Annotated in this window: 46 protein-coding genes (1 of these 46 running past the window's edge); 21 read left to right on the top strand and 25 right to left on the bottom strand. The window is 55.5% G+C overall.

What is annotated here, in order from left to right:
* From SV7mr_RS02570 to SV7mr_RS02555, 4 genes are all read right to left on the bottom strand, one after another.
* On the bottom strand, nt 1–572 hold the 5' portion of the coding sequence (locus SV7mr_RS02570; protein ID WP_145268946.1) for a hypothetical protein. The gene continues 85 nt to the left of window position 1, outside the view; only the first 572 of its 657 coding nucleotides appear in the window; its start codon is at nt 570–572; the stop codon falls past the left edge of the window.
* A 391-nt stretch (nt 573–963) separates the two neighbouring features.
* Entirely contained in the window at nt 964–3549 is a 2586-nt protein-coding gene (gene glnD / locus SV7mr_RS02565) for a [protein-PII] uridylyltransferase (protein WP_419188439.1), read from the bottom strand.
* A 119-nt stretch (nt 3550–3668) separates the two neighbouring features.
* The gene (locus SV7mr_RS02560; protein ID WP_145268942.1) at nt 3669–4007 is read right to left on the bottom strand and encodes a P-II family nitrogen regulator; all 339 of its coding nucleotides are present in this window, start codon (nt 4005–4007) and stop codon (nt 3669–3671) included.
* Between the two features lie 476 nt (nt 4008–4483).
* Nucleotides 4484–5047: a cob(I)yrinic acid a,c-diamide adenosyltransferase gene (locus SV7mr_RS02555; RefSeq protein WP_145268940.1), complete on the bottom strand. Its 564-nt coding sequence runs from the start codon at nt 5045–5047 to the stop codon at nt 4484–4486.
* A 671-nt stretch (nt 5048–5718) separates the two neighbouring features.
* Between SV7mr_RS02555 and SV7mr_RS02550 the strand changes: the two genes are divergently transcribed.
* A complete protein-coding gene (locus SV7mr_RS02550; RefSeq protein ID WP_145268938.1) occupies nt 5719–6147 on the top strand; it encodes a bis(5'-nucleosyl)-tetraphosphatase in 429 nt (142 codons plus the stop codon).
* A gap of 81 nt (nt 6148–6228) precedes the next feature.
* Here SV7mr_RS02550 and SV7mr_RS02545 read toward each other — a convergent pair whose 3' ends face one another.
* Nucleotides 6229–8115, bottom strand: a complete 1887-nt coding sequence (locus SV7mr_RS02545) for a transglutaminase-like domain-containing protein (protein ID WP_145268936.1) — start codon at nt 8113–8115, stop codon at nt 6229–6231.
* Nucleotides 8116–8552: 437 nt separating this feature from the next.
* Between SV7mr_RS02545 and SV7mr_RS02540 the strand changes: the two genes are divergently transcribed.
* Both SV7mr_RS02540 and SV7mr_RS02535 read left to right on the top strand, forming a co-directional pair.
* Nucleotides 8553–9257, top strand: coding sequence for a hypothetical protein (locus SV7mr_RS02540; protein ID WP_145268935.1), 705 nt, complete (start codon nt 8553–8555; stop codon nt 9255–9257).
* A gap of 138 nt (nt 9258–9395) precedes the next feature.
* The gene (locus tag SV7mr_RS02535; protein WP_145268933.1) at nt 9396–9920 is read left to right on the top strand and encodes an NADPH-dependent FMN reductase; all 525 of its coding nucleotides are present in this window, start codon (nt 9396–9398) and stop codon (nt 9918–9920) included.
* A gap of 15 nt (nt 9921–9935) precedes the next feature.
* Here the strand turns inward: SV7mr_RS02535 and nadD are convergent, their stop codons facing one another.
* Nucleotides 9936–10631 (bottom strand): nicotinate (nicotinamide) nucleotide adenylyltransferase, encoded by a 696-nt coding sequence (nadD, locus tag SV7mr_RS02530; RefSeq protein ID WP_145268931.1) that lies wholly within the window; start codon nt 10629–10631, stop codon nt 9936–9938.
* Nucleotides 10632–11033: 402 nt separating this feature from the next.
* On the opposite strand from nadD, the gene priA reads away from it, so the two are divergent.
* Nucleotides 11034–13580 carry a replication restart helicase PriA gene (gene priA / locus SV7mr_RS02525; protein ID WP_419187998.1) on the top strand — a complete coding sequence of 849 codons (2547 nt, stop codon included), beginning with the start codon at nt 11034–11036 and terminating at the stop codon, nt 13578–13580.
* 624 nt (nt 13581–14204) lie between these two features.
* Nucleotides 14205–14420 (top strand): hypothetical protein, encoded by a 216-nt coding sequence (locus SV7mr_RS02520; protein ID WP_145268928.1) that lies wholly within the window; start codon nt 14205–14207, stop codon nt 14418–14420.
* Here SV7mr_RS02520 and SV7mr_RS02515 read toward each other — a convergent pair.
* A complete protein-coding gene (locus SV7mr_RS02515; protein ID WP_419187997.1) occupies nt 14396–14905 on the bottom strand; it encodes an SET domain-containing protein in 510 nt (169 codons plus the stop codon). The two genes, SV7mr_RS02520 and SV7mr_RS02515, sit on opposite strands and share 25 nt — an antisense overlap.
* Before the next feature lie 415 nt (nt 14906–15320).
* On the opposite strand from SV7mr_RS02515, the gene SV7mr_RS02510 reads away from it, so the two are divergent.
* The 3 genes from SV7mr_RS02510 to SV7mr_RS02500 all read left to right on the top strand — a co-directional run bounded on the left by SV7mr_RS02510 (nt 15321) and on the right by SV7mr_RS02500 (nt 18354).
* Entirely contained in the window at nt 15321–16280 is a 960-nt protein-coding gene (locus SV7mr_RS02510; RefSeq protein WP_145268924.1) for a PP2C family protein-serine/threonine phosphatase, read from the top strand.
* Nucleotides 16277–17659, top strand: a complete 1383-nt coding sequence (locus tag SV7mr_RS02505; RefSeq protein WP_145268922.1) for a DMT family transporter — start codon at nt 16277–16279, stop codon at nt 17657–17659. Before SV7mr_RS02510 ends, SV7mr_RS02505 begins: the two co-directional genes overlap by 4 nt.
* Nucleotides 17660–17847: 188 nt before the next feature.
* Entirely contained in the window at nt 17848–18354 is a 507-nt protein-coding gene (locus SV7mr_RS02500) for a hypothetical protein (protein WP_145268920.1), read from the top strand.
* A 104-nt stretch (nt 18355–18458) separates the two neighbouring features.
* Here the strand turns inward: SV7mr_RS02500 and SV7mr_RS02495 are convergent, their stop codons facing one another.
* The 5 genes from SV7mr_RS02495 to SV7mr_RS02475 all read right to left on the bottom strand — a co-directional run bounded on the left by SV7mr_RS02495 (nt 18459) and on the right by SV7mr_RS02475 (nt 27093).
* Nucleotides 18459–19577 carry a tetratricopeptide repeat protein gene (locus SV7mr_RS02495; protein WP_419187996.1) on the bottom strand — a complete coding sequence of 373 codons (1119 nt, stop codon included), beginning with the start codon at nt 19575–19577 and terminating at the stop codon, nt 18459–18461.
* Between the two features lie 440 nt (nt 19578–20017).
* Complete coding sequence (locus SV7mr_RS02490; protein ID WP_145268916.1) at nt 20018–20581, bottom strand: hypothetical protein; 564 nt, start codon at nt 20579–20581, stop codon at nt 20018–20020.
* A gap of 298 nt (nt 20582–20879) precedes the next feature.
* A complete protein-coding gene (locus SV7mr_RS02485; RefSeq protein WP_145268914.1) occupies nt 20880–23972 on the bottom strand; it encodes a TolC family protein in 3093 nt (1030 codons plus the stop codon).
* Between the two features lie 115 nt (nt 23973–24087).
* Nucleotides 24088–25410, bottom strand: coding sequence for an ABC transporter permease (locus tag SV7mr_RS02480; RefSeq protein WP_145268912.1), 1323 nt, complete (start codon nt 25408–25410; stop codon nt 24088–24090).
* An 81-nt stretch (nt 25411–25491) separates the two neighbouring features.
* Entirely contained in the window at nt 25492–27093 is a 1602-nt protein-coding gene (locus tag SV7mr_RS02475) for an efflux RND transporter periplasmic adaptor subunit (RefSeq protein ID WP_419187995.1), read from the bottom strand.
* Between the two features lie 1026 nt (nt 27094–28119).
* On the opposite strand from SV7mr_RS02475, the gene SV7mr_RS02470 reads away from it, so the two are divergent.
* Nucleotides 28120–29874 (top strand): cation:proton antiporter domain-containing protein, encoded by a 1755-nt coding sequence (locus tag SV7mr_RS02470; RefSeq protein ID WP_145268907.1) that lies wholly within the window; start codon nt 28120–28122, stop codon nt 29872–29874.
* Between the two features lie 69 nt (nt 29875–29943).
* Here the strand turns inward: SV7mr_RS02470 and SV7mr_RS02465 are convergent, their stop codons facing one another.
* The 3 genes from SV7mr_RS02465 to SV7mr_RS02455 form a co-directional block, all read right to left on the bottom strand.
* Nucleotides 29944–30351 (bottom strand): arsenate reductase ArsC, encoded by a 408-nt coding sequence (locus SV7mr_RS02465; protein ID WP_145268905.1) that lies wholly within the window; start codon nt 30349–30351, stop codon nt 29944–29946.
* 160 nt (nt 30352–30511) lie between these two features.
* Nucleotides 30512–31183, bottom strand: a complete 672-nt coding sequence (locus SV7mr_RS02460) for an MIP/aquaporin family protein (RefSeq protein WP_145268903.1) — start codon at nt 31181–31183, stop codon at nt 30512–30514.
* 228 nt (nt 31184–31411) lie between these two features.
* A complete protein-coding gene (locus tag SV7mr_RS02455; protein ID WP_145268901.1) occupies nt 31412–32629 on the bottom strand; it encodes a glycoside hydrolase family 99 protein in 1218 nt (405 codons plus the stop codon).
* A gap of 245 nt (nt 32630–32874) precedes the next feature.
* Here SV7mr_RS02455 and SV7mr_RS02450 point away from each other — a divergent pair, with 245 nt between their 5' ends.
* Nucleotides 32875–33765, top strand: coding sequence for an alpha/beta hydrolase (locus SV7mr_RS02450; protein ID WP_145268899.1), 891 nt, complete (start codon nt 32875–32877; stop codon nt 33763–33765).
* 5 nt (nt 33766–33770) lie between these two features.
* On the opposite strand, the gene SV7mr_RS02445 is transcribed toward SV7mr_RS02450, so the two are convergent.
* The 3 genes from SV7mr_RS02445 to SV7mr_RS02435 all read right to left on the bottom strand — a co-directional run bounded on the left by SV7mr_RS02445 (nt 33771) and on the right by SV7mr_RS02435 (nt 36185).
* Nucleotides 33771–34739 (bottom strand): DUF6807 domain-containing protein, encoded by a 969-nt coding sequence (locus tag SV7mr_RS02445; RefSeq protein ID WP_419187994.1) that lies wholly within the window; start codon nt 34737–34739, stop codon nt 33771–33773.
* Nucleotides 34740–35043: 304 nt separating this feature from the next.
* Complete coding sequence (locus SV7mr_RS02440) at nt 35044–35535, bottom strand: FxsA family protein (RefSeq protein WP_145268895.1); 492 nt, start codon at nt 35533–35535, stop codon at nt 35044–35046.
* A 416-nt stretch (nt 35536–35951) separates the two neighbouring features.
* Nucleotides 35952–36185 (bottom strand): hypothetical protein, encoded by a 234-nt coding sequence (locus SV7mr_RS02435; RefSeq protein ID WP_145268893.1) that lies wholly within the window; start codon nt 36183–36185, stop codon nt 35952–35954.
* A 777-nt stretch (nt 36186–36962) separates the two neighbouring features.
* Here SV7mr_RS02435 and SV7mr_RS02430 point away from each other — a divergent pair.
* The 4 genes from SV7mr_RS02430 (at nt 36963) to SV7mr_RS02415 (ending at nt 42230) form a co-directional block, all read left to right on the top strand.
* Nucleotides 36963–37409, top strand: coding sequence for a secondary thiamine-phosphate synthase enzyme YjbQ (locus SV7mr_RS02430; RefSeq protein WP_145268891.1), 447 nt, complete (start codon nt 36963–36965; stop codon nt 37407–37409).
* Nucleotides 37410–37615: 206 nt separating this feature from the next.
* Entirely contained in the window at nt 37616–39073 is a 1458-nt protein-coding gene (locus tag SV7mr_RS02425) for an outer membrane protein assembly factor BamB family protein (RefSeq protein WP_419187993.1), read from the top strand.
* Nucleotides 39074–40243 carry an ROK family protein gene (locus tag SV7mr_RS02420; RefSeq protein WP_145268889.1) on the top strand — a complete coding sequence of 390 codons (1170 nt, stop codon included), beginning with the start codon at nt 39074–39076 and terminating at the stop codon, nt 40241–40243.
* 118 nt (nt 40244–40361) lie between these two features.
* A complete protein-coding gene (locus tag SV7mr_RS02415) occupies nt 40362–42230 on the top strand; it encodes a glucosamine-6-phosphate deaminase (RefSeq protein ID WP_145268887.1) in 1869 nt (622 codons plus the stop codon).
* 3 nt (nt 42231–42233) lie between these two features.
* Here SV7mr_RS02415 and SV7mr_RS02410 read toward each other — a convergent pair whose 3' ends face one another.
* The 5 genes from SV7mr_RS02410 to SV7mr_RS02390 form a co-directional block, all read right to left on the bottom strand.
* Nucleotides 42234–43136, bottom strand: a complete 903-nt coding sequence (locus SV7mr_RS02410) for a glycosyltransferase family 2 protein (protein ID WP_145268885.1) — start codon at nt 43134–43136, stop codon at nt 42234–42236.
* 226 nt (nt 43137–43362) lie between these two features.
* Complete coding sequence (locus SV7mr_RS02405; protein WP_145268883.1) at nt 43363–43986, bottom strand: HD domain-containing protein; 624 nt, start codon at nt 43984–43986, stop codon at nt 43363–43365.
* A 39-nt stretch (nt 43987–44025) separates the two neighbouring features.
* Nucleotides 44026–45084, bottom strand: a complete 1059-nt coding sequence (locus SV7mr_RS02400) for an agmatine deiminase family protein (protein WP_145268881.1) — start codon at nt 45082–45084, stop codon at nt 44026–44028.
* A complete protein-coding gene (locus tag SV7mr_RS02395) occupies nt 45081–46064 on the bottom strand; it encodes a carboxylesterase family protein (protein ID WP_145268879.1) in 984 nt (327 codons plus the stop codon). Before SV7mr_RS02395 ends, SV7mr_RS02400 begins: the two co-directional genes overlap by 4 nt.
* A 352-nt stretch (nt 46065–46416) precedes the next feature.
* Nucleotides 46417–46698, bottom strand: coding sequence for a hypothetical protein (locus SV7mr_RS02390; RefSeq protein ID WP_145268877.1), 282 nt, complete (start codon nt 46696–46698; stop codon nt 46417–46419).
* A 596-nt stretch (nt 46699–47294) separates the two neighbouring features.
* Between SV7mr_RS02390 and hpf the strand changes: the two genes are divergently transcribed.
* The 7 genes from hpf (at nt 47295) to SV7mr_RS02355 (ending at nt 54308) form a co-directional block, all read left to right on the top strand.
* Entirely contained in the window at nt 47295–47633 is a 339-nt protein-coding gene (gene hpf, locus SV7mr_RS02385; RefSeq protein WP_145268875.1) for a ribosome hibernation-promoting factor, HPF/YfiA family, read from the top strand.
* A 242-nt stretch (nt 47634–47875) separates the two neighbouring features.
* Nucleotides 47876–48355 (top strand): PTS sugar transporter subunit IIA, encoded by a 480-nt coding sequence (locus SV7mr_RS02380; protein ID WP_145268873.1) that lies wholly within the window; start codon nt 47876–47878, stop codon nt 48353–48355.
* Between the two features lie 336 nt (nt 48356–48691).
* Entirely contained in the window at nt 48692–49015 is a 324-nt protein-coding gene (locus SV7mr_RS02375; RefSeq protein WP_145268871.1) for an HPr family phosphocarrier protein, read from the top strand.
* A gap of 445 nt (nt 49016–49460) precedes the next feature.
* Entirely contained in the window at nt 49461–51206 is a 1746-nt protein-coding gene (gene ptsP / locus SV7mr_RS02370) for a phosphoenolpyruvate--protein phosphotransferase (RefSeq protein WP_145268869.1), read from the top strand.
* Between the two features lie 54 nt (nt 51207–51260).
* On the top strand, nt 51261–52091 hold the full coding sequence (locus SV7mr_RS02365; RefSeq protein WP_145268867.1) for a TIGR03936 family radical SAM-associated protein: 831 nt from the start codon (nt 51261–51263) through the stop codon (nt 52089–52091).
* A 2-nt stretch (nt 52092–52093) separates the two neighbouring features.
* A complete protein-coding gene (locus SV7mr_RS02360) occupies nt 52094–53698 on the top strand; it encodes an Rne/Rng family ribonuclease (RefSeq protein ID WP_145268865.1) in 1605 nt (534 codons plus the stop codon).
* Nucleotides 53699–53906: 208 nt separating this feature from the next.
* Nucleotides 53907–54308, top strand: coding sequence for a hypothetical protein (locus tag SV7mr_RS02355; RefSeq protein WP_145268863.1), 402 nt, complete (start codon nt 53907–53909; stop codon nt 54306–54308).
* A 527-nt stretch (nt 54309–54835) separates the two neighbouring features.
* On the opposite strand, the gene SV7mr_RS02350 is transcribed toward SV7mr_RS02355, so the two are convergent.
* Nucleotides 54836–55114, bottom strand: coding sequence for a hypothetical protein (locus tag SV7mr_RS02350; RefSeq protein ID WP_145268861.1), 279 nt, complete (start codon nt 55112–55114; stop codon nt 54836–54838).
* Between the two features lie 1272 nt (nt 55115–56386).
* A complete protein-coding gene (locus SV7mr_RS02345; protein ID WP_145268859.1) occupies nt 56387–57427 on the bottom strand; it encodes a DUF1559 domain-containing protein in 1041 nt (346 codons plus the stop codon).
* Between the last annotated feature and the right edge of the window lie 244 nt (nt 57428–57671).

Below are 57671 nucleotides of genomic sequence, written 5' to 3'. Positions count from 1 at the left end.
CATTTTCCGCAGTGGCAAGGGCCCAGGTGACGGATCGACATGTCGAGCTTGGATGGGCAGTGGTTGTGAAAGCCGTCCCAGACGTGCACGTTGCACGCGTTGCTGCGCCAGTTTTGGTAGAACGTGCTCACTGGCAGGCGTGGAACGGAGTAGGTTTGGCAACCGACGTGCTGAATACGGCCATGAACCTGAGCGCCAATTCGCTCACAGATTCCGATGTGTTGATGTCCACAGCTGTTGCAGGGCGCTGCGTGCGGTGTGGCAACATGATCTGTAGCAACGTGCTCATGATCGGCAATCGGTTGTGGAGCAACTGCTTCAACCTGATCAGCGGCTTGGTCGATTTTGGCGACTGGCAGCTCGGGAAAGGCCAATGGCTGATTGGCGGGCACCTGGGTCGCAGGAGGTAAGTTGAAGCCGTCTTGAGGCTTCACGGGGGCGGGCTTTGCTTCGTCTTTAAAGTCGACGTCGGCCAACAACGCGCTGAAATCATAATCAGCTTGAGTGGCTGGGCTGGCAATCAGCAGCGCCATTGCTGCCAGTGCCAAGGCAAGGAGGCTTGAAATACGCATGAGAAACATCCATGTGATTTGCTAAAGAGGGTGTGGGAACACTGCATGAACACAATCCCAGATGGCGGTGGCAGTATCCATACTTGTCCGACTCGTTACTAATAGTGTTGACGCGCCAGGGACGAAGTGCAAATTCCCCACATGAATTCCCAAGTGTTTTTCGCAGACGATGCTGGCGTTTCCGTTTCGACAACCAGGGTTTCGTCAGTCGTTGCAAGTGGAGTGTTTTGCATGACATGTTTCATCGGCAGAACGATCAGCTGGCAAGCCGAATAAGCGTGCAAGTCAGCAAAGCTTGCCACGCCTGCGCAGGCCAGCCAAGCCGAAAAGTCACAAGGGCGTGGAACGAGAGACCAATCCCACGGAAGCTTCGCGTTTGCAGAGAGACAGGTTACTTGCCGGTCAAGGCGTTCAACAATCCTTCGCGAATCTGTTCTTGACGCTGCGGACGGCTGATCTGTTGACCGTTCTCTTCGGTCACATAGAAGACATCAGCAACCTGATCCAGGTGCGTATCGATCTTGGCAAAATGCAAGTCGACGTCAAGGTCGGCCAAGCTGGATGCGATGCGGTACAAGAACCCGGATTCGTCATAGGCGAACACAGACAGGATTGTGTAACGATCCAGCGTCTCGTTGTCAAAGACAACCTTCGTTGGCAGCACATGAACTTCGGGGCTGTCCTTCTGTTTGCCAACGGACCAAGTACGTCTTCGTTCGGGCAAGGGTGCGGCTGGATCGGCAAGCATTTTCTCCACCAGCGCAATCACTTTGGCGATTCGCTCTGGTGGAGGCTGATCAGGATGATCGGGGTCTGAAACCCAGAACTCATCCCACAACAGATCTCCAACCGACATGATCTCGGCGCGCAGAATATCAATCCCGCAAGCCATGAAAGAGCCCACCATGCGAGCAAAGACACCGACCTGCCGTCCAGAGGGTCGGTGGATCACGACGTAGCGAATCGCAGAGGTAATCGGATCAAAGTGGAAATAGCAGACCGACGTCGCGCCCTGATCCAACTGCTTCGCGATGTTCAACAGCTGCTCTGCAAGATCCTCTGGCCGTTCGCGACGCAGCAGCGAAAGTGGACATTGATACAAGATGCGATGTGCCGTGGCAGCCTCTTCGGCCGGTGGCAGATGCAACGCCACTTGCTGGCAAATGTCCTGGGTTAATGATTCTTGATCGGCGTAGATGTCACCCATTTCAAAGTAACGCCGGGTCCGCAGATACAAGTCTTCCATCAACTTGAGCTTCCAGTCCGTCAACACTCCGGGCCCCACGGCAGCCAAATCCGCCACGCTATGAACCATCAGCAGTTCCAGGCGACGGATCGACCCTACTTCTTTGGCAAAGTCCAGCAAGATGGTGGGATCACTTAAATCATGACGAAAGGCAACGGTGTTGGCTGCCAGGTGCTTGAGCACGAGCCATTCCAGGATCTCGATACTGCGGTGATCGAGTTCAAATCGTTCACCGATCGCGCGTGCCATCCGCGCACCAACAACACTGTGGTCTTCTTCAAAGCCTTTGCCAATGTCGTGAATCAACAGCGCCAAGTGCAACAGAGTTTTATCTTTCAAACGTCGATAACGACGTCCCATGGCCGACTGATCATCAGCAAACTCAGTCACGGCCTCAACCGCTCGAATGCTGTGCGCGTCGACGGTGTACTTGTGGTAGGCATTAAACTGCAGCAAACCACGACAATGCTTGAACTCGGGAATCAGCTGTTCAATGACCCTTAGCTCATGCAGTCGCCGCAGCAGCGGAGCCAATCGCGTTCGCTTGCTGAGCAGCGATAAAAACGCCCCCACGGATTCCGCATCTGGCGCCTCCGGCTTGCGCTGCTGCATGGCCGTGCGGATCGCCTGCCAGGTATGGTGCTGGATCCGCTTACCATGCAGGTTTGCCAGGCTCATCAATCGCAGCACTCTAGGCAAACTGCTGACAAACTCTGGCAGCGCGTGAGCTTCGACCCAAACATGTTCTGGGCCCATCATCATGCCCTGGCCGATGCGTTTGGCGCGCAAGGTTTCCATCACTCGAGCGAAGATCGGGCGAGGGCGATGATCATCGGCAAAGAATCTGGCAATGTATCGCACCGAGCGACTGACATCGAAGTATTCCTGCATGAAGGCTTCGACAGGCAGCATGCCTTCACCGCCTGGGTAACTCCAGGCCTCGGCAATCACCATCTGCGTCGGTCGATCCAACACATCTTGGGCTCGATTTTCGCGGACATGCAGTTCATTGCGCAGACGAATCAAGAATTCGTAGCAGCGTCGAATCTCGCGATAATCTTCTTCACTCAGTGCGCCCAGTTTTAACAATCGCTCCAAATCAACTTCACCGTACCTGGCAAAACCGATCCAACGCATCATTTGAATATCACGCAGGCCGCCGCGCGACTTCTTGATATTCGGGGTCAGGAGATGACTGGTGTCGCCCCAACGCAGTTTCTCTTCGCGTCGGGCCGCCATCAGACTACGAATCAATGGACCACTTCGACGACGTGCTCCATGACGAAGTGATTCGAAGAAGCTGCTGAAGATTTTCAAGCTGCCGGCAAGAAACCGTGACTCGGTCAGTGAAGTGAAGATCACGGGATCCGACCAAGAGAGGGCACAGGCTTCACCTGGCCTGCGCATAGAGAATCCAACCTCCAGTCCGATGTCGACCAAGTCTCGAGACAGCGATTGCGCGACGCGTTCACCATCGGCGGTCGCTCGCGCACTGACAATCAGCATGAGATCCGCATCAGAGAACGGCGCCAAATCACGACGCCCAAAGCCGCCGTGTGCGACCAGTGCTAACCCGCTGGGGACTTTGCCACCAAAATGCTCCTGGCAGGCTTGGTTCCAGACCAGCAGGACCAGATCGTCATAAAGATCGCTGACCAGGGTCGACATTTGCGATCCACGTGACCCAGCCTCCTGAAGGCGACGGCAACGCTCGCGGCCTTCGCGCAGCATCTCCCGTCCCCGTAAAACGGTTTCAGATAACGATGTGAATCCCATGAATTTCTGCTGACGCGGCTCCTACCAGAGTCCTTGGCGATTGAACGCTCAAGGTGCTGGATGAGAGGATCAACCTATAGGGCTTCCTCGCCACGCTCACCGGTCCGAATCCGGATGGAATCATCTAAGTTGGTGACAAAGATCTTCCCGTCACCGATCTGCCCGGTCTGAGCCGTCTGCAGAATCGTGTCGACGACCGTTTCCAGGTTGTCATCGGTGCAGATGACCTCGATCTTGACCTTGGGAACGAAGTCAATAGCGTACTCCGTGCCTCGATAAATTTCCGTGTGGCCCTTCTGACGCCCAAACCCACGCACTTCACTGACGGTCATCCCGTGGATGCCTTGGTCGGTGAGGGCGTTCTTGACATCTTCCAGCTTGAAGTGACGAACGATGGCTTCAACTTTTTTCACGTTAGTGCCTCAGCGAATGCAGTCTAAATCTCAGTGGTATCCCCACAATCTTATCCTGGCTTGCTCTGGAATGGATGCGGGGGCGGTGGTTTCCCTGATCAAATCGCGATCAGCGAGTCACCGGTCGGCAAATTGATCGGACAGACCAATTCGATGGCACCAAACATGTTCACACCGTTTGCAAAACAAACTGGCAAAGCCTAGCCCATGCTTTGTCAAATGGGTGCTTCGTTTAGGCACCAAGAGCAAGCCAAGACGCCCCTTATTGTAACGCCTGTGAAGAAACTATTACTAGCGGGGAGACACCACAGGGGGATCTGCAGTCTTAAATCGCCAAACCAGTGGCGGGCAATGGGGGAAAGTGCCCCCAAATCCTCATCTGCATGCAAAACGCCTCGCAAGGCAACAGATCGCCCAAGGACTGGCACCGCAGCGATGACCGCGGCGTCAAACACCACTGCCGGTCCAAATCCAGCCTAGCTAGGCCGCGTCCAGTGACGCTCTTCGGCGCCCGCTTTCACATTGACATAACGCGAGAGCACAAAGAGATAGTCACTGAGCCGATTGAGATAAATGATCAGAGCGTTCGAAACATCGACCCCGGACTGACGTGATAACGTGATCACTCGGCGTTCGGCACGCCGGCAGATGGCTCGAGCCAAATGCAGTTTCGCCGCCGCCGGGACGACTCCGGGCAGCACGAATTGCTTCAGCGGCGGCAGCGATTCCTCCAACAGATCGATCCACTGCTCCAACTGGCCAATGTGCACCTGATCGATCACTCGCAAATCAAAATCATCCGGAACCGGTGTGGCTAGTTCAGCACCAATCGAAAAAAGCTCGCGCTGAATCTGATCCAACTGCTGATCGACCATGCTCTCCAGGTCGCCGGAATTGGCATCCACACGAACGCATCCGATGGCGGCGTTCAGCTCATCGACCGTCCCATAGGCCTCGATCCGGATGTCGTCTTTGGGGACCCGCGGCCCACCGAAAACACCTGTGCTACCCGAATCCCCTGTACGCGTATAGATCTTCATAAATCTGCCAGTTATGCCAAACCAATTCCGTTGCGATGATGGCCGAATCCCAGCGGCTCATGTGCTGTCAATCTCATTGAGCAACCCCGGTCATCGCCAATGACCCTAAACCACACGTCTGTGTGTCCAAACACTTACCAAGACTGTTTCCAGCTGCACCCCGCATTGGACTGCTCCGGAGGCGCTTTGAAAAAACCCCTTTGCGTGTTTTTTTCTGGGATCATTAATAGAGGATTGTCATCAACTGGCAAGCCTTTGCTTGAGCTGAGCACCAATTTCACACCAGAGCTTCCTTCACAGATTCGATGGCAACCAGTCCCAATGGCAGTCGCCAACCCACCGCTGGACAAGAACCGCCCCATTAGCATCAGAGTTTAATTGCGAAAAATGCACCGCTAGCGCCCGCATTGTCACGTTCCCAGGCAAAGCTTGACAGCCTGCCGACTTCGCGAAGGCTAGCGCATGACAATTCGGTTAGCGGTAAACTGACAGCAAAATTAGCAGGAGAAAGTAGAAAGAAGATTCCTCCGATCAGTCACTTTGTCACCTTTCGTCGGTCCCGTTGCCGCGTTCGTGACAAATTCCCCCTCGCGGGGACAGTCGACCGCAAGAACCAATCACGTTCAACACGCTTCACAACGCTGTCCCTACCAGCCCCATGCACTGGCGTCATGCAAACCAAGAACAGCTCCGCATCAGGCATTTTGATCCTGACCGAATCGACTCCGAAACAATTTCTGTTGTTACAACATCGCGACCGCTGGGACCTTCCCAAAGGGCATCGCGAAGCGGGAGAAACGATCCAAGAAACCGCACGACGGGAAACACAAGAGGAGACAGGATTAACGGCGGACAAGATCAAACTTGATCCCGACTTTGAATACAAGCTGAACTATCCCGTTCAGTATCCCAACCAGACCACTCCGGTGAACAAAGAGGTGACCTACTTCCTTGGCTGGGTCGCGGAGACATTCACACCAACGTTGACAGAGCACATTGGGTTTCAATGGTTTGACTGGAATCCGCCACACCAAATTCAGACGCAAACGATCGATGGACTGCTAGCCGCCGTCGCGCAGCACTTGCATTCAACCTCCTGACCCAATTCCTGTCTGCCCAGATTCTGCCTGTCCCAGAGTCTGATCCGATAGCACGAGGACTGCATCGGATCGGAGTCACCCTCAGTGCCCTTCGCCAAACAGGGCTCGAAGGTCAAACGTTAATCCGGGCAACGACCGAAAGAAACGCTGATACGCCGCGTGCAAATCTTCCTCAGGCTGGGGCACGATCAAACACAGATAATCCGGCGTCGTTAATTTGGCGTTCACTGCGTTGATGCTCACCCAGCGCCCATCCACTTTGGCCAGAACCCAAGCAGATGCCTGCGCCCAGACCTTTGGTGCAACGGCTGGCTGCCCCGCTTGCGTTTGCTCGTTCAGCGGAACACTGGTCACAGAGAACACCTCGCCGTTGGCTGCCTGATCCTGATAGTCTCCTAATCGGCCTTGGTAGGTGGACCGATGAATCCCAAAGACAACTTGCGCGGGAATCTGCTTGGACCTCAAGATTGCAGCCAATGCAACGGCATGATCGATCGTGCCACCTTTTCGTTTAGAGAGCACTGCGGATGCGGGTTGGAACGGCCCTTGCAGTTCCAACGACAACTGGTTCGTCATCCGTCGAGCCAAATCCAAGACATCGCTGACGCTGGGCTGATCGATCAGCAGACGTGACCAGTTACCAACGACCGTCGCGTTTGCATCCAACCACTGCGTGGGCACAGCAAAGGCTTGCTCGGTATCCACATCAAACGTTTGCTTGTCACGCTCATCACGAGTGGTTTGAATCAGCCCCCGATGGTCCCATTGCTGAATCAAGACCTGGCAACTGCCCTCCGTGTGCCGCACCTGCTGACCGGGCAAACTGGGCACCGAAGTGAATAACTGCTTGTGAACCGAATTGGCATCACTGGGATCCCCCTCGTCGGCGAGTTGAATTTCGTAAGCCACGCGGCCCAGGCGGTTGGTCTTTTGAAACAAGGTCAACTGACGGGCGAGTGCTTCACTGGGAGAAGGCTCGCTGGGGTCCAGATTGAGTTTGCTGACGTTTAGATCAATCAACCATTGATCTTCCTTGGGAGGGTCAAACAACAACTCGGCTTGTGCGCGTTCGACAGCAAAGGATTCGACGTGCTGCTGGGGATCGAGCGTGCGTAGGATTTTGCCTTGGTCGTTGACCCAATGCACGACGAGCTGATCCTTGACACCTTGCCGGAAGGTGGTGACTTCAACTTCACGGAGTTTTTGATAAGAGCCATCAAACATCGGCACCGAGGCGTCACCCAAGCACTCCAATTGCAGGGTGCCGATTTCCTGCAACGAGGGCAAGACGAACTGAAAGCGTCGAATCTCACCGACTTCCACCATTCGTCGCCGCAACGATTCGATCGCGACAAACATGCCGCGCGTTTTAGGCGACCAAGCCAACGCTTGTCGCGACTGTTGACCGGATTGATCGATCGACAGATTCAAACGCTCTCGCACACACGTGCCTGTCAGGCGATTCTGGATCGGTCCGGCTTGATCGGACAACTGAAATTGCCGCACGTGCCCGTCCTCCGCTTCACGAAACTGAATCGTTTGGCTGCGGACGAAACGCAGTGAACCCTGTTCAACCAACATGCTCCGCGTGCGTGTGTAATCCACCTGTTGTTCGTTGGGCGTCTGCAGTGGGCGATCAAGCACTTTGTCGACATCAAAATGGGTGACACCGATGACTTTGCCACCGCGACGATGCAGATACCATTGCCCCCATGGCCCTTCGAACCACTCCGTGATGGCTTCCTGTCCGACGACACCTGGCACGGCGTCTTTTGCCGAATCGCCGACCGCAGTTGGAGGCGGAGAATTCTGGCCGCCGGCCAATGCTCCCTGTTCCGATGGACCCTGCGCTGCAGCGGTGGCCGCTTGTTGGCCTTCGATCGGCGGCCGCGGTGGGATCAACGGTTCGCAACCCACGCACAGCAGCAGGCAGAGAACGGCAGACGCTTTTCGTTTTGAAACTTTCAATTCACCAGGCTCCTGTCCTGAACCTTGTCGCCAAATGCTTTCCCGGTCTGTTGGCCCACGGTGTGGCCAGCGATGTCGCACACTGGCCGCGCTGCGACTGCCTTGCTGCCTAGCCTAGCCTTGCTTTGCTGTAAGCGTCGCGTCAAACGACTGGCACACAGGTGCAATCGACCGGTCGAGGCAAGTTCCGCCAATGGATGTGCTCAGGGTAGGGTTTGCCATGAACCTGCCACGGCCAACTGTAACGCCTGTAGTGATTATTGCAGTTAAGTCAAAGCTGCGGCGGCAAAATCCAGCGTCGTCGGACAGAGTGGTGTGATTTGGGGGACGCTCGTCAAGGAGTGACCTAGCGTTGGCTGTAGAGCGATTGCCCCACGCATTCTCTCTCAATCGATCGCCCCCTCGATTTCCCCCACGACTGAACGGATCGCTCCGCTATGGGCTTTTTGAAACGCATCCTACGAAACAACACCACAGACGATCTCGGAACGAAATTTTCTCCCGGGAGCTTTGAAGCCTTAACCGACGAAGAACTGCAAACCCATATGGGAATTCAGACTTACGACGCATTTGAATTGACCGATGCGATTCGTCCGTCTTATGACCTGCAAGTGGTTCCTCGACAAGGCTTTCGTTACGACAAGTACGTCGACGAAATGAGCAACCTGGAAACGCCTGTGATCATGGCAGCGGCAACGCGGAACCGGATCATGGATCTGTTTCTAGAGCTGATTGATCACCTGGGTCCGGTGGTAGATGTCGTCCTGGAAACCAGCCATCACTTCGCGCCACAGCAAAATGACCTGTATCGCGAACACATCGACATGCCCGTCCTAAAGAGCATGCTGCTGGACCATGAAGACGTGCTACTGAATGACGGCTGCACGGGAATCGCAGTGATCAACCCTGCTCGCCGCCAAGAGGTGCAACTGGATGAACACAAACTGCTGATCACCTATGGCGATCCACTGGATGCGTTCAAGCAGACCATGATTGACTGCGACGTGTATCCAGATGAAAAGATCAAATTCATCACCGAAGCGGAACATGTCCACAGCAGCAGTGAACGCTACTATGACAAGTTCACCTTGCTGAAAAACCATCTGGGCATGGACAGCGAAAACAATTCTGAATGCTGCTAGCCTGTCCGCTCACCGTGCGTTCGCTAGCGTAGAACGGGCTTCATTCGCTTGAAGCCTCTCTTGCCACTTGTCAGCTCTGCCAGTCTTGGCATACGATTTCCTTGTGCAATCGTTTACCAGCCTCTAGAGAGCTCGCTCATGTTTTTGGTCCTCAGCGCCAGCCTGCATCCCGACAGCCGCAGCCGCATCATGGCGAAGGCCTGTCGGCAACAGTTAAGCGACCAACAGCGTGACGTTCAGTGGTTTGACTTGGCAGAATCTGCTCTGCCCCTGTGTGATGGAGCCAGCGCTTACGGCGATTCTGAAGTCGTTCGTCTCGGCCAGCTCATTCACGCTGCCCAAGCTGTCTTCATTGCCTCCCCGGTTTACAACTTCGATGTCAACGCGGCTCTGAAGAACGCGATTGAACTGACCGGCAAAAAATGGACCGGCAAGACAGTCGCCATGATGTTAGCCGCTGGGGGTGCGGGCAGTTACATGAGCGGCATAGGATTGGCCAACAGCCTGATGCTGGACTTCCGCTGCCTGATTGTGCCTCGATTCGTCTATGCCTTAGGCGACGCTTTTCAAGCAGACACCATCAGTGACCCCGATGTTGCCAAGCGTCTTGAAGGCTTGGTCAACGAAACCGTTCGAATCAGCGACGCGCTCAACAGGGGTTAACAGCCCACGTTACCATCACTCCTGCACATACAAATGGTGTGTCTGAAGATACATCTGCACCGCTGCGGGGACTTGATAGCGGATGCTTTGCCCCGCGGCGACGCGCTGGCGAATCCCTGAACTAGAAAGCTCGATCTGTGGCATCGCAATCACAGCGGCTTCAAATGCTGCCCGTCGCTCGGGCGAGACCAATCCATCGAGCACGGAAAAATCGAGTGCAGCCTGCCCAGTCTGATCAGTTGCTGCCTGATCGCTTGCTGTCTGATCGGTCGGTCGTTGCACCACAGCCAAGGTCACCATCGAGAGCAAGTCGGCCGGCCGATGCCACTGCGGCATGGTTGCCAACGAATCGCTGCCAATGATCAGAAACAATTCGGCCTCTGGATGCTCTTGTTTGATTTCGCCAACGGTGTCAACGCTGTAACTGACACCGTCGCGTTGAATCTCGCGAGGATCAACAACGAAGCCTTCACGCCCCGAAACGGCTAGCTGAAGCATGGCCAATCGATGCTGCGCGTCCTCGGCTGCACCACTTGGTTTCAGTGGTTGGGTCGCGGTGGGAATCCAAGCCAGCCGGTCCAGTTGCAAGGTTTCCATCGCCGCCTCACCAATCCACAGATGACCAAGGTGCACTGGATCAAACGAACCGCCGAAAATCCCCAACCGCATCCGACACTCTCTTTGCAAAGGCAAGACTTCAAAACGCTGCATTCTAACGCATGCCTGGACCGTCAGAAATAAGCAGCACCAAAATGCTCGCCATCGAGCACCTTGGCAACGTGTTCCGCTCCGATCGGTTCACAGGCTGGAGGGCTAAAACCAGCGTCTCGGCTCGCTTCAAACCCCGCTCCTGGGCAAGGCACCTCGGGCTTCCGCCGCCCCGCCGGTGACCTGAAGCCTGGTGTATCCAAGACAAGCCTGGTGTATCCAAGACAAGCCTGGTGTATCCAAGACAAGCCTGGTGTATCCAAGACAAGCCTGGTGTGTCCAAGACAAGCTTGCTCGATTTGCGACGCAATTCGGCGGCCCGACCAGGGGTGTCCCCTGATCATCCGAATGATTCCCGTTAGAATCGTCTTCCCACGCTCACCCATTCCAGTCTGCGCTGCCAACATGCCTGAATCTCCCTCCGAAAGCGATCTTCCCCAGGACCCGCACGGTTCACAGGCTGATCCGAGCTCAGGCAATGCGGCCAGCGGCCCACCCCCCAGCCATCAGCAACCAGCCATTCGGCAACGCGCTCTGCCGCGGAATTCTGGCACTGACATGACTCTGCCGGACTGGGAACAGTTCAGCGAAGAGGAGCTGGCCCAGCGCCGACTGGCAGAACGCGAACAAAGCGCCAAAAAGCCGGCTCAACCCGAGATCAAGCAAGGGCAGCTGTTTGAACTGGATCCACCGCCCTGGGAACTGGAAGAGCCCCAGCAATTGGCGATCGCCAGCGTCGTGTTCCGAGACGCTCCCCATGGGCCCTACGATTACAGTGTGCCGAGCGAACTGCTGGAAAAACTGCGTCCTGGAATGCGAGTCGAAGTCCCATTGGGCAGACGCAAGAAACTAACCGCTGGCTGGTGCACTCAGATCGACCACAACGCTGCCAGCAATCGCAAGCTAAGCCCTGTGGGGACGGTTCTGGATGAACAACCGCTCTGCGACAGTCACTTGGTACGCTTGGTTCTTTGGATGAGCCATTACTACCAATGCCCGGCGGGACAGATCTTTGATGCCCTGATCCCCGCCAGCGTTCGCTCATCGGCGGGCACACGGCAACAGACGTATTACAGTGCAGAGCACAAAGCGCGTGATCCCAAGGTTCTTGAAGCGTTACCGCCCAAACAGAAACGCGCCTTGACGGTCTTGATTCAATCTGAAAAACCACTCACCGGGCCGCAGTGGACCGTGCTGGCAGAATGCACTCAGGCGCCTCTTCAAGCGCTCAAGAAAAAGGGACTGGTGACCACGCAGCAGCGCCGTGAAATGACCGGCACTCCGTCGCTGCAAACTCAAAAAAGTGACGGAGAGGAAACCGAGACCCATCCGTTGACCAAGGACCAAGCCAACGCTTATCAACGGATTGTCGCTGCCATTGATTCCGGACAAGCCAAAACACTGTTACTGCACGGGGTCACCGGCAGCGGGAAAACGGAGGTCTACATTCAAGCCATCGAGCATTTGGTCAAATACGACCGTGCGGCGATTGTATTGGTTCCTGAGATCAGTTTGACACCGCAGACTCGTGGTCGGTTTGAACGGCGTTTCTCCTCGGTCGCGGTCCTGCATAGTCAGATGACGCCGGCAGAACGTCATTACCAGTGGCAACGCATTCGACGGGGCGACGTCCAGGTCGTCGTCGGCCCCCGCAGCGCTGTCTTTGCGCCTCTGCCACGTTTAGGATTAATCATTTTAGACGAAGAGCATGACAACTCGTTCAAGCAGGACACCCAGCCGCGCTACCATGCTCGAAAGGTGGCCTTCGCACGGGCCAAATCGCTCAACATCCCGTTGCTATTGGGCAGTGCGACGCCGTCTTTAGAATCGTGGCACGCCACCAAAACCGGCGTCGCTGAATTGATCAGCATGCCCAAACGCGTTGGCGACCGCCCCATGCCAAGTGTGCAGTTAGTGGACTTGAGAGCGAGGGATCAACGCGGTGGCGGTGGCGCCATCACTCGACAACTCACCCAAGCGGTCAAAGAAACGCTAACCGAAAACGGTCAAGTGATCTTGCTGCTCAATCGGCGTGGCTATGCCACCACGATTCAATGCCCGGCCTGCGGTCATGTGGTGTCCTGCCCGGATTGTGATTTACCACTAACGCACCATCGTGATGGTGGCAAAGCGGTCTGCCATTACTGTGATTACACCATTGGCACACCGCCGTGGTGCCCAGCCTGTCGATTCGATGGCATTCGCTATGGAGGCCTGGGAACACAGAAATTAGAAATGGAAGTGCGTGCCAAGTTCCCACAAGCCAACGTCGCCCGCATGGACAGCGACACCATGCGGCGACCTGGCAGCCACCAGAAAGTGCTGTCAGCGTTTCGAAGCGGCGAACTGAACTTGCTGCTCGGCACGCAAATGATTGCCAAAGGGCTGGACTTCCCCAACGTCCTACTCGTTGGCGTGATCAACGCTGACGGAGCACTGCACTTCCCTGACTTTCGCGCCAGTGAACGCACCTTCCAATTGGTGACGCAGGTGGCCGGACGAACGGGACGCGGTCAACGCGGTGGCCGAGTGATCGTGCAAACCTTTTCGCCTGAACATGAAGCCATTCAAGCGGCGTCTCGCCACGATTATGAAACCTTCGCCGACGCGGAATTGCAAAGCCGACGAAGATTTAACTACCCTCCGCTGGGATCGATTGCTCGAATCATTCTCCGCGGCAGTGTCGAAGAACAGGCCGAAGCCGCAGCCAACGATTTGACACAGCGCTTAGAGGCCTCAAGGACGGCGCTGGGCTACGAGGTCCGGATCCTTGGTCCGGCTCCACCCCCGATGGCGAAGCTTCGCGGCAAGTTTCGCTTTCACATCTTGCTGCAATGCTTGGACCCACTGCAACTGGGAGCCACCATCCGTCGCGCTACCGATCGGTTTAAGATCCCTGATAAAGAAGACGTGCAGTACGTGGTCGACATCGACCCGTTAGACATGCTGTAAGCGAGCCACCGCTCGATCATGAGATCGAGCAGCAGAACTGCCATTGAACGATTGCGAATCTTGAACTCACCGAAGGCAAAATCAGCGTGCCATCGAGTCCAATCCGCTGGAGCTATTTGGGGCTTGCAGATTGAGTCGAACACCTTGCTTTTTGATTGGCTTGACTGCTTGTTTGTTGTTTCGGGTGCAAGGCGCTTGGCGACGTTGAGCGATAAGGCTTGCACCTGATTGCATTCCAAGGGGCTATCCCGAACCAGTTGTAGAACACCGACGGCGTTCGGAAACTTCGGTGTGATGACAAGCCGCGCGATGGGATCTCGCTGGCAACCGTGGTGTGTTTCCCTGATGCTGTTGGACGAAGATACATCAGCCTGGACGTCCCTGCGCCGTAGGTGTTCCACACTTGCTTTTGGGCGTTCCGTCGAGAGAGCAAGTGTCATCTGCTGCATTGGCGTTCGCCAGAGGTGGCTCTACCAACCGAGCCAGCAGTGCACAGAGGGAGCCCTCCCCGGCCGCTACCGCGTCCGATCCTCCCGCCAGCGGAAGGATGTTATCGAAAGGTCTGTGCAAGCACTACTGCTTTGAAGATCTTCGAGTCTGGTAGTGCGGAGGCGGAAAATCCACGTGATTGCAGCCCAACTGTGCGATGCCATTTCACTGGTGCGTGCAAGCACGGCCGCCTACGAACCCAGCCCCGGTTCGATGAGATCGCAATTATCCCCAGAAAACATAGGAAAACGCAACATCAGCCAGGATGCAACCCTGTTCAAAGCAGTGTTGCAAGCGCGCACCAAATCTCTCTTTCTCAACAAGCCCTATTTGGCTTTCTTGTTGCGCTGAGCGATGCGGTTCATCTTCTTAACCTTCTCCTCAGCCACAACCCAGCCGCGACAATTTCGCGAACCGCATTGACACTTGGGAATCCACCACTGTGCATCCCACTGATAGTCAAAGCACAATTCGGTATTGGGTTCGATGTTACAGCGGGCAACCAGACCGTTGCTAACATCGGAGACCTGAATCAGATCGCAATTCGGGCTACAGGAATGGTTGATGAAGGCGCCTGGAATGGTCGGTTCCAGATACCAGTCATCATCCAAGTGCATGGCGTAAACCGAACCATCGTACTTGTCCGCGCGGATCATCTGACCGGTGATTTCAAACACCAGTTCGCCAGGGAAGAACTGGCGACTGGCGAAAACCCCACAGCCGAGTTTGCCACCGTGGTCGTAAACATAAACATCACGGTCTTCATAACGACGGTAGCCGTAATACGCTTCGACCGATTGCTGCAGCTTCTTGCGACGCTTTTTTGAGAGTTCCATCACACTTTCACATTCAAATTCCGAAACAGGCCCACATGCACCTATTCTTAACTTAACTTCACCCAGAATCAATCACCCAATTCCATGAAGCTGGCCAGGAACACAATCACCATGCCGTTTAAAGGGATTCGCAGGAACGAGGCCAACAATCAAGAAACCAAAGTCCCTTGTTGCTTAGCCGATCTCTGCGCAGCCGCTACAATGACAAGGCAGCCATCGTCTCTGTCAACACGATCACTGGCCACACAATCACTGGCCACACAATGATTTGACGGAAGACTGGGTGACAGTCGGAACGATCGACCGCTGAGGTGGATCTGCCATCACAACGTTTGCCAAAAGACACGCGTGATTGCTGGCCATCCTCCGTAACAGATCATACACAGCACCGAAAGTATCAAGCAAAGGTAGCGCCGTGTCGGACAACGATTTTGAGTTCACTTGCTCAGACACCTATGGCATGACCGATCCGGGCAAACGGCGGCCATCGAACCAGGATCAGTTTCTGATCGCTGAGATGACCAAGTCGATGCTGGTCTCGGCATCAAGCTTAGCGGAGATCAAAGTCGGACGAATTTTTGGTGGTCTCCAGGGCCAAATCTTGCTGGTCGCCGATGGGATGGGAGGCCACCAAGGTGGGGAGCAAGCCAGCCGGATCGCGGCAGAACACCTGATCGCTCGCCTGCTGAACAGCGTGCATTGGTTCTTTCAATCTGACGGCCAGCAGGCAGAACAAGACTTCATCACATCATTACAGGAACTTTTCAAAGACGCTCACCAGCGTGTTTTGATCAAAGGGCGTGAAAATCGTCAGCATCAAGGCATGGGCACCACGCTGACGATGGCCTATGTTTCCTGGCCCAACCTCTATGTCGTTCATGCAGGCGACAGTCGTTGCTATCTGATTCGCAATGGCCAGGCCAACCAAATCACCACCGACCATACCCTGGCTCACCAGCTGGTCGAAGCCGGTGGGCTGAAACCAGAGGAAGAAGCCAGCAGCCGCTGGAGCAACGTGCTTTGGAATGTGCTTGGCGGTCAGACCGAACGCAAGTTATTGGCGGAAGTCCATAAAGTGGCTCTGCAACCTGATGATGCCATCTTGCTGTGCAGTGACGGCCTGTATCGCTATTTGGACCTTCAGGAACTGGCCGCTCGTGTTGAGGCAGAACCCGATGCCTCCATTGTGTGTCGGTCCTTGATCGAGCATGCAAACGACTGTGGCGGGGACGATAATGTCACCGTCGTGCTGTGCCGGCCGACGCCGAAACAGACTCCTATTGATCAAGACGCACCGATTGAGACCGATCCAGAATGGACACCAACCTGCCCACAGATCCCTCCACTGGATCGCCTGAAAGACGTGCGCAGGTGAGCTCTCAACCCAAACCACTGGCCAATCACAATCATCAGGCGTCGGGTCCATCACATCAGCCAGATCTTTCCAGCCCAGATCTTTCCAGCCCAGATCTTTCCAGCCCAGATCTTTCCAGCCCAGATCTTTCCAGCCCAGATCTTTCCAGCCCAGATCTTTCGCTCACAGCAGGCACCACCTCTGCTGAGAACGCTGATGCGGCGGACCAACCCTGGCCGCCTCCACCTCCTAGGGACCAAACGCTTCCCAGGCCGCGACCGGTGCTCTCTCCCTGGCAACAAGCCATTGGCCCCCTCTGTGGCCTGCTGTCGGCAATCCTCTACACGGCGTCCAACATCGGGCTGCGGCAATGTGTGGATGTGAACCCCTATGTCGTTTCCGCCATGAAAGCGACTCCCAATCTTGTTTTGCTAACGCCTTGGATTGTCATGCACTGGGCGTGGAAACAACAATCCAGTCACACCCACAGTCGGCCAGCAAACCCGGCAAAGCGTGCCACGCCATCAGCGCGTCACACTCGGACACGGCTGATCGACTTCACCGTCGCTGCGATCTTTGCCCAGTTCCTTGGCAACGTTGCCTTTCAAAAAGCACTCGAGCTGATCGGTATCTCCACCGTTGTTCCGATCACGCTGGGAACGATTATTGTCTGTGGTGCGATTCTGGGTGTCGTGATCCTGAAGGAGTCGATCGGACTGCGCAAACTGATCGCGATGTTGACGCTGATCACCGCCGTTGTGGTGCTGGCGATTCCCAGCCAAGACTCAATGGATTCCCAGTCACCGGCCGAAGCCAAACGACAGCTCGCCGCGACGGATCAAGCAAGCATTGCTGCGGAGCCAAGCCCAAGTGGGCTGAGCAACGACAGCACGGTGACAGAATCCGCCTCCGTCGGCTCAGCGGCCTCGTCCAAACGCGCCTGGCAAATCATCTTCGGTTCCGGTTGGGCGATCCTGTCGGGACTGACCTACGCCTACTTTGGCGTTGCGATGCGTCGCAGTTTGCGCGATGGCATCGGATCGACGACCTTGATGCTGATCAGTGGCGCTGTGGGTGTCGGATTGCTGTGGGGCTATTCGCTCATCCAGCTCGGCTTGATTCAGATCAGCGAAATTCATGCTCGCAGCTGGCTGTGGATGAGCTTTGCCGGGCTGTGCAATTTCATCGCGTTCATCACCTTGACCGCTTCGCTGAAGCGTCTGCCGCTGGTGGCGGTGAACTTGATCAATGCCTCTCAGGTTGCGCTTGCAGCCACAGCTGGAGTGATCCTGTTTTCCGAACCGATCACCGTCACCTTGGTCGTTGGTTTGGTGCTCACGTTGACCGGATTGATGATTCTGGCGCGACGCACGCGAGCCTCGATTGTGGTGACCGATTAAGCCCTGCTTGCTGGATCTCAGCCCTGCCTAATGCCCAACGGTGTGAACGTTTCAGATTTCGCTGAAATCCGCCGCCAGCGCCCACCAGCGAGTCCGTTAAGAATAGAATGGTCGCAGGCTGGCAAGGTTCCCTTTTGCCGAACAGCCTCTCCTGTCATTCTGCAAACTCCTCCCCAACAAGGTCCCCCATGACTAAACGCTCGCTCCTGCGTGGCATCACACTTTGCTGCGTGGTCCTGATCGCCACCACTGTTGTCGCCCAAGACAAACCCAAGAATGCCAAAAAAGGCAAAGGTCGTAACCCTGCTGCCAGCGTGCTGAAACAGCTTGGCGACTTGGAACTGACCGAAGAACAGACCACCAAGATCACCGCGATGGCCAAAGAGTCGGTCGTTAGCATGCGCAAAGAGCGCGAAGAAGCCGGCTTGACAACCGAGCTCATGCAAAAGCGAACCAAGTTGGTTCAGCAGCTGGTCAAAGACGGCAAGAAGAATCTCGAAGCACAAGCGGCTGCCAATAAAGAACTCAAACTCACCGAAGCACAAGTTGCCGCGCTGAAGAAGTCGAACGGCCAACGCATGGAAATGATGAAAAAAATTGTTGCCTTGCTAACCGACGAACAAAAGGCCAAGCTGCCTCAGCGATTGCAAGGCCGAGCAAAGCCTGCCAAGAAGGGTAAGAAGAAGCCAGAGTAAGCTGACGTTTACTTCTTGACTCAAACGAAAACGCCTCGATGAATCATCGAGGCGTTTTTTCATTTCTGCCAGTCAGTTTTGATTTCTGCCAGCCAGGAAAGCAGTTAGTTGCCAAAGGGCAAGTCTAACGTCTTCGCTGACGAAGCGCCGCTGGCAGCGGGCAACTGAGTTCCAGCCGGCGCCGCGGTGGCAGTGCGATGTGAAGTCGGCTGCACAGAAGTCCCCGTCACGGCAGGGTTCTGAGCGATACGTGCTGCCGGGCTGGTCGCGGCAACCGGGCTGGCAGCGGCAGTGTTGGCAGCGGCTGGTTGCTGAATCCATCCCTGTTGTGAAACCACACCTTGATTGGTGACCGCCACCGTTGCTTCGATTTGCTGCATCAACTCACGTGAACGCTTGACAGCGACTTCGATCGCAGGATCCTCGGCGGCCGTAGATTCATAGGTCAATGCCGAATTGAGATGCCGCAATGCCTCACGCGATTGTCCATGCTTGTGATGCAGGTACGCGATGTTGAAGTGAGCAACGGCTGGTTTGTTATTTTTGACCAGCACCTCCAAGGCACCTTGGGCATCACCATTCTTAAACTTGACGCTAGCCAAATTGTTGGAATACCGTGACGAACGAGGTTTTAGCTTGACGGCTTGATCCAGTGCCTGTGCTGCGGCTTGGTGATTACCAATGGCGCTAAGCGACAACGCCAAATCATTGTGCAAGCTTGCGTCATCCGGCAGTTGCTTCAATGCATGCCCAAACGACTCAATGGCCTGAGCATGGTCTTTGAGTCGATAATGCAAGCGAGCCAGTCGCGCCCAGGCTTCACCGTTTTCCGGATCCATCTCCAACGCTCGCTGGTAATCATTCATCGCCTTTTCAAAGTCGTTGACCGACTCGCAGACGCGACCATGGGCGATCAAGATCTCCGGCGTGACTTTGCCTTGATGGGCCAAGCTGGTCGGATCACTCTGATCAGCAGCCACGACGATTCTGGGCGTCGTGTCCTTTTCCTTTTTGAACCACCCCGTCATGAAGTTGCTTGAATCGCCTTTTTTGGCAGAGGCAACGGAGACTTCATTGCTTTTGTCAAAGGGATTCATGCTAGCAACTTTGCCAGCGGTATTTTGGCATCCGGTGGTGGTCATCAAACCGGCCAGCGTCGACGCTGCCAGACAACGTACAATCACACGGCGATGAGCACGGCCATCTAGTAAATCAAACGGCACGATCAAACTCCCTTGAACAAAACAAACGCAGATTTCTGGTGCTTGCTGCTGTTGGAATCGGGATGCGAACCGCCGTTGCATCGCGACTGCCAAAACACAGTCAAACGTGCGATGGTAGCGAACATTCCACCTGCACCGAAAATACCAATCGACCGACACAGGGAAGGAACTTCACCTACGCTGAGCCAGGAGCGGATGAATCCCTAAAAAAAAACACGGTGTTTCCCTTAGGAATCACCGTGTGATCTTGTTTTCGAATCGAGCACTCTGCTAGACAGCCCGATCCGCGATTCGATTTTTTGCCCAACACCGAGCGTCTCGGTGATAAAAAGTGACTCCCCAATTCGGTGACCTACGATCACACACAGCCATTAGACCCTTCCAATTTCCCCGGGCTGTTTGCGACTCGGTCGGCCGATTGGATCGGCAATTCAGCCTGCCTACTGAGCTGCCGACAGCGTTCCAGAGCTACTTGACGATGGCAGTCGTGGAGCTGCCATGCGTTCCAATGCCATCCGCTGAATCTTCACCGCGCGAGCACCGGAGAACGTCGGAACCGTGCGATCGACGACGGCTACCGTCGGCACAGGCCCGTTAATCTGAGTCTCGCTCAGGGTCGTCTGCACGGACTCGATGCGAGCGTTCGTTTCCTCTGGATTAGCACCGCGAACGATGTAAATCTGGCGACGATTCAAGGGCGACTGAGTCGCGATCCATGCCACACTGGCACGACCCGAAGGCTTCAATGCCCCATCGCCTTCACGGAAGTGATCCGCACCGATGGTGTTGTGCAGCACCCAACCGTTCTGCTTCATTACCTCAAAAGGGGCGATCACCGACATGGCGTCCGCTTCATTGAATGGATCAGGCCAAGCGTTATTGCGGCGATGACCGATGTGCACTTTTTCCCAGAATGAATTCCAGTCAGCACTGACGACAGTCATCGTGGCCGAAAACAGAGCGCAGGCAATGACCATGCGCCCGAAAAGGCTATTGTATCTCATGTAAGGCAGTTCCTTCCGCCACGTTTTTGGGAGATTATGATACCCGATGGCATGGATAGACCATCTGGCAAGGGCTTCTTTCAAGCAATCCATCGTGTGAATGCACGGGCTCTTGGGCGGTTTTGAACCAGCGCAATCGTCATCACAGAATGATCGCCTGCCGGAAGGTATCGGAAGGCTGGATGACCTTTCTTTTCAAGACTTCCAGACGCACGCAAAAACCCTATAGATTGTCTGCTTTAACACACCTTCGATTCTGAATGTTTCACACGTGAAACCGCCAGGCGACGCGATCGGATCAGTGATTCTGGCGGACTTCGTCACTATAGTGCAGGAACTCTGGAATCCTGCCGTAGGGGTTTGGATTCGCATCATAGAAATCTGGCAGCGGTGGCAAACTGAGTGACTCGCCCTGCCCCTGTTGCCAATAGCCCCACGCATTCAAGCGGATCGATTCGGTATCATTGAAGAGTTCAATGCGATCCAAGATGAACAGAATATGATCCGCGGCCACACTGTTCAGTGCCGACGTGAATGCTTGCTGTGACTCCAAGAAGTCACGAGCCACAACATTACCGATGTTGAGTTTAAGCTGCATCCGTGTACTGACCACTCGCTGATAGGCGAGCGCGGCACGCGCAACGGAGATCTCGTATTGATTGCGACGCAAACGCAACTGCCGAAGATCTTCACGGACTGCGAACTTGATTTCGTCTTCGTCCTGAATCAAGTTGCGTCGCGCTTGGTCATAATCGATCAACGTGGCCCGGTACACGTTTCGTTCGATCCGCCGATTCAGAGGCGTGTCCAACGCTAAACTCAACCGCGTCACGTTTCCATCAGCTGACGTATCCAGTGGATCACTCAAGATGCGATTGGCGCTCAGACGCTGCGAGACGCGAACATCTAAGATTGACTTCAAATCGTCAGCGGCCAATTTGATCTGACGTCGTTGATCTGCGAGATCACCCCGTGCATTGGCCAAATCCAAACGCTGATACAACGCCAGCAACATGGCTTCTTGTTGGTCGGGATCGGTTTGTCCCAGCGAACTGATCGAGCTGGATTCAATGCGATCAGCGAGTTCAAGCGTTTGCTCGACGGCCTGCTGAACCACTGCTTGCAACTCGGCGCTGTCGGCCGGCAGCACCTCTGCGGTCGCCTGCTGAACCAACGCTTCAGCTTGCTGGCCTAAATCAACCGCCATCTGAACCATCTGCTCGATCCGCTGCAATTGCTCACGCGGATCAGACTGATCCCAGGTGTCTTCCATCTGCTTCAGCTGCGCGATGGCCTGGCGAATCCGCCGGCCCATGGCCTGCAGTTGCTGGCTGTCGCCGCCGGCATCTGGCTGCATTCTGTTCTGCAGGCGGCGAAACCGAATGGCCCGCTGCGCTTGCACCAGCAAATCACCGGCCAGCTCTCTGGTTCGCTCGAAAGCAATCGGCGCCGACAACTGGAAACGCGGATCCGCTTCGATCTGTTGTAACTGGTCCGCCTTGATGTCACAGATCAAGCGAGATTCCAACAGTTTCAACTTGGCAGCCAACAGATCAATTTCCTGCTGCACTTGCTGGAGCCGCGCAGCGGGATCTACCTTTGCACGAATCTGCAAGGAGTCCTGCAAGTGACTGACCACGGCGCTGGCGCCATTGACCATCGCTTCGGTATCAATGACTCCTCCGTCTGCCTGATCGCCACGACGATCGGTTTCGCGCAGGGAACGCAAGGTTCGCATCACCAGTTGCCGCGCGACGGTCAATTGATCACTTGCCGTCAACGCTTCTAACTCGCTGAGATCCAAGTTGATCGGCATTTCGGGTGGCAAACCGATTTCTAGCTTGAGCGTATCGAGGTCTGACTCAAGCGCGTTACAGGCCCGGACGAGACTGCTGCGACTGCTGAGCGCGTTCTGCTCGAATTGATCCACCTGAACCAAGGTGGTGTTCTTGTCTTCCTGCCGAAATCGCTCGCGGCCTTCACGAAAGGCACGTAGGTTACTGAAATAGTCTTGCGAACTAATCTCGATGGCTCGATACGTCAGCAGCAAACGGTAGTACTCCGTTGCCAGATCAACGAACAGGCTGCGTTGAAAGCGAATCAAGTCGCGAGCTTCATAGATCACATTCCGCTCGGCCTGAGTTAAGTCTTCAAAGACCACATCGCGTTGAAAAATGGTTTGCTGAAATTCGAACAGCAAATCGGAACTCACGTTGGCTGCAAATCCGTTCGGCCCGTTGAACGTCAGCACCACATCGTTGGCAAATCCGGCTAAAAACTGCCCCGCAGTGGCGGTCGTTTTTGTGACTGCTGTCTCAGTCGGCACCAGCAAGCCGCTGCTACTGGCGCTATTGATCCGGGCATGCGTGTAGTCAAGCCCCGTCCCGTTTCCGCGAATCGTCGGCCTTAGCACGTAATCATAACGCTGAGTCGTCAGCGCCAGGGCGTTGCGAAACAAACGCTCCTTTTGCGTCTGCAACTGCCGCTGGTTGATCGTCGCCAGCTCGGCGATCATGGGCAACGTTAATCGCGGCGCATCACTCCGCATCGACAACATTTCTGCGGCACCCATCTCCGGAACCGTGCGCTGGAACTCTTGCTGAACGGAATCAAATTCCATCATCCGTGGCAAACAGCTGGTCGGCAGTTCTTGCCAGTACTGCAAGGGGATCGGCACGATCCGAAGGTCGGAGTCTTCGTCAGCCTCGTCGTCGTCTGCCTCGTCGCTGGATTCCGCTTCCTTGGATTCCCCATCCATTGCGGTCAGGTCCTGCGGCGTGCCAGCTGACGGGGGACCGGGCAGATCAGCAGACTGTAGCGCATCGTCTTCGGCGGCTTGCTGTCGAATCAGGTCTGCGAGGCGCTGCTCGCTGGTGATCCCAGGCGCTGCTGTGCTGGTCTCTGCTTCACTGGTCTCTGCTGGGTTGGTCTCTGTTTCAGCCAGCGGCACTTGATCACTCGGCGAGGCGATCTCGGCACGGGGCTGCCCCTGGGGAGTTGGAATCGCTTCAACTTGGCCAGCGGTAAAATCGCTCAGGGAGGCCTCAGCTGCAGTCATGCCGGGGGCGGAGGCCAAGTCAGGCAGCTGATAGCTGGAAAGCGTCGGCTGGGGCTCGGGTAACGCCGGACAGTCCGCCGGCGATGGATCATAGAACCGCGAACGAGGATCCACCTGCACTCCGGGCAGCGGTGGAATCGTGTAAGCCTCTTCGGCCTGTTTCTCTTGATAGATGTGAAACACGTCGCGGTCAGCGCGCAGCCGATACGCCGATCGTGAGCAGCCCGATGTCAGAGTTGTGATCAGCAACACAACCGAGACGACAGAGAACAGCTGACGGCGGTAACGACTGGTAAAGGAATCACGAAGACGGGACGAAACTGGCGCTATCATGCCGGTTGTATCGTCCGGCTGAAGGCCTTTTTATGACGGTAATTCGCGACAGAAGCATCGCACCAGTTAGGCAGACTTTTCCGGCACGGCAATCTGTTCAAAGAAGTGCGGCGGCTTACTGTTTGCGGAGTGCTTCAATCGGGCTCATCGACGCGGCTTTGTAAGCAGGGTAGACCCCAAACACAATCCCGGTCAGGACGCTGCATCCAAACGCCAAGAGCACCGCTCCCAGACTGGTCACCGTCGCCATGCCAGCAAACAGGGTGACACAGATCGGAATGGCGACTCCCAAGATCACGCCCAGCACACCGCCCATCGCTGAGAGCACGGTGGTTTCAACCAAAAACTGACGAATGATGTCGCGTTTCTTGGCACCAATCGCTCGGCGGATTCCGATCTCACGTGTTCGCTCGGTGACCGTGGCGAGCATGATGTTCATGATGCCGATCCCGCCCACCAACAACGAGATTCCGGCGATCGCAGCCAGCACCAGATTCCAGATTCGCTTCTCGTGGGCTGCCTGTGCCATCAATTCAACGGGCACAACCACTTGGTAGTCTTGCTTGCCACCATGTCGTTTTTCCAACAGCGTGCGAACCATGTTGGCAACGGGCACAACATTTCGGCTGCTGTCCGTTTGGTCGCCTGTCGCATGGACGGCCAGCGTGATTTCATTGAGCTCCACGCGATGAAATTCACGACTGCCGCGAGATCCCTCACGCTCATTGAAGCCAAAGATGGCAGCTCCGGTCGACAGCGGGATAAAGACATCGAAGTTCGAATCGCTGCCTTCACTTTGCCCCGATCGAGCCACTCCACTATCGGATGGCTCCATCACGCCAATGACTCGAAACGCAGTCCCGCGAATCAAAATGGCCTGCTCCAACGGATCCGAGATCCCGAACAGCTTCTGGGCTGCACCGTCGGCTAGAACAGCCACATTGGCCATGTTTTCAAGATCAGAATCCAGCAAGAATCGCCCGCGGGCAACGTTCATGATTCGCGTGGCTTGAAAGTTAGGTGTTGTCCCCAACAAACGTGCTTTGGCCATGCGTTGGCTCTGCCGAGCAACTTCGCCATGCTTGATCATCACCGGCACAACGTCTTTCTGCGTTGGCAAGGCATCGATTGATCGCAGATCACCGTAGGTCAGACCATAGGCGTTGATCTTGTACGTGCTAGTGGTCACCATCGCAGGCTGAGTGGCTGAAGAATCAGCACCCTCTTCTTGGCCGGCTGGTTGAATGGTGCGAACGATAACATTGTTGGCACCCATGCTACGAATCCGATCGAGCGCCTCTTGCTTGCTGCCTTCACCGATCGACAGCATCGCAATCACACTGGCAACACCCAAGATGGTGCCCAGCAGCGTCAAGCTACTGCGCAGCTTATGAAGCCACAGATTACGGGCTGAGAGTCGAAACGTTGTAAACCACATAAAGTGCCTCTCGAATGCAACGCCATAAGGTGCTGCCGAATTCAGTTCAGCCGCTGGGATCACCAGCCGCTGCCCACCCAATCAGTCGCTCAGAAGATCATTGTTTAACAGCTCATCGTCGAGCAGATCGTCAATGATCGAACGCGGGTTCAAGACGACCTCCGTCCCAATTTCCAGGCCGTCAGTGATTTCAACCACGGAATCATTCTGAGCACCGGTTTGCACTTTGGCAGGCGCCAGCTGCTGACCATTCTTCACAACCACCCAGGCTTGTTCATCACGCTCAATGACCGATTGCAACGGGACCGCCATGGCTTCGGGAATGGAATCGACCATGATTTCAGTGACTGCGGTCATCCCGGGTTTTAACTGAGTGACTTCATCGTCGATCAAAACCGTCGTGGCGTACACCTTCGTCGCACTGCCATACCAGCTGTTCTGCTCTGGCAGGACAGCGATTGAATGCACGGTGCCGGTGTAGTTTTTATCTGGAAACGCATCGACGGTGATCCGTGTTTTCATGCCCAGCTTGATCTGATCCAGGTCCGACTCATGCACGGTCGTTTGCACTTGCATGCGATCCAGAGCGGGCAAGGACATGAGGTGCTGTCGATAGCGTGCTGGCACGCCTTCGCGAATGGTCTCGGTCCGGCTGACCGCATATGCCACCATCCCATCTTCAGGAGCATAGATTTTGCACGCTGCCAGTTGATCGGTATATCGCAGCAAACGCTCTTCTTCTTTCTTCAACGATTCAGTGCGAGCTTTTAGAATGGCTTCCACCTGAGCCAGCTTGGCTTGGCTATTTCGTTCGACCTGCTGCAAGGATCGTTTGGCAGTTTCAAGTTTGCCGTTCAGTCGCAGCGACTCCATTTCGCGTTCATAGTTTTCCGTTCGCTTCAATGTTGCCAAGGTGGTTTGCAGTTTGTTTAACTGAACCGCGTACTGGCCTTCGGCTTGCAAGTACGAAAGCTCGCTCTTGCGGACTTCGTTTCGGTTCGCATAACCCAGCTTGAACAACGACTCAATGCCACGACGATCATCGCGTCGCAGAGCCAAGGTCGCCTGCGCTTCAAGAATCTGGTTGTTGATTTCCTCAATGGATCGCTTGATCTCTTCGACCGCTAACTTATGGGTGCCGCTCTCTTTGTCAGCGAACATCTTCAGTTCAAGCTCTGCTAACTGAACCGCCAGCACGGCGGCGGCCTGTTGGGTTTCGTTGACCACCAACTGGTTGTCATAGTTGGCCTGTGCTTGAATCTTCGTCGAACGAGCCTCTTCTGTTTCTAACATCTGCTCGTCTAACGCCTCTCGCATCGGCGCCGATTCAAGTTCAATCAACAGATCACCTTTCTTCACATCACTACCGTTAGGAATGATCCACAAGATCGGTGTGCCGTTGATTCCATCACGCTGGACATCTTCTACCATGCAGTGAATCTGACGATTGGTTTGACTCTGCAAGTTTCCCCGCTCAATCACGGTCACGTCGATATCACGACGGTCAACACGCTGAACCAGAATGGACTCCCCCACCTCTGCTTCATCTGCAAAGAAGAAGGAGGTGATCGAGAACCCCAACAACGGCAACGCCATCAAGCCTACCAACCACTGAACCGGGTTGATCAAGCCCTGCCTGGCATGGGGTTGAAGGCGCGAAGGAATGGTTTGGCATTGTTTCATGGTGCGACCTGCATCTGTCATCGATGTCATCATCAGCCCGTTACGTTGCTTCAGTTCGACGGTTGTCGAGGGAGCCCCGCCTGACGCAGGCTGTGCACAGAAAAACCAGTGACGCTGATGCGAGCAAAACGACTGATCCGACAGCCAATGGCCATCGATCACGTTTCAATTTTGCAGCCACAACAGCGGAAAGGGCACTTCTAAGTCAAGCAGCACACTCGCCAGAGTCAAAACTGACCAGGCACGAAGCTCAACAAACACAGTGCTGATCAAACTACCCGGTAAGACCAGGTTGTCATCAGCAAGGGATTCAGGTGGGATGTGTGGTAGGTAGGACAATCCGCAAGAAACAGACACTGCAAAGCAAGTCAACGAGTCGGGCGGAGTGCTAACCCTAAACTATACCTGAAGAAACAGGGCTGGCTCTAGTCTTTGTTCGCCGGGAAGCTGGAATTGCGACATCAGCAAAGGGGGATCCTTGAATTAATTTCCGAACGAAAAGTTGGCTTAGAGAAAGCCTAACGCCCAGCCTGCCTCGTTGCCGCACAAATCCACGGCCAAGGGCGGACGAACTTCCATTAGGAGCATTCTAGATCATCGCCTGCGCCCAACCATCCCCCCACGTTTAGTGGAAACGCAAAGGCATCAGATGCGAAAAAGATCGCCGCTGAGCCTCCTGAAACGCGGCCAGCGGCTTGATTGGCAGTTTCGCTGCCAATCAAGCCCGACAACGACGTTACATTATCAATTCATCGCCACCTGGTGTTTGTTGATGCCCTAGAGTTCACCTGCACCTAGAGAGGTAGGGAAACCTTGCGTCTCTGGCAGCTGAACCGAATCAACCCAACCATCGGCAAGCCCCCACGGAGCTACCTTGACCAGCGATGAGGCTGCGTCTGTTTTCACGCAGTTCGTCACAGCAGGGCAACGGTCACCCCCGGTAATTCAGCTAGCATCCACTTCGACAGACTGATACGAATACAATCCCTGACTGAGAAAACAACCACTTGACGGCTTGATCGCTTCATGGGTGACTTCCACATTCACATCACTAGCACACTCGGACTGCTGCTAGCGGCTAGCCTTGCCGCTGGTGTGTTGGCCGATCTGGTGCACCTGCCCAAGGTGACAGCCTACCTATTGGTCGGACTGTTGGTGGGGCCAAGTGCCTTGAACTTGGTGGAAGCAGAGCACGTTGACTTGTTTGAACCCCTGCTGCAACTGGCAATGGCGTTGGTGCTGTTCAACCTTGGCTGTGAGTTTACGTTTTCAAAAGTCCGACGCATTGCGCGGCACTGTCTGCCAATCTCCATCGCTGAAATTGGGTTCACCACCGGCGCCGTCGCGCTCTGCTTGATGATTTTTGGCGCCAGTTTGCCGAAGTCGATTCTGCTGGGCTGCTTAGCGGTTGCCACGGCGCCGGCGACCACGATTCTGGTGCTGAAGGAGTTTCGCTCTGAAGGCCCAGTGACCGAAAGCACGGGCTTCTTGGTCGCCCTGAATAACTTTGCCTGCATCGTGATGTTCGAGATTGCGCTGTTTGTCACCACCGCTTCACAAGACATTTCGGCCTTCTCGGCACTGCAAAACTTTGGCCAACTGATGCTGGACATCGCTGGATCGATCTTCCTGGGGATCGCCGGCGGATTAGTGATCAGCTATGGCTGTGGTTTCCTAGCAATGAAACGCTGGTTGGTGTTGTTGGTCGCTGCGGTCACTTTCTTGCATGGCGTGGACGAATCCTTTGACATTCCATACATGTTGACCTTCCTGATGATGGGAGTCACGGTCGCCAACACGTCAGACTACAAACAAAAGATCGTTGACGAACTGGATCACCTTTCGGGCTTAATGGCGGTCCTGTTCTTTGTCGTTCACGGGACACACCTTGACGCCCAGGCGTTCCTTGCCGTTGGCCTTTTGGGCGGGATCTACATTGCAGCTCGCATGGGTGGCAAGTGGCTGGGCGTTTACGTTGCCGCCAAAATGACACGGCAGCCCAAGGAGCTTCGCAGATGGGGTGGATCATGCCTGTTCTCACAAGCGGGTGCCGCCATTGGACTTTCCACCATCGCTGCGCACCGCATGCCAGAATTGGGTGGCGAGATTCAAACCATCATCCTCGGATCCGTGGTGGTGTTTGAAATCATCGGCCCCTTGTTCATTCGCAAAGCACTCTTGGAGACCGGTGAAATCCCGCTGGCACAAGCCATTCACCACACCAACCGCACACCGATGGAACAGCTCAATGCGCTGATCGATCGGTTTCGCACAGGACTCGATAGCGAGAGCAATCAAGCAACACCAACCTTTGAAACCAATGTTCAGGTCAAGGACCTGCTACGCAAAGCCAAAGGCATTCACCAAGGTGCCGACTTCGATGAAGTGATTTCCCACATCGAACACAGTCACGACAATACCTACCCAGTCGTTGACGACCAACTGCAAGTGGTAGGGATCATTCGCTATCAACTGCTAAGCAACGTGCTGTTCGATCACAGCGCCAACAAACTGGTTCGCGCCGAAGACTTGGCATCGGCTGCTGACGCTCTGCTGTACCTGGATGCTCCAGCATCGCGAGCGGTGGAGCTGTTTAACGAAGTTTCCGACGACTGCATCCCGGTGATCACACGCGAAGAACCCAACGAACTTTGCGGCGTGGTCCGTCGCAGCGATGTCATGCACGCTTTAATCACGCAGAACCGAAAACAGAAGAAAGGCAACAAAGGAAAGGGCAACGAGCCAACCGTCGCTGCCATGGACCCACCAAGCGGTGACTGAAAACGCCACAAGCACCCGCGTCGGAGGCATCCGCGCCAAAAGCAGAATGACTGACAGCGTCCGCGATGCTCAGTTCAAGTAGCCGCCAATCTTATCGCGAATCTCATCTCGAACGCGACGGAAGACCTGCATCTGCTGTTCATGATCGCCGGTCGCATCGGCAGGGTCATCAAACGGCCAATGCAAAACCTGACCTGCTCCCGGAAAAACGGGACACGACTCCTTGGCGTTATCGCATACCGTGACGACCACGTCCATTGGCTCTCCCAGGTATTGCTCAAGCGACTTGCTTTCGTAACTGGAGATGTCCAAGCCAATTTCAGAGGCGGCTTCAATTGCCAGCGGATGCACGTAGCCGCTCGGTTTCGAGCCAGCAGAAAAGCTCTCCCATTGCCCCTGGCCAAGGTCTTGCCAAATGGCTTGGGCCATCTGCGAGCGACAAGAATTTCCGGTACACAACACCAAGACGCGTTTCATTTTTTGTCCTTCAACATGAGACCAGGAACCATCGAGTGCGATGGTGCTGATCGACGAAAACCCCGTCAGCAGCCAATGCAGTAGGCAGCATTAAGACCCTAATCCAGATTTGGTGCAAGCCCCCGTCCAGCGAGGCACAGAACGCGAACACCCGTTGCAATCATGACTCGGTGGATGGCTTTTCCGGCTTGTTATCGGAGCGCAACAGGATCGCCAAGGGCGCCGCCAGCAAGCCTCCCAGAATGGGCCCGGCAACGTAAATCCAATACGCCGTCCAATCTCCGCCGACCAACGCCGGGCCGAAGGAACGCGCGGGGTTCATCGAGGCGCCGCTGATCGGGCCCCCAAAGAGCACTTCCAAAGTGATCACGCCACCGATCGCGATCCCCGCCGTGATGCCTTTTTCTTTCGCACCTTCACTAACATTTAACACAACAAACAGCAGCAAAAACGTCAGCAAGACCTCGGCGAGGAACGATTGCATCAACCCGCCGCTGGGCGCCGTGCCACCCAATGAGTCCGCATCGGGGAACAACACTCGAACCATCACGCTTCCCAAAACAGCACCAATCAATTGACACACAATGTACGGCGCGACCTGAGCACCGGGGAATCGGCCAGAGGCCCATAAGGTGACGGTCACCGAAGGATTGACATGAGCACCGGAGACATCGCCAATTGCGGAAATGATGGCGTAAACCACCAGCCCCCACACCAAGGCAATGCCCACCAAGGTCACCTCCGCATCGGTCTGTTGATCGACAACGACCACACCGGTTCCAAAGGCCACCAAGATGAAGGTGCCGACGATTTCTGCGAGATAGTTTTTCATTTCTTTCCGCCCAACAAGCTTGATTTGCACGTTCGTTGTGCTCTACAGATTTGGCCACTCAACCATAGTTCACACGAGACCACCGAACTGTCAATGGGGAGAACCCTTCGTTGCCTCGTGTAGCCAAGGGCTTTGGTGCGCGCAAGCACGCAACCTGCGAGACGATCACGGGCCAAGGTTAATTCACCGAAGCTGTCGCCCGCCACACGGGGCGCCGACAAGGAACCTCTATGGCAGATGCCTGGCTGCTTGTTTGAAATCCCCCTTGGCAACATGATCCACGATCAAATTGGCCACTGCATCGCTAATCGCCCCTGAACGTCGACCCGCCAGATAGCGAATGGGCAGGCTCAAGTCACTTACCTGGCCCACCGAACTTTGTCCCTGTTGATGGCGTGCTTGCTGAATCCACTTTAGATCACGCATTTCAAACTCGCGACTCGGCTCGATCTGCGTGCCTTCCCCCCAGTCGTTCCAGGTTGCAATCTGCACCATCAGCGGCTTTGATTCCATGGCGATCTTCCAAAGTTGCCGAAATGTCTGACCTTGTTGATCGGGAATCTCGGCATATCCGGGGCTGACCTTTGCTTGAGCGTAGATGTCAACAAAACGAGGAAAGACGACCGGCATGGCCAATGACCACTCCCTGCTCTGCTTGGAAAATCGCTCGGCTGCGCTAACGCCTTGATCGGGAATCGGCCAATCATAGGCGCCGCTGGCGCAAGGACGCGGGTGGTGTTCGCTCAAATAGACCAGCTTGGTACTGACCTGATCCAAACACTGCTGCCACTGCTGATTGCTTAACCCTGCATAGCCAAAAGACAGCAGCACGGGTTTGCCCTGATGTTTGACGTAATACGGTTGGCTCATCCAATGCTTGGCCAGCCAATCGATCTCTTTGACCGCATGCTGCACCATCTGGTCTGCGGGCAATCGTTTGCCATCGACCAGCGCCTTGACGGTTTGGTCTTCATAACAGATCACCAATCGCATGTCCAAACGCTTGACCTGTTCAACAAGCGCCATCGTACTGCGATGCAACTGCCCGTAGTCGCGGTAATCTGACAGTCCATACCAATCAACAATCACACCATCGATTCCAGCCACCTTCATCAGCATCAACTGACTGGCCAGAACATCCGGATCAGCGCTATCATAGGGCTCGATCGACGGATAGTAGTGCGAGGCGATGGGGCGACGACCATTGACCTGCTGATTGGGATCGAAATGGTTCATCGTCCAGTGCCACCCCCACTGAATCTTGGCCTGAGCGTTCTGGGGAACGGCAACGTCATCAGCGGGTTGCCGCTGATACCAAGGCATGTAGTGTGCCAACACCAACGGACGAACCACATCGCTGGACTGAGCATGTGAATCAGCGGGACACGCCACGGTAACGGTGAGCACAAACACCAGCGCAACAAACTTGGTTAGAACAGCATTCATCAACAGTCTCTAGACAAGGTGAAATGGAATCGGGCCGACGCCAGACGAGCGTTTCTTTCGCAGTTATAATACCAGGGTTGAAGCTCATCTGCCGGATCGCAACGGACTGCTGACGCGGGCAGGATACGCTGCAAAAACTGAATCCAGCCGCTTCTGGGCTGAACCGCCACAGGATGGCCGCCGATGAGTGGCCCACCGTCACAAATTAACCATCAAGTGACGCCCTCCCTTAAGGAACTCTCGCTATGACCTGCCGCCCTGTCGTGTTGCTTTGCCTACTGTTGTTGACCGGACTAACAAACGCTGCATTTGGCCAAGCATCGCCCAGTAGCCAAGCATCGCCCAGTAGCCAAGCTCAGCAAGAGCAGTACGAGCTGATTGAGAACATTGCCTACCGAGACGGCGAACAGCAAAGCGACTACATGCGTGAGCGTTGCAAACTGGATCTTTACCGTCCCGTGGGAATCAACAATTACCCCACCGTCGTCTGGTTTCACGGTGGTGGTCTGAAAGCGGGTTCCAAGTCGGTCCCCAAAGCTCTCAAAGAACAAGGCATCGCAGTTGTCGCGGTCAACTACCGCCTGTCCCCAAACGTCAAATCACCGGCGTACATCGAAGACGCCGCCGCGGCGGTTGCTTGGACCTTTCATCACATCGCCAAACATGGCGGTTCAGCAAAAAAGATCTTCGTCAGCGGGCACTCTGCCGGCGGCTACTTGACCAGCATGGTTGGCATGGACCAACGCTGGTTGGCCAAACATCACATTGACTGTGACAAGATCGCGGGACTGATTCCCTACAGCGGCCACAGCATCACTCACTTTACCATTCGTCAAGAACGCGGCCTGACGATTGAACAGCCAGTCGTTGACGACATGGCACCACTGTATCACGTTCGCAAAGACTGCCCGCCACTCCTGTTGATCACGGGTGATCGCGAGTTAGAAATGGCGGGCCGCTACGAAGAAACCGCTTACCTCTGGCGAATGATGCAGTTTGTCAAACATCCCGACACCACTCTGCATGAACTGGATGGTTACAACCACGGACAGATGGCCGAACCAGCACACCCGTTGCTGTTGCGATTTGTCCAGCAGCATAGCAAAGCGATTGACTCAAACAGCCAATCGCAATGATCCGCTCACTTGCTGAACTCTTGATAGCGTGATTGGATGTCTGCTTTCTCAAAGTCGCCTTCATGGAATAGAAAGCGATAGCGAAAGCTCAGCGTCTTTCCGGCCGGGACCACCATGTCACCGCTGCCGTCAGGCTTGCCTTCGAAATGATTGACACCGAAGGGATTGGCCGCGATCAATCCGTAATCGCGAGCATGCCACCATGTCGGATGCCGTGGATTGCTGGGGTGATCAAAAATTGCAATACCGACTTCTTTGCCTTCGATCTCGCCCCAGTAGTCAACCCACGCAGCTCGCTTGCCCCACATCGCGCGATCCTTGACGCCTTCGCTATTGATACTATGGCCACCGGCCGTGTGATTCCCACGCTTAGGATCAGCTTTTAAACGCAGGAACGGGTTGGTGCGAATGCCCATCGTGCCTTCTTTGGTATCACCGATGACAAGATCTTCGCTGGTGGCTTGCCACGTGACGGCATAGTCAATGAAGCGATCGCTGCCGACCGAGCCGAAGCGAATGCGCCGTGTGTCGCTGCAAACCGTTTCTCCGTCACCGTTCTTCCAATCGTTTTTGCTAATGATGGTGTCACCGTCGATTTCCATCGCGGATTGAACTTGGACGCCGACGTTCTTGCCCGCCTTGCCGTCACCGTTCTCCATCCAGAAACGCACGCCAGCGACCTCATCGTGGGTGTACCAAATTGACTTATGGTGCGGGTGATCACTGGCTTCATTATCAACATCCTTTTGCATGGGATAATGACGCGTCATGGATTTCTGTCCTGGGCCAAGCACGGGGTACAAAATCGGCTTGGCGTAACCTTGGTAACGGTACTCCGTGAACGGCTGACCATCGATGGTGACCACTGCTTTATCACCATCATCCACGATCTTGACGTCTTCAGCGCCAACCGGAAGACGGGAAACGAGCGCAAAGCAGAACACCAAAGCGGCGCAACAAAGACTTCGAAACATGGCAAACCACAGCATGAGGGGCGGGAGGGATGGAAAGCAACATCACGCCACTGCATGATTCAAGCGAACCGCTGGCTGACACGAACTGAAATCGAACGAGTGTGTGATGCACCGAGCGAGTCGTCCGATCAGAGAACGCTTACAAAGCAGCGTGGGCGGAATCCATGCTCATCTGCGAATCAAGATGGGGATGCGTCGTCTGAGCAGGAAATCATGCCTGAGCGGGAGACCCTTTCGGCGGCTCATTGTAACCAATCACCGTGAGCGATGCTCAGTTGCCAGACGAAACAAGTCGCCGCCGCTGTCACTCGCTACGCTGAGCCACCTTGCCGTCGATCACATCGGAATCGTCCAGACTGGTCGGCTGATAAGCACCGCGACTGCTGCCGAAACTGGTGCTGCTGTAAAACGTCCGACTCCGAAACTGCGTGGTCACATTGGAACGCAGGAACCGCTCGAAAATCAGCTTCCGCAACAGATCTCTGCCCATCGGCAACAACAAGGTAAACCCAACCACATCCGTCAGCAAACCTGGCGTCAGCAGCAACGCCGCGGCGAAGACAATCATCAAGCCATCCTGAATCTCCTTGCCCGGCACCCTGCCCTGCTGCAACGCTTGCTGAAACTTCTGCCAGGCAATCAACCCTTCACGCTTGGCCAGCCACCAGCCAGCGATGCCGGTCAACAGCACCAGCAGCAGCGTCGCTCCGACTCCAGTCACTTCAGCGATCTGCAACAGCAGCACTAATTCCACCAAGGGAACGGTGACAAACAAAATCAGCAATCGAAACAACATGGCAGCTACCTCATCTCAGGCGACAAAGGATCAACGTCAGCGAGGTCGACACGGCGTGCAGTGCATCTGGAAATGGACCCGAGGATCGAGGATCGCAACGCTCGGGTGTCCAGACGGAGCCTCAACGTCAACCTGGCAGTTCGGCTCTCTTGACAGGCTCTATGGGGCGAATTCCGTGCCGAAACAGGAAGACTGGGGGTTCAATACACTGAGATTTTACAAAAACGAAGCCGCTGCTCATCCAACTGCCCAAAACCGAACGCCAGCCAACACGCCAGCCAGCCAGCTCTGGAGACACTGGCCGCCGTCCTAACAGCGCATTAAAAAACCCGCTAGCACTTGGCCGCGGGTCTTGTTGTTCGCTCTGTTGGCCTCAGCGGTGGTGCCAAGGCGATTCGTTGCACCGATCTCGGAGATTACTCGCGAGGACGGATGGCTCCGGTCAAACCGCTGTAATCGATTCGGTCGGTGTTGTGCCAAAGTGGTTGGCCGAGTTCAACTCGTTTACGCAACACTTCGATTTTCTCAGCGCTACCGGCAGGAGCATCGGTGGGTGAGAATTGTTCGTCCACTTGGGGTACAAAATCTTCGTCGTGGCCGTATCGCAAGATGGCCTGGAAGACGTTTTTGCATTGGGTGCTTTCTTTCATACTTTCTCCGCTTGAACTCGATTTCAATGTGGAATTTGGGCGACTCTAAACAACGAACGCGATTTCTGGGGGGAAGTCCGCTGTCAGGTCGGAGTGAAAATGTTTTTTTCTTCGGAACGGTCGACTCTGCCAATCAAACCGTCAGGTGTTCGGTTTGATCCGCCAGCTGGTAACCCAGTTGACGTTCATTCGTGCACCAGTGCTTCGATCCGAGCATTGTTGACGTAGGTCCGTTGCCAATTGGCGGGATTGCTCAGCGGAGAGGCCGAGCGACAAAACCGGAAACGCTACGAATCGAACAATCTGATGGGATGGAAGATCGACTGGCCTTCACCACGTTTGCGATTCTTTTCGGCAAACGCAAGTGTGGACTGTCGAATTATCAACTCCTTAGCGACTGAGTCAAGAAATTTGTTGGGTGGGATAACACCACCTCATCCTTCTTTGACATCCCTAACGCGTTAAATTTTCTCAAAGCAAGCAAGAACGCTTTAAGGTTGGCGTAATGCTTGCCGATGTGTGAAGATTTTCGGGTTAAGGGCTTTCGCCGCCGCAAGGGGGCGCAATCCAACACTGCCATGCGATCGTGGTTAAGTTACCGCCTGCACGAGTTGCAATCGACGGCAACACGATTGCAGTAAGTCGCTCTGTAGCCATTACTTACCGCCGTCGGTCTATACCGCGACGCGTAGCTTTCTATCGACATCAATGCCGGAAAATATTCTCATTTTTTTTCTAAATTCACATTTCTAAATCGCCTATTCCGAGTGTCACTTCATGAATTTGACTCCTAACCTCTGGTTCCAACGGAAGATCAGCTTTCCGTCACACCGCCGTGGCTTCCATCTTGTGACTCGACATGTGACTGAATCGCTGCCCGAAATCTCTCAAATCCAAGCCGGCTTTTTGCAGGTGTTCTTACTCCATACCAGTGCGTCGCTGACGATCAACGAAAACGCTGACCCCGATGTGCGGATTGATTTCGAAACCGCCATGAATCATGCGGTGCCAGAGAACCTGAATTACGTCCACACCTTGGAAGGCCCCGACGACATGCCGGCCCATGTCAAAGCCAGCATGATGGGGACAAGTGTGCAGATCCCGGTCGGCGAAGGCCGTTTGCTTCTGGGCACCTGGCAAGGGATTTATCTGTGTGAACACCGCAATCAGGGCGGCAGTCGCCAGGCAGTGCTGACGCTGACCGGCCAACCGATCGACAGATAATCCAGGGTTCAACGGTACGTTCCTGCATTCCAGCGACGGCGCCGACCAAGCCAGCCGAGGCGGGTTCGAATGGGCGGAGAACTTTTGCGGATTTCGGGGGTTCAAATGAGGACTCCATGGCAGCCCATTCCGCTCTCTTTTGGTCCAATGAACCGCCTGCGTTGCCAGTCCCACCCATCGCCTTTTTCAACCCTCTAGGTTTACCCATGAGCCGCCGATTGCTGTCCCTGCAAACGTTTGCAGCCGCCCTTGTTGCCATTTCCTGCTCGTCCTCGGCTTTGGCCGACAACTGGGCCCATTGGCGCGGCCCGACCGGCAATGGCACCGCCCCCGATGCGACGCCGCCAACGAATTGGTCTGACTCTGAGAACATCGCCTGGAAAGTTGAGATTCCGGGGCGAGGCTCGGGATCACCGATCGTGTGGGAGGACAAAGTCTTTGTGTCCACGGCGGTCAAAACAGCTGCCCCGGAAACCGCAAGCTCGACAGAGCCGGCGCAGAACCCCAGCAGCCAGCGTCCCAGCAGCCAGCGTCCCAGCAGCCAGCGTCCCAGCAGCCAGCGTCCCAGCAGCCAGCGTCCCAGCAGCCAGCGTCCTGGCGGATTTGGTGGCCCCAGCGGTGGCCGGCGCGGCGGTGGTTTCGGACGTCCAGCGGGCCCGCTGCCCGAGCTGGCGTTTCACTTGATGTGCTTTGAACGCAGCACGGGCAAGCTTCTGTGGGACCAGTTGGCCACGACCGCCAAGCCACACGAAGGGACTCACTCGACCAACGGCTATGCCTCCGGATCGCCCTGCACCGATGGCGAACACGTGTACGCGTACTTCGGTTCTCGCGGGCTGTTTTGTTACACCTTGGACGGCAAACTGGTTTGGCAACGCGACTTTGGCGACATGACCAAGCGTGCTGGTTTTGGCGAAGGCAGCTCACCCACCTTGGCGGGCGACAAGATCATCGTTCCCTGGGATCACGAAGGCCCCTCGGCCATCTATGCACTCGACAAACGGACCGGCAAAGAGCTTTGGAAGACGGATCGTGATGAGCCCACCTGTTGGGCAACGCCCTTGATTGTCAGCGTGGGCGACAAGCACCAGGTGATTATGAACGGACAAACTCGCGCTCGGGCCTATGACTTGGAAACCGGTCAAGAACTCTGGAGCTGTGGCGGACAAACACAACGCCCAGTGGCCAGCGCGGTCTCCAATGGCGAATTGGTGCTCGTTGGCAGTGGATTTCGCGGTGCATTTTTAGGAGCGTTTCGACCCGACGGCAAAGGCAATCTCGCCGGCACAAAATCGGTGGCTTGGTCGGTCGATCGAGACACCCCCGATATCGCCTCGCCTCTGTTGAGCGGCAATCGACTGTACTTTCACAAGGGCAAATCAGGCATCATCACCTGCCTTGATGCCAGCACGGGCCAAGAAATCTTTCCCGCCGCGCGTGTGCCAGGGATCAATAGCACCTATGCCTCCCCTGTTGCAGCCGGTGGTTTCGTCTACCTTACTGGCAGACGAGGAACTACAGTAGTGATCCGTGATTCGGACACGTTTGAGGTCATCTCAGAAAACGACCTTGGCGAACCCGTCGACGCTACCCCCGCGATTGCGGATCACCAAATCTTTATCCGTGGTGAAAACCACTTGTACTGTATCCGTTCAGATAAATAGATGTCTTCCCGCTTGCCAGTCACCCCCGCTAAATCTCACCGCGACGATCCAAGCGAGTCCACTGCGAGCACGAACACCTTCGCCGCCCCCGCTGGCTTGCACGCGAGCCAGCCAGCGGTCTCTGAACCGGCCGCCGAAGCCGCCAACATGCCTCACCATCGCCCCGCGACCCAGCGCCGACAGTTTGTTGTTGGCATTGACTTGGGTGGCACCTCCGTGAAAGTCGGTCTGCTCCAAGATCGACAGCTGATCGCACGCTGCAACTTTTCCACCGCAGAATGCCAGCATCCCAAAGACGTGTTTCGCCAAGCCCAAGCGTTTGCCAGCGAACACCTTTCTGCTCACCAGGCCAACCTGGACGACGTGCACGCGGTGGGCCTTGCGATGGCTGGCGTGATCGACGACGCCACCGCCACCTTGATGGAAACAGCCAACCTGCATGACTGGCATGGCATTGAGTTGTTGTATGCACTGGGTGAAGTTTTTAACAAACCCGTTGCTGTCGTCAACGATGCCAATGCCGCTGCACTGGGTGAATTTTATTATGGCGATCATCGCGGGGACTCGCTGACTCTGCTGACCTTGGGCACCGGCATTGGCGGCGGCATCATCCTGGGCGGCCAACCACTCAATGGCAATCACGGCTGCGGTGGCGAGATTGGCCACATCACCATCGACCACCGCCCGCAAGCGCGGATGTGTGGTTGCGGCAAACCCGGACACTTGGAAGCATACGCTGGCGCAGCGGGTATCGTGCAAACCGCATCCGAACGGCTGGCAGCGACTGATCAGCCCTCGCTGCTCCGCGAGCTTGACCAGTTTTCGCCTGAAAACATTTGGCATGCCGCTCAACAGAACGACGCAATCGCTTTGCAAACCATTGAACAAACAGCCATCTACCTGGGCCGCGCGATCGCGACTCTGTCCCAGATTGCTGACCCCGCAGTGGTCTTGCTGGGCGGTGCCGTGACATTCGGTGGCCTTGATTGCCCCACCGGCAAACGCTTCTTACAGTGGATCAGCGACGAAATGGTACAGCGTTCCCTGGTTCAGTCGGGCACCAAGGTGATCATTGACTTTGCCACCTTGGGTAATGACGCCGGGATGCTTGGGGCTGCCCAGCACGCATTGCAATCGGCCCGCCCCGTGCGCCCGCCAACGGGCCCCTAAGACGCTCTCAAACACTTTGTCCCATTATCAAGTCGTCCGACTGACCACAGCAACGGTTCAGCTTGGTAAGCCTCGCACACACCTAATCATCACTCCCCTGGCACCGAACGGATCAAGCATGCCATATCGAGTCTTCCCAGAAGCCGCTGATGCTGGCCAAGCCGCTGCTCTGGAAATCGCCAATCTGATTCGCAGTCGCGCCGAACAAGGCCGTCAATGCGTCCTGGCACTGACAACCGGATCCACCATGGTGTCGGTGTACGACAGCCTGGTTCAAATGCATCAGCAAGAGTGCCTCTCGTTTAAGAACGCTGCGGTCTTTTTGATCGACGAATTTCTTCCCATGCAACCCGATAGCCTGCAAAGCCACTATCGGTACATGCGAGAACACCTGTTTGATCATATCGACATTCCCGCCAATCAAGTCTTTGTTCCCGATGGCACGATCGCGCAAGAACAGGTCACCGAAGCCTGCACACAGTACGAGCAAACGATCGAGAATCTCGGTGGCATCGACATTGCGATCCTAGGCATTGGACGATCCGGGCACATCGGGTTCAATGAACCAGGGTCAAGCACCGCATCCAGAACGCGCGCAATCACCCTCGACGCCATGACGCGCATTGATGCGGCCAGCAATTTCTTTGGAGTCGAAAATGTACCGCGTCGCGCGATCACATTAGGCGTGGGAACCATCTTGGATGCCCGCCGCGTGTTATTACTGGCCTTTGGTGAAGGCAAAGCATCGATTGTTGCCAAGTCGCTCGAAGGCAAAGTCTCAGCCGCAGTGCCGGCCACGTTCTTACAAACCCACCCGGCCGCAGAGATGCTGCTCGATAGCGCTGCGTCAGCGAATCTGAACCAGATCAAGTCCCCTTGGCTGTTCGGCGACGTGACCTGGGATGACCTCATGGTGCGTCGCGCAGTGATTGCACTGTCACAATCACTCGGTAAACCGGTGCTGATGCTGACGGACGCCGACTACAACGAAAACGGCTTACAAGACTTGTTGGCCGAATATGGTTCAGCCTACGAAATCAATCTGGTTGTTTTCCGTCACTTGCAAAACACCATCACCGGCTGGCCAGCTGGGAAACCCGACCGCCCGGGTGAGGTGTTTCCAAAACGAATCATTCTGTTTTCACCTCACCCCGACGATGATGTGATCTCGATGGGCGGCACGCTCACTCGGCTAGCTGGGCAAGGCCATCAAGTCCATGTGGCGTACCAAACGTCTGGGAACTTGGCGGTGTTCGACGATGATGCATTGCGTTTTGCCGAATTTGTCGCTGACTTTTGCAAATTGTTCCAAACGGGCGAAGAGCCGATCAAGCAATTGACCGACAAAATGCTTGGCGGCATCGCCAACAAATCGCCTGGCGCCGTCGACATTAGCGAAGTCCAACAACTCAAGGGACTGATCCGACAAGGCGAAGCCATTGCCGGGGCCAGAGTATGTGGCGTTCAGGATGCCAATTTACACTTCATGAACCTACCGTTCTACGAAACCGGCCGAGTCCGCAAAATGCCGATCGGGCAGGAGGACATCGACATCACCGTGGACTTGCTGCGGGAAGTCAAGCCACACCAAATCTATGCTGCCGGTGACCTCAGCGATCCGCACGGTACTCACCGCACCTGCCTGAACATTATCTTCGCAGCTTGTGAAGCCTGTCGAGAAGACGATTGGTTTGCTGATTCAGAACTATGGATGTATCGCGGCGCTTGGCAAGAATGGCCGCCTCATGAAATTGAAATGGCTGTGCCACTTAGCCCCCAAGAAGTTGATCGTAAACGGGACGCAATCTTCAAGCATGAATCGCAGAAGGATCGCGCATTGTTTCCAGGATCAGACGCCCGCGAGTTCTGGCAACGGGCAGAAGCACGGAACGCACAAACTGCCACTATCTACGACGCCCTTGGCTTAGCTCAGTACCAAGCCATTGAAGGCTTCGTTCGATACAAGGACTTTGACACCCCCAGCTAACGCTTACGCTGCGGTGGGCGGAACGACACGATGCCCCTGCTGCAGGGCGTCCTGCTGGAAACCGTCTTGATCCACCGCCTGACCTTGGCGGATCCCATGGGCCGTGAAGGTCCGCTTCTGCTCTCGCGTCGCTTTGCGAATCGCTTCATTGCGCTGCCAGTCTTCGTCACTGACATAGCCTCGAGAATGATCCAGGTGAACACAGATTGCCTGGTAGCGAATCTGCTTGCCCCTGATGCCGAGATTCTCCAGTCGCTCACCAAGCTCACGATCCTCGCCGCCATAACGCATGCGTTCATCGAAACCGTTGACGAAGTGAATGTCATCGGTCCAACCGGAGGCATTGTGCCCGTTCCAAGTCGGGCGCGTGGTGGTCATTCGATTGCAAACGCCAGCCACAACCCCTCGAGCTTGTAGGCGCAAATTGCGCGGCGTCTTACTCAAGCCATGCTGCCATAACCACGGCAACGAAAACGCTTGCCCGGTGTTGATCTCTTGCTCACCAATTCGCTCACTGATGCTCATTGGCAGCTTGTAATAACCGCCCGAAAGAAAACGCCCAGGTGCCGCTTGCCGAAAGTGCGTTGCGACGAAATCAGACCTGGGAATGCAGTCGCCGTCGGAAAACAGTAAGTAGTCACCCCGCGCCGCCAGGATGGCTTGATTTAAGATCTTGCACTTCTGAAACCCATCATCAGGGTGCCAAACATGCTGGATCGGCTGCTTCATTCGCTTTCTAAAATGCTGCACCACTGCTGCGGTTTCATCCGTCGAACCGTCATCGGCAACAATGATCTCAAAATTCTGAAAGTCTTGCTGACAGTAGCCCATCAACGTCTTTTCCAACCACAACGGCATGTTGTAGGTGGAGACGATCACTGAAATCATGCTAGGACGGCGAAACATCGTGGCTGACAACTCCGGAAATGCAGAACAGACTGGCAAACTCGATCCGGGGGCTCAGGAACACAGCAGCCTCACCGTCCATCGAAATGCTTGTCCTCTGATAGCCGTCACAACGAATCCAGATCAAGGGACACATCCACGCCCCTCGTTTGAAATGGCCGTTCTGAGTGAAAACCCTCACCAACGACCTCCAAGAGGCGGACCAAGACAGGCGCCTCGAGACGATTCAAATCCATTCGCGATGGAACTGCTGGACAAAGTCTCGCATGAATGACTCGCGCTGCTTGGCAATGCGGCGCGCCGATTCGGTGTTCATCAGGTCAACGAGATGAAACAGTTTGTCATCAAAATGCTGCAAACCCGTTTTGACAGCGCCCTGCTGATCTTCGCTGACATGAAAGGGCTGCCCTTTGACGGCACCGTATTCAATGGTACGAATGATTCCGATGGCGCCCAAGGCATCCAAGCGATCGGCGTCCTGAACCACTTGGCCCTCCAAGGAGAGCGGCTGAGCTTGCTGACGTTTTCGAAAGGAAAGATTGTCGACGATGTGAATCACATGCTGCAACTCCACAGCATTCAAATTCAGTTCGCTCAACATGTCGCTCGCTATTTCAGCGCTTCGTTCCACGCCATCATGAAACTTGGCATCACCCACGTCGTGCAACAAGGCGGCTAACTGAATCACACCCAAATCACCACCAACCTCGCGCTGCAAGCGTTCAGCCATGACCGTCACTCGCTGCACATGATCCCAGTCGTGACCAGCACCTTGTCCGGTCATCAGCTCCCGCGCTCTGTCCCTGATTTCGGAAACACATTCCAACGCGGTGGTAGATTCTGGATTCATCGTGACAAGACTCTTCGAGAAGATTGATCGACTGATTGCCTAAAGCGATGGGTGGTCTGGCTGGACTGGAAGCATGGGCTGATTGGATGATGCACAGTGCAATGCGCCCAGTCCCCAAACCAATTCAACGCAATCAAAGCCGGTGACCGATACGTTTGGGTTCTCGATCGCGGCCACGGCTTGAATCGTTTCAATCGCTCGTTGATCTGCGCCTGGCTGCCCAAAGCAAGGCACCAAGATGCGTTCGGGGCCTAAACGCAAAAAGTTACAGTAACTTTCCGGCACGCGCTGACCTTGCACAAAGCGGGCCGCGGGAATCGGCAAGCGATGCACGTTCACCGCGGGAGAGGTGTCTTCGGCCCAACGAGAAAGCAGGTCAACATTCTGCTCCAACCCAATGTGATTCTCGTCTTCTGGATCATCACAGACCGCAATGACAAGATTTTCGGGATCCAAGAAACGAGCGAGCTGATCAATGTGCCCATCGGTATCATCACCCTGCAAGCCACCACCATCGACCCAAACCACTTCGTGAACTCCGGTCAGTTCACCTAACCGGCGTTCCACCTGACGCCGCGTCCATCCCGGGTTTCGCGTTCGCGTCAACACACAGTTGCTGGTTGTTAACAAGCGGCCGGTTCCATCGAACTCAAGCGCGCCACCTTCAAGACACAAATCAGCTTGCAAACGCTGCCAACCCGCTTCCTGTATGATTGCCGCGGTTGCTGCATCATCCTGTTGCCAAGGCGGGTACTTGCCGCCCCAGGCGTTGTACTTCCAATCGATCGCATAACAGCCCGCTACGTGATCGCCGACCACAAAAGTCGGTCCATAATCACGGATCCAGCAGTCATTGGTGTCGACATCGTGCAGCCGAACCGACGAAGCCAAACCGGCAAGCAACGACCGATCGAGCCCCGACCGATCAGGCGATTGGCTGGCCAACAGGTTCACCTGAGTTGACTCACTGATGGTGTTGACCAGCTGAAGGAAGCCACTGGGAATGAATTGGAAACGCCCCGGCCAAGTCTTCTCGTTGTGCGGCCAGGCGATCCAGATTGCCTGCTGAGGCTCCCAGTCGGCAGGCACTCGTTTCATTCGGTGGACTCGCGGCGCTGAGAAAACAGCCAAGCAAAGACATCGTCTCGCTCGAAGGTACGGGTCCAAGTATCGTGACCAGCGCCGGCGTATTCGGTGTACCGCAATTCGGGTTGATGGCCCGCTGTTGCCAAGGCGGCAACCATTTCGCGACTACGCCCAACAGGCACAGCGCTATCTTGATCACCATGAAACGCCCACAGCGGCACACCTTTGTAACGACTCGCCCACTCAGGATCGCCACCACCACAAATCGGGACCGCTGCCGCAAAACGATCCGCACCATGGGAGGCCGCGAACCAAGTGCCGTAGCCACCCATCGACAAGCCGCCCACGTAGACACGCGTGCGATCAATCGGCCATTGTTCACACAACTGATCGATCAATTCGAAGGCCGATGCCATCGATTCGGAGGGCTCATCAGAAAAGGTGCCAATCCCCTTTTTGTCGCCCCAGTCCACCTCTACCCACTTCTTTCCCTCGGGACACTGGGGAAAGACAACAAACGCAGGAAACTCAGCACGGCGATCGGCACGAGCAAATTGCCCGGCGACATGCTTTAACTGCTTGGCGTTATCTTCGCCTCGCTCACCGGCACCATGCAGAAAGATCACCAGTGGGTAGCCCGCCTGATCGCTCTGTTCACTTTTGGAATCCCAGTCCGCAGGCCCCATCCAGCGATACAACAATGGGGACGCACCTTGATCACTCGACTCAAAACTCTCTGCCTGAAAGGTCTCTAACAACTGCTGCATCTGGGGAACCTCCGAAGACAGGGCTTGCGACTGCTGGGGTGCGACGACCGGCTTGGCGACGTATGGATTCAGCCGAGCAACTGATTCAGTCGCCAACGGATTGATCGTGATCCCTGGCACCTCTTGCTGCGCAACAGCAACCGGCGAGACGACGAATGAGAAAACGAAAGTTGCCGCGATCACCGACAAACTCTTCCACAACAAACTCTGCGCATGGACCTTCACGATGCTTCTCCAGACTGCAATCAATGAACAAATTGGCAGACCGCGAACCAAACGTGATCGCGGTGCAATCAAAGGATACACAGTGTAAGACTGAGGAGCTATCACTGCATAGCAGGTGTCCCCGATGCCCAACTGACTTGGGCAGAGAATGCGTCAAAAGAAACGCAGCCAGTCATCCACGCGGGATCGAATTTCCGATTCATCGAAGCGGCCAGCGGATGGATGCTTGCTGACGATCCTGCTGAGCAAGCATGACGCGCGACCCATTCAGCTGGTGATAGAAACTCACCAGCCGTGTGGAGATTGCTCGATTGAATTGAACGCGATTGAATTGAACGCGGGCAATCGAGCGTTACTCGACGGTGATCTCTTCTTTGACCTTCGAGACATAGTGCGGTGATTTGCCGCCTTTGCTGAGCTCTTTGGCTCGCTTGTCCGCTTCCTTCTTTTTGTCAAAGTCAAACACAGCGACGCGTTTGAAGTTCTGACTAAAGACACCCCAGTACAGTCGCATGCGAACGTGCTCCTGAGCCTTGGTTCGCTTGCCGGACTTCTTCTTTTTTGACTGTAGCGCCTTTTCGGCGGCTTCCGCCTCGGCTGCTTTCTCAGCGCGACTGACGACGGTACGGGCCATAGATGGACAGGGGGTGCGTGGAATTTGACGGAAATGTTTAGCCGCTAAGCCTACCACGCTCTGGCAAAGTCAACAAGCGTGACTTGCCCCAGCGAGCTGATTCAGCCCCAGCTGGCTGTTCCAAGGCGTTGCTTTGCCCTGGCAAACGCTCGGTGAGCGGCGGCAAGTGCTCGGTGAGCGGCGGATCCGCTGGAAACGGCCGCAAAACGCTCCACTAGGCCCCAGGCAGGCAGGCGGCGGCGGGATCCGCGACAAACAACCACACCCAAGCCGCTGGCCAACGATGGCCAGTCCCATTGGCTAATCGAGCAGCCAGACGCAAGCGGCAAGACTGCAGAACGCCCCAGCGAAACGCAGAAACACCTCTACTGGAAAGATGGCGTCAGCCAAACGAGCCATTTCTGACAGGAATCCGCAGAGATTTCCTCCACAGCCCCGTCGAGATCTCCGATCGGGAGGCTTTGCGATGCGGGATTCCCATCTTGGCGTCTGGAAGGTCAAAATGATCGCTACCCGCAACCGGCAATGTCGCGTATGCTTTGGTGAGCAAGACGGAAGTGGCGATTGCATGTTTCAGAGACAGGAGAATAGCGACGATGCAGGTGAGTGTTTCAGCCCGTCATGGCAATCTTCAGCCTGGCGACCAAGAACTGATCGAAGAAAAAGCAGTGAAATTGCGACGTTTATACGATCGCATCAGTTCCATCGAAGTGACCATCGACCTCGAACATCTGGATAAGCCAGGCGTCGAAATCCAAGTCTCCATCGAGCACGCCCCTGAGTGCGTGGCCACTGCGGAAGCCTCCACAGTGATCGCAGCACTCGACCTAGCGATTCCCAAAGCGGAACAGCAATTGCGGAAAGTAAAAGACAAGAAAACCGGTCATCGAGCCACCGGGCATAAACACATTGAAACCCCGTCAACGGACGAGTAAGCCCCTCAGGGTGAAGGGTTCTTGCAGAGCTCTTCACGTTGCAATGCTTTGAGCGAGCTTGAAGTGATGCAGACCTGCCGTGCCTCCTCTGGCGCGGGCCTGCCGCAGAGCACTCCGAACGCTCTGACTCCGAAGCACCAGCTGAGCGGGTGGACAGGTCTGATTCCTGGGTCCAGGAGACTCCTTCTGAGCCCAGCGTTTGCTCACGTTGACCGCACACACCAACGAAGAAGTTAGCCCTTATGAAATTTGCAGATTTCATCAACACGGATTCAATCCAAGCCAGTTTGACCGCCACCACCAAGGAACAGGCGATCGAAGAACTGGTCCAAAGCCTTTTGGATGCTGGCCAGATTGAAGCGGATAAACGCGACGATATCATCGCCGCAATCATGAAACGAGAACGGATCGGTTCCACCGGGATCGGCCGTGGGGTCGCTGTGCCTCACACGCGCCACCCGAGCGTTGACAAATTGGTCGGCACCGTCGGAGTTAGCATCGATGGCGTGGATTTCGATTCGCTTGATGGAGAACGCGTTCAGCTGTTCTTCTTGCTCATCAGCCCCCCGGAATACCCAGGTGACCACCTGCGTGCTCTGGAAAACATTTCTCGCCAACTGCGCGACGAAACGTTCTGTCGCTTCCTGAAACAAAGCAAGACTGCCGACGACATTTCGCAGCTGCTTCAGGAAGCCGACGACAATCAGTTTGCCACTGGCTGATCCGTTTGCCGAGCCACCGAAGTGTTGCAAACCGACACGTTTAAGTGGCTCAGCAGCCAGATTTTCCGGGCGTCAGACCAGTGATGGCACGCCACTGCCGCGGCGGCGACCAGCCGCCAAGCAGTCTCCAGAGGCTTTTTTGCTTGGCGTGGCACCCCTCAGGCAATCGCCTGGTTTCACGCTGATTCCCCGTCCATTCGGCATCCATCCCCGACGCGGGGCCTTGAACCGATGCCACGTACGAACCAAATCAGCTGACAATCAACTGGCCCTGAAAGCCGGCAGTCGTGTAAGATATCGACAAGTTACCGCCACCAGACCCCTGCCAACATTCGAATGAGCAAGGCTTCCAGCCGAAACGTCATCATCCTAAGCCCTCAGGGTTTGCACCTGCGCCCCGCCGGAACCCTGGTTGAACTGGCGAATCAGTTTCAATCACAAATCCACTTGAAACGTGGTAGCGTTCTGGCAGATTGCAAGAGCATCTTTGATTTGATGACACTCGGCGCGGCGCAGTCCACTGAACTGAACCTGATCGCAAAAGGCGACGATGCTGAACAAGCACTCGATTGCCTGGAAGATTTTTTCCTGCGTGGCTTTGACGAAGACCTGCCCGAAGACGAACAGGGCAACAACACCGCTGAGGTCCGAGCTGAATAAGCTCCCCGGCCGGTCAGCAACAACCGAACACCATTTTCCCGCAGTGCTCTGGCGAGGCGACCCTGCCCTGCCACCCACTGCCCCTGGCTGAACCATCCCATCGAAGCCAACCTGCAGGCAGCAACAACAGCTGCTGCGAATCGGGAATCCGATCCGCAGACACTCGCGTTGACACAACTGCTTGCAACCGAGTTAACACCACAACGAACAACACAATCGATGTCCGCCGAGTGCAATCGCATCGCGGAACATGCGTTGAAGAGACGGCCGTTGAAAAACGGCACCGTGCGCGAACGTTCGATCCACCAGCCACGCTGGCGATCGAAGTGACCTGCCTTGCTGGACCAGCTTTGCTGCCGCCAAATCAGGTTCACCCCGCACGGGTTCCGTCCTAATCAATGCGCGTTTTGCCTTGCGTCAACCGGTCAGACGACATCGAACCACCATGGTTGAATTACAAGGCATTGCCGTCTCACCCGGGGTCGCCATCGGACCAGCACTTGTGCTGGATCCGGCAGGCTATCGCGTTCCCCGTTCACTGATTGCCGCTGACGAGGTGGACGCCGAATACGCCCGCCTGCAAGCTGCGATCGAGGAATCGTTCGCTGCCTTACAGACCCAGCAAATCGAAACCGCTGCCGTCGCTGGCGAACAGACCGCTGAAATCTTTGCCGCTCAGCAGCAAATGCTGCGTGACCCACGTCTGCAGGCCGAACTGCGACGTCGGATTCGTGAAGAACGCCAAACCGCCGGATATGCGGTCAGCCGAGTTCTAAACAATTACGCCAAAGTCCTTCGCCGGCTCGAAGACCCTTTGCTGGCCGATCGCGCCGACGATGTGCTGGACATTGAAAAGCGATTGCTGACCTCGCTGGGCGTGATCCCCACCAGCCAGCTCAGCGAACTCTCCGAACCAGTCATCGTGCTGGCCAATGTGCTGACACCCGGTGAAACAGCAAACCTTGACCGCCAGCACGTGCGTGCCTTCTGCACCGAAATCGGCGGCCCTGGCGGACACACTGCCATTGTCGCCAAAGGCTTGGAACTGCCAGCGGTTGTCGGAATCGGCCCCTTCCTGGACAAAATTGGTGACCATGCCACAGTGATTGTCGATGGCGACCGCGGCAAAGTCATCATCGATCCAGACCAGGCCACACTGGACAAGTACCTTCAACTGGCCAATGAAGGTCGCTCGCTAAGCGCCCGACTGGCCCAACTGCGTGAACTGCCCGCTGAAACCGTTGACGGCACTCGCATTCAACTGAGTGCAAACATCGAGTTCCCCCACGAAACCACAACCTGCCTGCAACGTGGTGCCGATGGAATCGGCCTGTATCGCACCGAGTTCCTCTACTTGGCCAGCAATCACGAACCGAGCGAAGAAGAACACTACCAGGCCTACAGCCAAGTTGTCCGCGAAATGAAAGGACGGCCGGTGGTGATTCGAACGCTGGACCTGGGCGCCGACAAAATGGGACACCACCGCCGCAGTGGTGACGAACACAATCCCTTCCTGGGCTTACGCAGCATTCGACTTTCTCTGCGCAATCTGGACCTGTTTCGGCCCCAACTTCGTGCCGTCCTGCGTGCGGCCACCGAAGGTGACATCCGCGTGATGTTCCCCTTGATCACGACAATCAACGAATATCGCCAGGCCCGCATGCTGTTGAACCTGGTGGCCGAAGACTTGAAGGAAGCCGACATTCCACATCGCAGCGACATTCCCGTCGGCATGATGGTTGAGGTTCCCGCAGCGGTGATGACCTTGGAACGCTTCGCTGAAGAAGTCGACTTCTTTTCGATCGGCACCAATGACCTCGCGCAGTACACCCTGGCGGTCGACCGCAGCAATGAATATGTCGCAGACCTTTATCAGTCCAGCGACCCGGCAGTGCTCCGGTTGATCAATCGCTGTGTTGACATCAGCGACCAGTTCGATCGGCCGCTATCGATCTGTGGCGAGATGAGCAGCAATCCCGCACGCGCTCTGCTGCTGCTGGGCATGGGCGTTCGCCATTTGAGTGTCCCGCCGCTGTCGCTGCTACGTGTCAAAAAAGCCATTCGCAGCGTCACGATTGCGCAGTGTCAAGAGATCGCCAAACGAGTCATGCAACTCGAAGCGGCTCGCGACGTTGACCTGTACTTACTGGATCGACTAGCAGACTATGTCCCCGAATTGATTGTCACCTAAGGCTCCTCAAGCAACAACCGCATCAAGCAACACAAACCACGCCACACGAACACAATGTCCCCTTTGCAAAACGACAGCGAATCGCCAACCACTTCGGACGCTTCGCCAGCGAACACCGAACAGCCGGTTGCCGATGAAACAGCCCAGGCCGTAGCTCCGCTGCGCCTTCGCTATCGCATTCGTTTTTCCAAAGACGGGCTGTTGCGTTGGACCAGTCACCGCGACTTGGCACGGCTCTGGGAGCGACTGCTGCGTCGTGCTCAGCTTTCGCTGTCGATGACCGAAGGCTTCCACCCCAAGCCACGGATCAGTTTCCCCTCGGCACTGGCCCTGGGCGTCAGTGGTCAGCGTGAAGTTGTCGAACTGGACCTTTCGGAAGACATCTTGGCAGCCGATCTGTTGGAGAAACTCTCCAGTGACCGGCAGCCTGGCCTGTGCTTACACAGCGTGCAACGGATACCGCAATCGGCCGGCAAAGCCAAACTCAGAGAACTGCAATACACCATCAGCTTGCCTGACCCTGAACTGTATGAATCAAATGTTGACCTGAACAACGTTCAACAAGCGATGGATGAATTGATGCAACAATCCAGCGTCACCATTGAACGCAAGAAGAAGCAGCAAACCTTCAGCATCAAAGAACAAATCAATGCTCTCAAGTTGAGCGACCAAGGCATTCAATTGCACTTGGCTGCCAGCGATGGAGCGACCCTGAAACCAAGTGATGTGCTGGACCTGATCGGCTGTGCTGATTGGGTTTCTGGCGGATCGAAAATTACCCGAACAGATGTCGTGTTGCAGCGTGAGCTGGAACCGGCTGACCCCGAACTTTTCGCACAAACTAATCCATCGTCGCCCGACGATGACACCATCGGAGAGGTGTAATCATGAAACGTGAAATGCTAATGAACGTGCTGCAGCCCGAAGAGAGCCGCATCGCGATCCTGGATGGCGGCAAACTCGAAGAACTTTACGTGGAACGTAAAAGCGTCGAAGCCTTTGCCGGCAATATTTATCGTGGCAAGATCGTCAACTTGGAACCAAGCATTCAAGCGGCGTTCGTTGACTTCGGTGTTGGTCGCAACGGATTCCTGCACATCAGCGACGTCGAACCACAGTACTTTCGTCAAGGTGGCTACGACCCCGAAGAAATCAAACGTGAATCGGATGAGATGGCCGAAGCGGCCGCCAAGCGAGCACGCGAATCCGGACGTGGCAGCAAACGAGCCTTCAAGGGAGGGCGACCACGCATCAAACCGCCCATCCAAGAAATCTTCAAACGAGGCGATGAAGTCCTGGTCCAGGTCATCAAAGAAGGCATTGGAACCAAAGGCCCCACGCTTAGCACCTACATCTCGATCCCCGGACGCTACCTTGTCTTGATGCCAGCGCTCGAACGCGTCGGTGTCAGTCGCAAAATCGAAGATGAAGATGATCGCAAGCGGTTACGCCGCTGCTTGCTTTCGCTGAACCCACCCAAAGGACTCGGCTTTATCGTCCGTACCGCCGGCGCTGGCCGCAGCGAAAACGAACTGGGACGCGACCTTGACTACCTGACTCGACTCTGGAAAACCATCGTTCGCCGCGTCGAAAAAACCAGCGAACCAGGGGTGCTGTACGAAGAAAGCGACCTGATCATCAAAACCATTCGTGACATTTACACCGATGATATCGATCAGATCCTGATCGATCGTCGAGACGCCTATGAGAATGCGCGCGAATTCCTAAAGATGACCATGCCACGCGTGGTCGAGCGCCTGAAACTGTACGAAGGCCCCTCGCCACTGTTCCACAAATACGACCTGGAACAGGAAATCGTCAAGATTCACCAACGCCAAGTCCAACTCCCCAACGGCGGATCCATCGTCATCGATCCAACAGAAGCCTTGGTGGCGATCGATGTGAACAGCGGAAACTTTCGCAGCGATGACTCGGCCGAAGAAAATGCCTTCCGCTTGAATCTTGCCGCCGCAAAGGAAATCGCTCGCCAGTTACGCTTGCGTGACTTGGGTGGCGTGATCGTCAATGACTTTATCGACATGCGGAAAGAAAGCCATCGACGCAAAGTCGAACGTGCTTTGCGAGACGCAATGGCTGGCGACCGAGCACGCACGAAAATCTTGCGCACCAGCCCGTTTGGCTTGATCGAAATGACGCGGCAACGCGTTCGCCCAAGCCTGAAACGAAGCATCTATCGTGACTGCCCCTGCTGCGAAGGACGCGGCCTGGTGAAGACCGCAGAAAGCATGAGCATCGAAGTCGTGCGCATGCTGGCCCTGGCCGTCAAGAACGAACACATTCGCCGCGTCACCGTGCGAGTGAACGATGAAGTCGCAGCGCATCTGAATAACAAGAAACGCCGCAGCGTGATGGAGATGGAAGACGTCGGCAACATGACAGTGCAGATCCTGGGCAGCGAAGGCGTGTATCCAGAAGCACTGGAAATGGACTGCCGCGATGCTCAAGGTGAACGCGTCGAAATCGACTCCTAAGCCTGCCAGTCATCGATCTCAAACATCACCAAACCGCGGCTAACGCCAAAACGGCTGATGCAGAATCGTTGACCACTCATTGACTGAACTCTCCCGCCGGCCGGAGAGTTCAGCCTAAGCGAGGTGAGGGCCAAGCGGTTGGCAACGCCATCTGCTGGCGTCCCCGATAGACGCGGTTATGCAAGATGCGGATTCCCATCACCCCGTCGTGGCTAACGCCAAATCCGCCGATGGCAAACGTGTCTCGCTGAGCGAAACCCACTGGTTTGACGATGATGCCGATGGAGTCAGCGAACCGACCGATGGAGACAACCTTCGCGATGCGAGCGAAGTCCTGCAGTCTCAGTATGACTGGACCTATGATGCTGCCGGCCGCCTGACTGACGAAGCTCTCAACCACTGGGACGATGCGGTCGACGTCAGCGAATCATTTGTCTATGACCTGACGGGCAACCGAGTCGGCCTTCAGCGTGACGCTGGCAATGACTCCGTCGTCGATCAAGCGTTGACCTACGAATTTGATGCCAATGATCGCCTGCTCCACGAATACCTCGACAGCGACAACAACGGCGGCATAGACCAGACAACAGTATCACACCCAGCAGACTGAAAAGACGCTCTACAACGGGTTTGTCGACGATTCCAGGGGATGTCCCGTGTGTTGTTAAAGCTCTTGATGGCCTGTCTGGTGATGACGTGATGGAGCCCTCAGGGGCGAAGCCGATCAGGTGCCGACTTCCCTGGGACGTCCAGGGCTGCGATCAAGGCCGGGAGTGGCTGGTGACCAGCAAGCTTGCAGAGGCCCTTTTTAGCGTTGGGCAATGGGGACGGTGGAATGTCCCGTTTTGCTCAGTGGCTCACGCTGCCCCCATGCTTCACGCTCGTCGTACAAGAGACGGAGTGTTCGACGTCTCGAATCGGGAACACTAATAGGCACTCATTTCCACTAATTGATTAGTGCTGATAAGTGCTTATTAGCGTTCTCCATTTCCAGCAATTGCCTCCATTCGCATTCGAGGCTGTGGACTTGACTTAGTAAGCCATCAACCGAGTTCTGATGTGGGGACGGAGTTTGAGCCCTGATGGGTTGCCTGGTTTCACTTGGGTGTCCAAGGCGTTTTTGAATGGGGGGCTGTGCTAGAGGGGCCGTGCGTTTAACGCCGTGGCGATGTATTGACGCGGTGAGAGCGCGTTTGATTGGCCCGGTGGATTGAAATGGCTTGGTTTTGAGGGCTTTAGATTTGGTAATGGCATGCCGCTAGCCGGATCGAGTTTCATCGGCACGATTTTCTGCTCATCGGTCGTGGCCCCGTTGTTGTCAATCATGGGGGTGGCCGCTGGTGTGATTGCCGCCTGTGCGGAGTGAATTGGTGCGCGCAAGCACAGCACCCTACGATTCTCGTCGAGCAATTCCATCGTTTATCGCGACCTCCTCCTTCGCGCTCTTCGCGTCCTTCGTGGTTTATTCCCGGTTTTGCGACGATTGCCGGTTTCGGTGAACTGTCCCCGGCAGATTATGAGCGTTTGCATGACCAGCGGCACTGGTGTCACTTTTCTAGTGCAAGGGTTTGGGCGAGAAGCCTTGGCGTTCCTTGCATTCCAAGGCACTCTCCCGAACCCGTTGTAGAACACCTTCGGCGTTCGGAGACGATGTGTGTGGGGCCTGTCCCCAGGGTGCGCTGCGCGACCCTGGGCTATGGGGTAGAACACCTTCGGCGTTCAGGCATTCAAGACGGGGGACAGTCCCAGTCCAATGAGCCGAGATGTCTATCGCAACTCCCTCCTTCGTGCTCTTCGTGTCCTTCGTGGTTCAATTCCGGTTTTGCGACGATTGCCGGTTTCGGTGGACTGTCCCCGGCAGATTATCAGCGTTTGCATGGCCAGCGGCGCTGGCGTCATTTTTCTAGTGCAAGGGTTTGGGCAAGATGCCTTGGAGTTGCTTGTGTTCTCTTGGGCTTACCAGCTCCATTTGTAGAACACCTACGGCGTTCGGAGACGATGTGTGTGAGGCCTGTCCCCAGGGTGCGCTGCGCGACCCTGGGCTATGGGGTAGAACACCTTCGGCGTTCGGAAATCTGGATGCGATTGTGAAAGCCATCGCCTTGGCTTTGGCAGGTTACCGAAGTGCGTTTCTCTGCCATACGTTGTCAGCGGCGCTGGCTCATTTGGCAAGCTGTCGTAAGACGCGCAGAGCAGTTGGCTCTCATGTGATCATTGAGAGGCAAGCGGATCTTCTGGCTGTGTAACCAGTCCTTGATCCTGACGATCTCGGCCGGTCAACCTTGCTAACCGTTGGATCAGCTTTTGGGGAGCACGCCACTACCAGCGATTCCACATTTCAACACAGCTGGGAACTTGGCGGTGTACCACGCCTTTGGCTTACACCTTGGGCCGTTGTTTCGATTGCCGTGGACGGATCGACTGCCAGGGCGCACATCAAAGAAGCGTCCACTGAATATGCGGTGGACGCATTTTAGCCTTCGATAACAAGAGCTGGCTGAATCCGTTCAACACATCGCTTTTGCCAAGCCTCGCGAGGACGCACGGAACGGCTTTCTGCTCATGTGATCAGTGAGAGGCAAGCAAATCTTCTGACTCTGCAGTCAGTCCTTCCGCCTTCCGAAAGACTCTCTTTCAAGTGTTCACAATTAGTGGGACACTTCCTTCGATCGCCGCGGCGGCACTGAATTACTCGGGCCACTGAGTGGATTCTCGACCTGCCCGGGTGGAGAGGTCTTGCCAGATCTGGCGCTCGATGGATTCGGTCACAAACCGGACCGATCCGTCCATCAGTCCGACCATGACGCCACCAGAATGGTAGCTACGGCTGGTGACGGCAGAAAACGTTGTCAGATCGTCGCTTCGGCCTTCTCGCATATTGGTGAAGTCAACGTCGTACTCTATCCCGCTGATGTCACACAGCACCTTCGTGTTGGGCGTGAACGTTGTGGTAAACGCGGTCTGGTGCGCTCGCCCATCAACCCATTCGGTGTGTCCAGTATTGCGTTTGAAGCTTCCGGCAAGCGCACAAATCTGAGCGGTCTCGGTCGGCCGCGGCAGATTGCCATCGAGCCCCGCATCGCGCAAGTAAGGATTCCAGGCCTTGACTTCGGCAAAGCCGAGCGTGTTGCTCAAGCCATCCAGAATGTCGCGAAAGCCACTTAGCCTGCCCGTTTGAAACGCGCCGTCGCCAGGTGTGTCCGTGGCCGGGTTGTAGACCATCCATCGGCCCGCGTTGTAGCCGTAGTTCAACGGATAGTGGTAGGGGTCGCCATCGTCGTTGTATCGCTGATCATCACGAATCTCGCTGGGGCACTGATATGTGGGGACGCGAAACGCAGCGATCCGAATCCGCTCGCCATCGACGAGGATGGTTGAATTGCCATAGCCGGCCGCGTAATCAACGCTGTCAGCGAGCGCTAACTGCTCGATGTAAGGCAAGATTCGAGCCTGTGCCGACCAGCCATCTCCGCTTAAAGCTGGCCGTGTCCAAGCCGGTGGAATGCGCTTGGTCGCACTTTCGTAGTTGTGCACTGCCAACATGATCTGCTTCATGTTGTTGCTGCAGCTCATTCGGCGAGCAGCTTCACGAGCGGCCTGCACGGCGGGCAGCAGCAGCCCGACCAAAATGCCAATGATGGCGATCACCACCAGCAATTCGACCAAGGTGAACGCGCGGCGAGGAGGCGTTTGAGTCGTTGAGAACGAAGGAGACGGGTCCAAAAACATGGCTGGAAATCCGACTTAAGGCGGAAAATCAGGGACGAAAATGCAGCGGCGACCACCATGGCCAGCACACCGCTCCCAGTATTGAGAATGATTCTCATACACAACTCCCGCCTCGTCAATGATTTTGATTCTCTCAAACAAAGGATTCTCGATAAATTCAGGTCAGATCTAAATCACCCATCCCTTGCAGGCCACCCAGTCTCCCGTTGGGCTGGGGACTGTCCCCAACAGCCGGTGGCAACAC

Source organism: Stieleria bergensis (genome assembly GCA_007745635.1).
In the GTDB taxonomy this organism is placed as follows: domain Bacteria; phylum Planctomycetota; class Planctomycetia; order Pirellulales; family Pirellulaceae; genus Stieleria; species Stieleria bergensis.
This window is presented reverse-complemented; position numbering and strand designations above follow the sequence as displayed.

Bases quoted from the DNA above. Each gene is read 5' to 3' on its own strand.
- glnD (WP_419188439.1), bottom strand. From the start codon at position 3,549: ATGCTGCGCGAAGGCCGCGAGCGTTGCCGTCGCCTTCAGGAGGCTGGG.
- SV7mr_RS02555 (WP_145268940.1), bottom strand. From the start codon at position 5,047: ATGAAGATCTATACGCGTACAGGGGATTCGGGTAGCACAGGTGTTTTC.
- SV7mr_RS02550 (WP_145268938.1), top strand. From the start codon at position 5,719: ATGCAAACCAAGAACAGCTCCGCATCAGGCATTTTGATCCTGACCGAA.
- SV7mr_RS02540 (WP_145268935.1), top strand. From the start codon at position 8,553: ATGGGCTTTTTGAAACGCATCCTACGAAACAACACCACAGACGATCTC.
- SV7mr_RS02535 (WP_145268933.1), top strand. From the start codon at position 9,396: ATGTTTTTGGTCCTCAGCGCCAGCCTGCATCCCGACAGCCGCAGCCGC.
- nadD (WP_145268931.1), bottom strand. From the start codon at position 10,631: ATGCAGCGTTTTGAAGTCTTGCCTTTGCAAAGAGAGTGTCGGATGCGG.
- priA (WP_419187998.1), top strand. From the start codon at position 11,034: ATGCCTGAATCTCCCTCCGAAAGCGATCTTCCCCAGGACCCGCACGGT.
- SV7mr_RS02515 (WP_419187997.1), bottom strand. From the start codon at position 14,905: ATGGAACTCTCAAAAAAGCGTCGCAAGAAGCTGCAGCAATCGGTCGAA.
- SV7mr_RS02500 (WP_145268920.1), top strand. From the start codon at position 17,848: ATGACTAAACGCTCGCTCCTGCGTGGCATCACACTTTGCTGCGTGGTC.
- SV7mr_RS02490 (WP_145268916.1), bottom strand. From the start codon at position 20,581: ATGAGATACAATAGCCTTTTCGGGCGCATGGTCATTGCCTGCGCTCTG.
- SV7mr_RS02485 (WP_145268914.1), bottom strand. From the start codon at position 23,972: ATGATAGCGCCAGTTTCGTCCCGTCTTCGTGATTCCTTTACCAGTCGT.
- SV7mr_RS02480 (WP_145268912.1), bottom strand. From the start codon at position 25,410: ATGTGGTTTACAACGTTTCGACTCTCAGCCCGTAATCTGTGGCTTCAT.
- SV7mr_RS02475 (WP_419187995.1), bottom strand. From the start codon at position 27,093: ATGAAACAATGCCAAACCATTCCTTCGCGCCTTCAACCCCATGCCAGG.
- SV7mr_RS02470 (WP_145268907.1), top strand. From the start codon at position 28,120: ATGGGTGACTTCCACATTCACATCACTAGCACACTCGGACTGCTGCTA.
- SV7mr_RS02465 (WP_145268905.1), bottom strand. From the start codon at position 30,351: ATGAAACGCGTCTTGGTGTTGTGTACCGGAAATTCTTGTCGCTCGCAG.
- SV7mr_RS02460 (WP_145268903.1), bottom strand. From the start codon at position 31,183: ATGAAAAACTATCTCGCAGAAATCGTCGGCACCTTCATCTTGGTGGCC.
- SV7mr_RS02455 (WP_145268901.1), bottom strand. From the start codon at position 32,629: ATGAATGCTGTTCTAACCAAGTTTGTTGCGCTGGTGTTTGTGCTCACC.
- SV7mr_RS02450 (WP_145268899.1), top strand. From the start codon at position 32,875: ATGACCTGCCGCCCTGTCGTGTTGCTTTGCCTACTGTTGTTGACCGGA.
- SV7mr_RS02445 (WP_419187994.1), bottom strand. From the start codon at position 34,739: ATGTTTCGAAGTCTTTGTTGCGCCGCTTTGGTGTTCTGCTTTGCGCTC.
- SV7mr_RS02440 (WP_145268895.1), bottom strand. From the start codon at position 35,535: ATGTTGTTTCGATTGCTGATTTTGTTTGTCACCGTTCCCTTGGTGGAA.
- SV7mr_RS02435 (WP_145268893.1), bottom strand. From the start codon at position 36,185: ATGAAAGAAAGCACCCAATGCAAAAACGTCTTCCAGGCCATCTTGCGA.
- SV7mr_RS02430 (WP_145268891.1), top strand. From the start codon at position 36,963: ATGAATTTGACTCCTAACCTCTGGTTCCAACGGAAGATCAGCTTTCCG.
- SV7mr_RS02425 (WP_419187993.1), top strand. From the start codon at position 37,616: ATGAGCCGCCGATTGCTGTCCCTGCAAACGTTTGCAGCCGCCCTTGTT.
- SV7mr_RS02420 (WP_145268889.1), top strand. From the start codon at position 39,074: ATGTCTTCCCGCTTGCCAGTCACCCCCGCTAAATCTCACCGCGACGAT.
- SV7mr_RS02415 (WP_145268887.1), top strand. From the start codon at position 40,362: ATGCCATATCGAGTCTTCCCAGAAGCCGCTGATGCTGGCCAAGCCGCT.
- SV7mr_RS02410 (WP_145268885.1), bottom strand. From the start codon at position 43,136: ATGTTTCGCCGTCCTAGCATGATTTCAGTGATCGTCTCCACCTACAAC.
- SV7mr_RS02405 (WP_145268883.1), bottom strand. From the start codon at position 43,986: ATGAATCCAGAATCTACCACCGCGTTGGAATGTGTTTCCGAAATCAGG.
- SV7mr_RS02400 (WP_145268881.1), bottom strand. From the start codon at position 45,084: ATGAAACGAGTGCCTGCCGACTGGGAGCCTCAGCAGGCAATCTGGATC.
- SV7mr_RS02390 (WP_145268877.1), bottom strand. From the start codon at position 46,698: ATGGCCCGTACCGTCGTCAGTCGCGCTGAGAAAGCAGCCGAGGCGGAA.
- hpf (WP_145268875.1), top strand. From the start codon at position 47,295: ATGCAGGTGAGTGTTTCAGCCCGTCATGGCAATCTTCAGCCTGGCGAC.
- SV7mr_RS02380 (WP_145268873.1), top strand. From the start codon at position 47,876: ATGAAATTTGCAGATTTCATCAACACGGATTCAATCCAAGCCAGTTTG.
- SV7mr_RS02375 (WP_145268871.1), top strand. From the start codon at position 48,692: ATGAGCAAGGCTTCCAGCCGAAACGTCATCATCCTAAGCCCTCAGGGT.
- ptsP (WP_145268869.1), top strand. From the start codon at position 49,461: ATGGTTGAATTACAAGGCATTGCCGTCTCACCCGGGGTCGCCATCGGA.
- SV7mr_RS02365 (WP_145268867.1), top strand. From the start codon at position 51,261: ATGTCCCCTTTGCAAAACGACAGCGAATCGCCAACCACTTCGGACGCT.
- SV7mr_RS02360 (WP_145268865.1), top strand. From the start codon at position 52,094: ATGAAACGTGAAATGCTAATGAACGTGCTGCAGCCCGAAGAGAGCCGC.
- SV7mr_RS02350 (WP_145268861.1), bottom strand. From the start codon at position 55,114: ATGGAATTGCTCGACGAGAATCGTAGGGTGCTGTGCTTGCGCGCACCA.
- SV7mr_RS02345 (WP_145268859.1), bottom strand. From the start codon at position 57,427: ATGTTTTTGGACCCGTCTCCTTCGTTCTCAACGACTCAAACGCCTCCT.